Source organism: Nocardioides sp. zg-1230 (assembly GCF_013155335.1).
Taxonomy (GTDB): domain Bacteria; phylum Actinomycetota; class Actinomycetes; order Propionibacteriales; family Nocardioidaceae; genus Nocardioides.
On record NZ_JABJQZ010000004.1, the window covers coordinates 226,639 to 284,309 of the forward strand.

Sequence of the window (57,671 nt, forward strand, 5' to 3'; positions counted from 1 at the left end):
TCCGACGCCGCGCTCGAGGCGGCCGGCCGGGGAGCGCGCACGCGTGACGTCTTCACCGCCGCGGCAGCCGCCGCCCGCGACGCCCTCGCCCGCACCCCCGAGCAGCTCGACGTGCTGGCCCACGCCGGGGTCGTCGACGCGGGCGGTCGGGGGCTGTGCGTCGTCCTCGACGCCGTGGAGACCACCGCGACCGGGCGGCGGCCCACGCCGTGGTCGGCGCCGATCGGCACCCACCACATCCCGGTGGCGACCGCCCTCGCCGGCGACGACCTCACCGAGGACGGCCCGGGCTACGAGGTGATGTACCTCCTCGACGCGGACGACCAGCACGTCGCCGAGCTGCGCGCCACCCTCGCCGGGCTCGGCGACAGCCTCGTCGTGGTCGGTGGCGACGGCCTGTGGAACGTCCACGTGCACGTCGACGACGTCGGTGCCGCCATCGAGGCGGGGATCGGTGCCGGGCGCCCGCACCGCATCCGCGTCACCCACTTCGCCGACCAGGTCGCCGCCGGGCGGCAGCGGGTCTCGACCCGCACCGGGCGCCAGGTCGTGGCGGTCGCCGCGGGCCCTGGACTGACCGCGCTGTTCGAGTCGGCGGGCGCGGTCGTGGTCAGCGGAGGGCCGGGGCGGCGCCCCTCCACCGGCCAGCTCCTCGAGGCCATCGAGTCGTGCGGCGCCGCCGAGATCGTGCTGCTGCCCAACGACGGCGACACCGTGCGAGCCGCCGAGATCGCGGCCCGCACGGCCGAGGCGGAGCACGACGTCGTGGTCGAGGTCATCCCGACCCAGGCTCAGGTGCAGGGACTGGCCGCCATCTCGGTGCACGAACCCGGCCGCACCTTCGACGCCGACGTCCGGGAGATGACGGCGACGGCCCGCCACGTCCGCCACGGCGCGGTCACCGTCGCCGCCCGCCGGGCGATCACGATGGCCGGCCCGTGCGAGCCGGGCGACGCGCTCGGCGTGATCGCCGGCGACTTCGCGGTCGTGGGCACCGACCTCGAGACGGTGGCCGACGAGGTGCTCGAGCGGCTGCTCGCGGGCGGCGGCGAGCTGGTCACGATCGTCTCCGGCGAGGGCGGGGTCGAGCTCGCCGACCGGGTCGCGGCGCGGGTGGAGCAGCGGCACCCGACCGTCGACGTCGCGGTCCACGACGGCGGCCAGCCGCGCTACCCGCTGCTCGTCAGCGTCGAGTGACGGGCAGGATCACCGCATGGTCGCGATCACCCCGGACAGCCCGATCGGCGCGGTGTTCGGCAACAGCCACAAGAAGCGCAAGCTGGCCGAGGAGGGCCTCGGGCTCGAGACGGTCGGCGACCTGCTGCGCCACTTCCCGCGCCGCTACGTCGCCGCCACCGAGCTGTCGGAGGTCGCCACACCGGTCGTGGGTGAGCAGCTGACGATCGTCGGCGAGGTCCGGTCCTGCGAGAGCGCGTCCTTCTTCAGCGGCAACCGCCGCCAGTTCCGTACGACGGTGCGCCTGCGCACGGACGGTCCCGACTTCTCCGTCACGCTGTTCAGCCCCTACGCCAACCAGGCCGACCGCCACGAGGCGCAGTTCCGCCCCGGCAGCCGGGCGATCTTCACCGGCAAGGCGAAGCAGTTCCGCGGCAGCTGGCAGCTCGAGCAGCCCCACGGCTTCACCCTCGACGGCGACGAGGCGGTCTCGCTGAGCAAGCTCCTCCCGATCTACCCCCTCACCGCCAAGCTCTACTCGTGGGACCTGCAGAAGGTCGTCACAGCCGCGCTCGACCTCGTCACCGGGGTTCCCGACCTGCTCACCCCCGAGCTGCGTGAGCGGTTCGGGGTCCTCGACGTGATGCAGGCGCTGCGCTGGATCCACGCCCCTGACGACTGGAAGCAGGTCGGCGCCGCCCAGAAGCGGTTCCGCTTCGAGGAGGCGCTCGTGCTCCAGCTCGTCCTCGCCCGGCGCCGGGCGGCCCACCGCGCCCAGGGCGCGCAGGCCCGCGCCCGCCGTGACGACGGGCTGCTGGACGCCTTCGACGCGCGGTTGCCGTTCGAGCTCACCGGTGGCCAGCGCGAGATCGGCGACCTGGTCGCCGAGGAGCTGGGCCGCGACCACCCGATGAACCGGCTCCTGCAGGGCGAGGTCGGGTCGGGCAAGACGCTGGTCGCGCTCCGCGCGATGCTGCAGGTGGTCGATGCCGGGGGGCAGGCCGCGCTCCTCGCCCCCACCGAGGTGCTCGCCCAGCAGCACCACCGGTCGATCTCCGCGATGCTCGGCGACCTCGCGCAGGGAGGCATGCTCGGCGGTGACGCCGACGCCACCCAGGTCGTGCTGCTCACCGGGTCGATGGGCAAGGCGGCCCGGCAGGAGGCGATGCTGCGCATCGTCACCGGCGAGGCCGGCATCGTGATCGGCACCCACGCCCTCCTCGAGGACAGGGTGGAGTTCGCCGACCTCGGCCTGGTCGTCGTCGACGAGCAGCACCGCTTCGGCGTCGAGCAGCGTGCGGCGCTCACCGACAAGGCCGGCACGCCGCCCCACGTGCTCGTCATGACGGCCACCCCGATCCCGCGCACGGTCGCGATGACCGTCTTCGGCGACCTCGAGACGTCCGTCCTCGCGGAGCTCCCGGCCGGCCGCGCGCCGATCCAGACCAACGTCGTGCCCCTCGCCGACCAGCCCTCGTGGATCGACCGGGTCTGGCAGCGGGTGCGCGAGGAGGTCGAGCGCGGGCACCAGACCTACGTCGTGTGCCCCCGCATCTCCGGCGACGCCGGCGAGGAGGGCGAGACCGACCAGCTCGACTTCGACGAGGACGGCGCCGACATCACGCCCCGACGCCCGCTCGCCGCGGTCGAGGACGTCCACGCCGAGCTCGCGTCGGGCCCGCTGGCCGGGCTCCGCACGGCTGTCCTGCACGGACGCATGACGCCCGACGACAAGGACCGCACGATGCGGGCCTTCGCGGCCGGCGACATCGACGTGCTGGTCTCCACCACGGTCATCGAGGTCGGGGTCGACGTCCACAACGCCACGGCGATGGTGCTCCTCGACGCCGACCGGTTCGGTGTCTCGCAGCTGCACCAGCTGCGCGGTCGCGTCGGCCGGGGCGGCCTGCCCGGGCTGTGCCTGCTGGTCTCCCACGCCGAACTCGGCACTCCCGCCCGCGACCGCCTCGACGCCGTCGCGTCGACCACCGACGGCTTCGAGCTGAGCCGCGTCGACCTCGAGCAGCGTCGCGAGGGTGACGTGCTCGGCGCCCATCAGTCGGGGTTCAGGTCCGGCCTCGTCACACTTCGGGTATTGCGCGACGAGAAGACGATCGTCCGCGCCCGAAACGCCGCAGAGGCGCTACTCTCCGAGGATCCTGCGCTCGCAGGGGCGCCCGACCTGGCCGACGCCGTCGCCGAGGTGGAGCGTTCAGCGGCGTCGGCCTACCTGGACAAGGGCTGAGACGAGTGCTGGGACAAGAGCTGGACGGAGAAGGGCACAGCACGGGGACATGACTCGGATCATCGGGGGATCGGCGGGGGGCCGGCGGCTGGAGACGCCGCGCGGACAGACGACCCGTCCCACGAGCGACCGTGTGCGCGAGGCGCTCTTCTCAGCCATCGAGTCGCGCACCGGCTCGCTCGACGGGCTGCGCTTCCTCGACCTCTACGCCGGATCGGGCGCGGTCGGCCTCGAGGCGTGGTCGCGCGGTGCGGGGGTGGTGACGATGGTCGAGCACGACCGGCGCACGGCCGCGCTCATCACCCGCAACGCAGCCACCCTCGGCTTCTCCAAGGCCCGGGTGGTGGCGGCCTCGGTGGCCACGTTCCTGTCCTCGCCGCCCGCCGCGCCCTACGACATCGTCTTCTCCGACCCGCCCTACCCGATGTCCGACGCGGACGTCGACGCCGACCTGGTCGCGCTGGTCGCCCACGGCTGGCTCGTCCCCGGCGCGCTCGTCGTGGTCGAGCGAGCGGCGAAGCGCACCATCCTCACCTGGCCGCCCGGCACCGTGGAGGAGCGCACGAAGCGCTACGGCGAGACCGCGCTTTGGTACGGTCACGCCACCCCGGCCCCCTGATCCCGAGACGGGACCAGAGCCTCCACTCAATGGAAGGACGCCCGTGCGTCGCGCTGTCTGCCCCGGGTCCTTCGACCCGGTGACCAACGGCCACCTCGACATCGTCACCCGAGCCGCGTCGCTCTTCGACGAGGTGGTCGTCGCCGTCGGCGTCAACATGAGCAAGAACAGGCTGTTCACCCCCGACGAGCGCATCGCGATGCTGCGCGAGACCACCGCGGGGATCGCCAACGTGCGGGTCGCCGGGTTCGACGGCCTCATCGTCGACTTCTGCCGCGAGCTCGAGGCGGTGGCGATCGTGAAGGGCCTCCGTGGGGCGGGTGACTACGAGTACGAGCTGCCGATGGCGCAGATGAACGCCCACCTCACCGCGGTCGAGACCGTCTTCCTCCCCGGCGCGGTCGGCAACGCGTTCGTCTCCTCCAGCCTGATCAGGGAGGTCGCCGCGCTCGGCGGCGACGTACGCGGCCTGGTCCCCGAGCCGGTCCGCGAGCAGCTCGTGGCACGGCTGGCCGAGCGCACGTCGTGACACCCTGGGGGAGACCCCACCCGCCACTCGTTTTGCCCCGTCGGTGGGGCGGCGGATACGATTCCGAGGTTGTGTTGGTGTCCAGATGTGGGAGCTCGACGTGAACAGCCTGGACCCGAGGGCGCCGCTCGTGCTCGATACTCGCGAGCTCGGCCGCCGCCCGGGGTCCCAGCGTGAGCTCGAGCTCTCCGTTCCGGCGCCAGCACGACTTGGCATCGAAGTCCTCGCTGTCCCCGAAGGATCGCCGGTCGAGCTCGACCTGCGGCTGGAGGCGGTCATGGAGGGCGTGCTGCTCACGGGCACGGCCACGGCCGCGCTCGAGGGGGAGTGCGTACGGTGCCTGGAACCGATCGAGGACGAGGTCCACGTGACGCTCCAGGAGCTCTACGTCTACCCCGACCAGCACGACAGGGCCACGGAGAACGACGACCGTGACCTCGACGACGAGACCAGCCAGCTCGAGGACGACCTGCTCGACCTCGAGCCCCTGCTGCGGGACGCGGTGGTGCTCGCACTACCGTTCCAGCCGCTGTGCATGGACGATTGCCCGGGATTGTGCACCGAGTGCGGTGCGCGACTCGCGGACGACCCGGACCACGCGCACGACGCGCCGATCGACCCGCGCTGGGCGGGGCTCCAGCAGATCCAGCAGGACACCCGAGACTGACTCCACCGGAAATCCCCGGCGGAGAAGCAAGCAAGCCACACGTAACCAGGAGACACACCATGGCTGTTCCGAAGCGGAAGATGTCGCGCAGCAACACGCGCCACCGCCGTTCGCAGTGGAAGGCCGTCGCGCCGACCCTCGTGACGTGCGCCAACCCCGCCTGCGGCTCCAAGCACCTCCCGCACCGTGCGTGCGGCCAGTGCGGCCAGTACGGCGCCAAGGCCGACCGTCGCCAGGTCCTCTGACCACCGACGAGCTCCGCGCAGCGCTCGGTGATCCGGTCCTGGATCCCGAGCTGCTGCAGCGTGCCCTGACCCACCGCTCGTTCGCCTACGAGAACGGGCAGATCCCGACCAACGAGCGCCTGGAGTTCCTCGGGGACTCCGTGCTCGGGGTCGTGGTCACCGAGACGCTCTACCGCGCGCACCCCGACTTCAGCGAGGGCCGGCTGGCCAAGCTGCGGGCCGCGGTCGTCAACGCGCGAGCGCTGGCCGACGTCGCCCGGCAGATCGGTCTCGGCCAGCACATCAAGCTGGGTCGCGGCGAGGAGACCACCGGCGGTCGCGACAAGGCCTCGATCCTGTCCGACACCGTCGAGGCGGTCATCGGCGCGATCCACCTGAGCGGCGGCATCGACGAGGCCGCCAAGGTCGTCCACCTGCTCTTCGACCCGGTGATGGAGGCCGCGGCGTCGATGGGTGCCGGCCTCGACTGGAAGACCTCCCTCCAGGAGCTCTCCGCCGACCTCGGGCTCGGCGTGCCGGAGTACCTCATCGAGGACGACGGCCCCGACCACATGAAGACCTTCGTCGCGCGCGTGCGCGTCGGCGAGCAGGTCCTCGGCAACGGCACCGGCCGCTCCAAGAAGGAGGCCGAGCAGGGCGCCGCCGAGACCGCCTACCGCGAGATCAAGGCTGCCGCCCACGTCGACGGCCGGCCTGCACCGGAGACCGCACCGGTCGTCACCGCCTCCGACGCCTGAGCCGTGCCCGAGCTCCCCGAGGTCGAGGTCGTCCGCGCCGGCCTCGAGCGCCACGTCGTCGGCGCCACCATCGAGGCCGTCGAGGTGCTCCATGCCCGGCCCGTCCGCCGCGACCACCGCGGGTCGACCGGCTTCGTCGCAGCCCTCGACGGGCAGCGCGTCGAGGCGGTCCGCCGCCGCGGCAAGTACTTCTGGCTGGCGTTCGCCAACGGCGATGCACTGCTGGGCCACCTCGGGATGAGCGGGCAGATGCTCCTCCACGAGCCCGGTGCGCCCGACGAGCGCCACCTGCGGGTCCGGTTCGGCCTGCGCACCGCCGAGGGACGTCCCCTCGAGATGCGCTTCGTCGACCAGCGCATGTTCGGCGGCCTCGTCGTCTCGGCGGGGGGCGCGGACCTGCCGACGGAGATCGTGCACATCGCGCGGGACCCGATCGACCCGGCGTTCGACGACGACGAGTTCGTGCGCCGCGCGCGACGACGTACGTCCGCCGTCAAGCGGCTCCTGCTCGACCAAGGCCTCGTCTCCGGGGTCGGCAACATCTACGCGGACGAGGCGTTGTGGCGCGCGCGCCTGCACGGTGAGCGACCGGGCGACCGGCTCACCGGACCCGTGCTGCGCGAGCTGCTCGGCCACGTCCGCGACGTGATGGGGGAGGCCCTCGCCCAGGGCGGCACGTCGTTCGACGCCCTCTACGTCAACGTCAACGGCGAGTCCGGCTACTTCGACCGGTCGCTCGACGCCTACGGCCAGGAGGGGGAGCCGTGCCGGCGCTGCGGCACACCGATCCGCCGGGTGGCGTTCATGAACCGGTCGTCGTTCTTCTGCCCGCGCTGCCAGCGGCCGCCGCGGGCCCGGCCGGTGCGCCGAGCGGATTGACCCCGGCCCGCCGCAGTGGGACTCTGGTAGACGGCCGGATCGTCGGTCGCCCCGTCCCCTCGAAAGGCTCCCCATGGCCAAGGCGCTGTTGGGTCATGTGAACAGCGACGTACGGACCACGTCCGTCCTCGCCGTCGAGAACAGCCGGCTCCGCCGACGCGTCGACGACCTGGAGGCGCTCGTGCTGCGCCTGCAGGCCGAGAACGACCGGCTCGCGACCGCCGCGCGTGAGGCGGAGCTGCTGGTCGAGGACCTCCAACCCGCCTGACCTGCCCCGCCTGACCCGCACCCGGATGTCGCGGTGCGGCGAGACGGCCGCGCACGTAGGCTCACGTGCTTGTGAGCCGCCTCGTCGAGACCGTCTTCCCCCACCGGCTCGGCACCGGGTTCCGATGGCTCGTCGGGTCGTCATGGGTGACCAACCTCGGCGACGGCGTGCTCATCGCGGCGGGTCCGCTGCTCGTCGCCTCCCAGACCCGCGACCCGCTGCTGGTCGCGGCGGCCATGATCGCGCTGCAGGTGCCGTGGCTGCTGATCGGACTGGTCGCCGGGGCGCTCGCCGACCGGCTGGACCGGCGCCTGGTGATCATGACCGCCAACGCGGTGCGCGGGCTCGTGCTGGCCGGGCTGTGCGTCGTCATCGCCACCGGTCAGGTCAACATCGCGCTGGTCATCGCGGCGATGCTCGCGCTCGGCACCGCCGAGACCTTTGTCGACGCCACCGCGGGCACGCTCACGCCGATGCTGGTCGAGAAGCGCGACCTCGGCATCGCCAACTCGCGGCTCATGGCGGGCATGATCACCGGCAACCAGCTCGTCGGACCGGCGGTCGGCGCCCTGCTCTTCTCGGTCGGCATGGTGTGGCCGTTCGTCCTCACCGTCGTCTGCATCGCAGCAGGGGTGGTGCTCGTGTCCCGGATCGGTACGCCGCCGGGCGCCGTGCGCGGCGACGTCGACACCCACGTCCGGCAGGACATCGTCGACGGGCTGCGCTGGCTGATGGGCAACCCGCCCGTGCGCACGCTGGCCGTGATCATCGTGGTCTTCAACGTCACCTGGGCGGCTCCCTGGTCGGTGCTCGTCCTGTGGGCCCTCGAGCGCGTCGGGATCGAGGAGGCCGGGTTCGGCCTGCTCACCACGGCGGCCGCGCTCGGCGGCCTGCTCGGGACGTTCTCCTACGGCCGCCTCGAGCGGCTCGTGCCCCTGGCCACGCTGATGCGCGCGGTGCTGCTGGCCGAGGTGCTGTTCCACCTCGCCATGGCGCTCACGACCTCGCCGTGGGCGGCGTACCCCCTGATGTTCTGCTTCGGCGCGTACGCCTTCGTGTGGGGCACGCTGTCGCAGGCGGTGCGCCAGCGCGCCGTGCCCAGCGAGCTCCAGGGGCGCGTCGGCTCGGTCTACATGGTCTGCGTGATGGGCGGCATGCTCCTGGGTGGGCTGCTCGGGGGCCTCATCGCCCGGGAGTGGGGGCTGACCGCGCCGTGGTGGTTCGCCTTCGTGGGCTCGGGCATCACGCTCGCGCTGGTGTGGCGCTCGCTCGCGCAGATCGCCCACGCCGACGAGGCCGCGACCGCCGCGGCCTGACCCGAGGTCAGGGGCGGCGCAGGCGCCGCTCGAGCCGAGCGAGCGGCCCGGTCCGGTCGGCGGGCGCGGCCTGTGCTGCCTGCACCGCGCGGTCGCGCTGGCGTCGCGCGCGGTCGCGTGCGGCCCGCACCCGGGCGAGCCGCTCGCGCGTCTCCGCCAGCCGCCGCTCCACGTCGGCCAGCTGGTGCGCGGGCACCACGTCGTCCTCGCTCGCGACCGGTGCCTCGTCGGGCAGCTCGGCGCGCACCCCGGCGAGCGCTGCCCGTGCCTCCTCGGCGGCCACCGCCGGCTCGCGCCTGCGGTCGAGACGTCGCAGGGTGGCGTAGAACTCCTGCTCGCCCACCCGCGTGGCGGTGAGCCGCTCGACGGCGAAGTCCACCTGGCCGAGGGCGAGCAGGTCGTCCATCAGGTCGGCGAAGCCTCGCGGCGTCAGCGGCCAGACGTGGCAGTCGACGTACTCACCGGCCTGCTGCCGGGCGAGGTGGCGGCGGACGTCGTCGATCGGGTGCAGGCCCTGCGTCGGGGGCGGCACGCCGGCCCACGCCTGCTCGGCCGGGTGGTCGACGGCCCGCATGAAGTGGTCGAGCACCGCGCGCACCGACGGTGTGCGGTCGCCGTCGAGGTGGGCCTGGACCACCTGGCCGACGGTCGTGGGGGCGCGGTGCACGTCGAAGCAGTAGCGGCGGTCCGGGATCGCCAGGAGCAGCGCGCCGTCCCAGGTCAGCACCTGCGCGACGTCGCGCAGCCAGCCGAGCATGTCGGGCACGTGCTCGATGACGTGGCTGGCCACGACGTGCTGGAAGGGCGCGTCCTCGGCGACCGCCTCCGCGAGCGTGGACACGGTGCCGTCGGGCCGGGTGAGCCAGAAGTGCTGCTCGGGGATCGCGTCGGGGTCGACGGCCGGGTTGCCGTCGTAGTGGGCGACCAGGCCCGCCCGGTCGACGACGTCGACGTAGCGCACGTCGGCGACGTCCGGGCTGACGACCGGGTTGGCCAGCGGGCCGATCTCCAGGCACCGTCCCTGCCCGAGGTCGGCGTCGCCCACGATCCGGGCGCGGCGTGCGGCTCTCATGCCTGCCGACCCTAGGTCGTCGGGGTCCCGGTCCCCGCACGGCGTGCCACGATGGGCGCGTGGATGCCCTCGCCGAGCTCGTGGAGTCCCTGCCGGAAGGTGTCGTGGCGACCGACCCGGCCACCGTCGACACCTACCGCCACGACTGGTCGCGCGACACCGGTGCCGGCACCCCGGTCGCGGTCGTGCGCGCCGAGGACGCCGTCCAGGTGCAGGTCGCGGTGCGGTGGGCGGCCGCGCACGGCGTGCCGGTCGTGCCGCGCGGTGCCGGGTCGGGCCTGTCGGGAGGTGCCAGCGCCGTCGACGGCGGCATCGTGCTCAGCCTCGAGCGGATGCGGGCGATCGAGATCGACACCGACTGCCAGGTCGCCCTCGTCGAGCCGGGTGCCTTCAACGCCGAGGTGAAGGCCGCTTCGCGTGAGCACGGCCTCTGGTACCCGCCTGACCCGTCGTCGTACGAGATCTGCTCGATCGGCGGCAACGTCGCCACCAACGCCGGTGGCCTGTGCTGCGTGAAGTACGGCGTCACCACCGACTACGTCCTCGGCCTCGACGTGGTCCTCGCAGACGGCACGCTCATCACCCTCGGCGGCAAGCGGATCAAGGACGTCGCCGGTCTCTCGCTGCTCAAGCTCTTCGTGGGGTCGGAGGGCACGCTCGGCATCGTCACACGGGCGATCCTTCGCCTGGTCCCACTGCCCCTCCCGCCCGCGACGCTCGTGGCGTCGTTCGCCTCGGTGGTGGCTGCGGCCGAGGCCGTCGTCGCCGTACGCCGTACGCTGCGGCCCTCGATGATGGAGCTGATGGACCGGGCCACGATCAACGCCGTCGAGGACTTCTCACCGCGTGGTCTCGACCGGACGGCGGGGGCACTGCTGGTCGTGCAGTCCGACGCCCCGGGCGATGCCCGCGTCGCCGAGATCGCGGCCGTGGAGGCGGCCTGCGTCGCGGCCGGGGCGACCGAGGTCGTCCTCACCGACGACCCGGCCGAGGGCGAGATGTTCGTCGAGGCCCGGCGCATGGCGTTCCCGGCGGTCGAGGCCCGCGGCAGCCTGCTGCTCGAGGACGTCGGGGCGGCGGTGCCGCTGCTCCCGGACCTGCTGGCCGCGGTGACCGAGATCGCCGCGCGGCACGACGTCGAGATCCCGACCGTCGCCCACGCCGGCGACGGCAACACCCACCCGATCATCGTCTACGACGCCGCCGACGCGGACTCCGAGCGCCGGGCGCGCGCTGCCTTCGAGGACATCCTCCAGGCCGCCATCCGCCTCGGCGGCACCATCACCGGGGAGCACGGCGTGGGTCGCACCAAGAAGTCGGCGCTGCCCGACCAGCTCGGAGAGGACGTGATGGCGCTGTCGAGACGGATCAAGGACGCACTCGACCCGGCCGGCATCCTCAACCCCGGGGCCGTCCTGTGAAGCCCATCGGCTGCCGGGGTGGGTCTACGGTCGGCTTCATGATCCGCGAGCGCCACCTCTTCGGTCCGGGCCCCTCCAACCCCTACCCGGAGGCCACCCGTGCCCTGGCCGAGCCGCTGCTCGGGCACCTCGACCCGGAGTTCCTCCGGATCATGGACGAGACCTGCGACATGCTCCGCACGGTCTGGGGCACCGACAACGCGCGCACGCTGCCGCTCAGTGCCACGGGCTCGGCAGGCATGGAGGCGGCGTTCGTCAACACCGTCCACCCCGGCGACGTCGTCGTGGTCGCGGTCAACGGACTCTTCGGCCAGCGGATGACCGACGTCGCCGCCCGCTGCGGCGCCGAGGTCGTCGCGGTCGAGCACGACTGGGGCCAGCCGGTCGATGTCGACCGCGTCCTGTCCGCGCACCCGTCGCCCGCCATCATCGCTGCCGTCCACGCCGAGACGTCGACCGGCGTCCGCTCCGACATCGCCGCGCTCGGAGCCGGCAAGGGCGACGCCCTGCTCCTCACCGACGCGGTCACCTCGATCGGCGGCATCGAGCTGCGCGCCGACGACTGGGGTGTCGACATCGGCTACGCCGGCACGCAGAAGTGCCTGGGCGTCGCGCCCGGCCTGGCGCCGTTCACCATCAACGACCGTGCCTTCGAGCGCCGCGTCGAGAAGCCGCGCTCGTGGTACCTCGACCTCGGCATGCTCGGCGGCTACGTCGGCGAGGCGGGCGTCAAGGGCGGGCAGCGCACCTACCACCACACCGCGCCCACCGCGATGGTCGCCAGCCTCCACGGCGGCCTGACCCGGATCCTCGACGAGGGCCTCGACGCCGTGTGGGCGCGCCACCAGGAGGCGGGCGACACGCTGCAGGCGGGCCTGCAGGAGATGGGCCTCGAGCTCTTCGCCGCCGAGGGGAGCCGTCTGCCGGAGCTCACCACGGTCCGGGTGCCCGACGGCGTGGACTCCGCCGGCGTGCGCAAGGAGCTGCTCGAGCGCCACGGCATCGAGATCGGCGCAGGCGCGGGGGAGCACGCCACCAGCGTGTGGCGCATCGGCCTCATGGGCCGCAACGCCCGCCCCGACGCCGTGCTCCTCGTGCTGGCGGCGCTGGAGGACGTCCTCGACCGTGCCTGACCTGTCGTTGCGTCCGATGATGCAGGAGGAGTACGACGCCTGGCGCGCCCAGTCGGTGCGGGACTACGCCGCGGACATCGCGAAGTCGCGCGACCTCGACCTCGAGGCCGCCATGGCGCAGTCGGCGGGGGAGTTCGCCCAGCTGCTCCCCGACGGCCTCGCGAGCACGGACATGCACCTGTGGACCGCGGTGGTGGACGACCAGGCTGTCGGCATGGGGTGGATCGAGCTGCGGCAGCGTGCCTCGGGTGTCTCGGCCTGGATCTACGACATCAGCCTCGACGCCGACCACCGCGGACGCGGCCTGGGCCGCGAGCTGCTCGACGCCCTGCACGCCGCCGCCCGCGACCTCGGCGCCACGTCGATGGCGCTCAACGTGTTCGGCGACAACACCGCCGCGATCCGGCTCTACGAGGCGTCCGGCTACGCGGTCACGGCCCAGCAGATGAGGCGCGAGCTCTGAGCCCGGTCAGCGCACGCGGTCGACCGCGAGCCGGCCCAGGGCGAGCACACCGCGCTGCGGGGGACGTACGTCGGTGAAGCTCACGTCGAGCACCGACACGGTGCGGCCGGTGCGCACCACCAGCACGCGGCGCCAGTCGACCGCGCCCCGCGAGAACCAGCCGATCAGCATCCCGGCGGACTCGTCGCCGACGACCGGCGGGAACCACGCCCGGTTCTTCAGGAGCACGTCGCCGCCCTCGCCGTCGTCGGTGTCCACGTCACCCACGCACCGCTTGCTGAAGTCGCGGTAGCGCTTCACGAGGTCGCGGGCCTGACGCACGGAGTCGAAGCGGACGAGGTTCTGGTCGATCAGCGACACCGACCGGCGCCTGCTCGTGACCGACAGACCACCCTGGATCCGGCTGCTGCCGCGCACCGCGACACCCTGGTCGTCACAGCCGCGCGGGGCGAAGACGGGCGAGCGGTGGACGCCGCGCGACGGGTTGCGCACGTCGGGGTAGACGACGACGTAGTCCTCGAGCGTCAGCAGCTGCTGGCGCGTCAGCGGCTCGGGCGGTGCCGGCGCGGCGACGACCGGGGAGGGCGCGAGCAGCACGGCGAGGACGGCCAGGACGATCAGCGGGCTCCGCATCGCCCCAGCATGGCGTGGTGCCACGCCGCGTGCAACGGCCTCCGGCAGCGACCGGTGTCGTAGGGTGAGCCGCGCTGAGCTTCCCCAGTTGTCAGTGGCCGTCTCTCGACCGGTGAGGAGCCCGCGTTGTACCTGAAGAGCCTGACCCTCAAGGGGTTCAAGTCCTTCGCGTCCTCGACGACGATGCAGCTCGAGCCGGGCATCACCTGCATCGTCGGCCCCAACGGGTCGGGCAAGTCCAACGTGGTCGACGCGCTGGCCTGGGTCATGGGCGAGCAGGGCGCCAAGAGCCTGCGCGGCGGCAAGATGGAGGACGTCATCTTCGCCGGCACGTCCGGCCGTCCGCCGCTGGGGCGCGCCGAGGTGCAGCTGACCATCGACAACTCCGACGGTGCGCTGCCGATCGACTACGCCGAGGTCACCATCAGCCGCACGATGTTCCGCAACGGCGGCTCGGAGTACGCCATCAACGGACAGGGCTGCCGGCTGCTCGACGTGCAGGAGCTGCTCAGCGACTCCGGCATCGGCCGTGAGATGCACGTGATCGTCGGCCAGGGCCAGCTCGACTCGATCCTGCACGCCACCCCGGAGGACCGCCGCGGCTTCATCGAGGAGGCCGCCGGCGTCCTCAAGCACCGCAAGCGCAAGGAGAAGGCGCTCCGCAAGCTCGACGCGACCGACGGCAACCTCACCCGCCTCGCCGACCTGCTGTCGGAGATCCGTCGGCAGCTCAAGCCGCTGGGGCGCCAGGCCGAGGTCGCCCGCCAGGCGCAGACCGTGCAGGCCGACGTGCGCGACGCCCGCGCCCGCCTGCTCGCCGACGACCTGGTCACGGCGCGCACGGCGCTCGAGTCCGAGCTCGCCGACGAGTCGGTGCTTCTCGAGCGTCGCGAGGAGGTGGAGGCCGCGATCACCGCCGGCCGCGAGCAGGAGGCCCGCCTCGAGGCGGCCCTGCGCGACGACCTGCCCCGACTGGCCGCGGCGCAGGAGACCTGGTTCGCCCTGTCCGGCCTGAAGGAGCGGTTGCGCGGCACCGCCTCGCTGGCCGACGAGCGCATCCGCAACGCGGCAGGGGCAGCCGAGGGCGACACCGTCGACTCCGGCCGCGACCCCGACGACCTGGAGGCGCAGGCCGAGCGGGTGCGCCGCCAGGAGGCCGAGATCGCCGAGCAGGTCGAGCAGCAGCGCGCGTCCCTCGACGCCGCCGTGGTCGCCAAGCGCGCGGCCGAGGAGGCCGCGGCCGAGGAGGACAAGCGCGTCGCCGGTCTGCAGCGCGCTGCCGCCGACCGGCGCGAGGGGCTCGCCCGGCTCACCGGGCAGGTCAACGCGCTCACGTCCCGCTCGGAGGCGGCCGACGCCGAGATCCAGCGGCTCACCGACGCCCGTGAGGACGCCGTCACGCGCGCCGATCGGGCGCAGCGCGACTTCACCGCGCTCGAGACCCGGGTCGCGGGCCTCGACGCCGGCGAGGAGGGCCTCGACTCCGAGCACGAGGACGCGGTGGCCGCGCTCGACGAGATCGAGGAGCAGCTCGCCAAGGCGCGCGAGGACGCCCAGCAGGCCGAGCGCGAGCGCGCTGGCCTCGTCGCCCGTCGCGACGCGCTGGAGATCGGGCTCAACCGCAAGGACGGCGCCGGGGCCCTTCTCGCCGCGACCGACGAGGTCGGTGGCCTGCTGGGCTCGGTGGCAGCGCTCCTCGACGTCGACCACGGCTACGAGACGGCCGTCGCCGCCGCCCTCGGCGCCGCCGCCGACGCGGTGGTCGTCTCCGACGCAGGCGCGGCCGTCGAGGCGATCGCCCACCTCAAGCACGACGACCTCGGACGCGCCGGGATGCTGCTGGGCGGCGCGCCGGCCGCCGACCGCGACTGGCCCACCCTCCCCGACGGTGCGACGTACGCCGTCGACGTCGTGTCGGCGCCCGACGACGTACGCCCCGCGCTGGCGCGGCTGCTGCACCAGGTCGCCGTCGTCGACGACCTCCCCACCGCCCGGGGCCTCGTCTCCCAGCTCCCCGACGTCGTCGCCGTGACCCGCGAGGGCGACCTGCTCGGCGCCCACTTCGCCGCCGGCGGCTCGACCAGCCAGCCGAGCCTGATCGAGATCCAGGCGGCCGTCGACGAGGCCGGCGAGAAGCTCGCCGAGGCCACCGCCTCAGCCGAGCGCCTCGGCTTCGAGATCTCCCGCCTCGAGGCCGCCCGCCACGACGCCCTCAAGCGCGTCGACGTCGCCCTGGCCAAGCTGCACGAGTCCGACGCCACCCTCGCCGCGGTGGCCGAGGAGCTCGGGCAGTACGGCTCGCAGGCCCGCGCCGCCAAGGGCGAGGCCGAGCGGCTCGAGCGCGCCATCGCCACCGCGCAGGAGGCCCGCGAGGCCGCCCTCGCCGGTCTCGTCGACCTCGAGGCGCGCCTCGCCGCCGCCCAGGACGTCACCGACGAGGAGCCCGACACCGCCGAGCGCGAGCGGCTCGCCGCGGCGGCCCGCGACGCCCGGCAGGCCGAGATGGACGCCCGCCTCGCACTGCGCACCGCGGAGGAGCGGGCCCGCGCGCTGCACGGCCGGGCCGACTCCCTCCTGCGTGCCGCGCAGGCCGAGCGCGAGTCGCGCGCCCGCGCCGCCGAGCGCCGCGAGCGGCTGATCCGCGAGGGTCGGGCGGCAGAGGCCGTGTCGTCCGCCGTCCGCGTCGTCCTCCACCAGCTCGAGCGCTCGGTCATGCTGGCAGCCGACGAGCGCGCCGCGGTGGAGGAGTCCCGGCAGGGGAGCGAGCAGGAGCTCATGGCCGTGCGCACCCGGCTGCGCGACCTCGGTCGCGAGCACGACGAGCTCGTCAGCTCGGTGCACCGCGACGAGATGGCCCGCACCCAGCAGAAGATGCGCATCGAGCAGCTGGAGGAACGCGCGCTGGAGGAGCTCGGGCTCGATCCCGACGGCCTGGTCTCCGATTACGGCCCGACCACGCCGATCCCGTTCACCGGCGAGGTGCCCGAGGGGGAGGAGCCGCCGGAGCCCACCGCCTTCGTGCGCGAGGAGCAGGTCAAGCGACTGCGGTCCGCCGAGCGCGCCCTGTCGATGCTCGGCCGGGTCAACCCGCTCGCGCTGGAGGAGTTCTCGGCGATGGAGGAGCGGCACAAGTTCCTCACCGAGCAGCTCGAGGACCTCAAGCGAACCCGCAAGGACCTCCTCGACATCGTCCGCGAGGTCGACACCCGCGTGGAGCAGGTCTTCACCGAGGCCTACGCCGACGTGGAGAAGGCCTTCGACCAGACCTTCGCCCGCCTCTTCCCCGGGGGCGAGGGCCGGCTGGTCCTCACCGACCCCGGCGACATGCTCACCACCGGCGTCGAGGTCGAGGCCCGGCCGCCGGGCAAGAAGGTCAAGCGGCTCTCGCTGCTGTCCGGTGGCGAGCGGTCGCTCGTCGCGGTCGCGTTCCTGGTGGCGCTCTTCAAGGCCCGGCCGTCGCCGTTCTACATCCTCGACGAGGTCGAGGCGGCGCTCGACGACACCAACCTCGGCCGCCTGCTCCAGATCTACGAGGAGCTGCGCGAGAACTCCCAGCTGCTCGTCATCACCCACCAGAAGCGCACCATGGAGGTCGGCGACGCGCTCTACGGCGTCACGATGCGCGGTGACGGGGTGTCCGCCGTCATCAGCCAGCGCCTCCGTGATGCGGAGTCGGCGTAGTGGCACAGGACGTACCCACCCGGGCCGACTACGTCGCCTGGCGCACCGCCACCACGCGCTGGCGCGACGACGACGCCTACGGCCACCTCAACAACGCCACCTACTACGAGCTGTTCGACACCGCCGTCAACGCCTACCTCTACGAGGCGACCGGGGTCGACGTGCGCGCGCTGCCGCAGATCGGTGTGGTCGCCGAGACCGGGTGCCGCTACTACCGCGAGATCGGCTTCCCCGACCCGATCGAGATGGGGCTCGTCGTCGACAAGGTGGGGACGAGCTCGATCGTCTACCGGATCGGGCTGTTCCAGGGCCCGTCCGACGAGGCGGCCGCAGAGGGACGCTTCGTCCACGTGTACGTCGACAACTCCCGCGGCGCGGGCGAGCGGCCGGTGACCCCGATGCCCGACGTCGTGCGCGCGGCCGTCGTACCCCTTCTCCGCCCCGAGGGGTGAGCGTCCTCACCCCGACGCGCCGGTGACAGGCGCCGATGCACGAGGGTCACGCGTCGTGTGCCACCGTGGAGGAGACCCGCCCGGCCCACCTCGGAGGAACCCCGTGCTCGCGATCGTCCTGATGATGTCCCTCGGCGTGCTCGTCGCCGCCGCCGTGGCTGTCTACGTCGCCTACCCGCACCGTGGCGAGGAGATGCCGGTCGCGCCGCAGCTCGGCGACGCCATGCGCAAGGGCGTCGACGCCCTCCCGACCCTCGAGGACTCCGAGTCCCGCGTCTGACCCCGGCAGGCCGGTGACCACCGGCGTGGCGCCTCGCGGCGGCCGGCTCGCGGACTAGCGTGCGAGAGGTGACCGGCTCCCGCCAGGACGTCCCCAAGGGCTACTGCGCAGCCTGCGGGGCGATGGTCTCCCGCGGCTTCCGACCGGGACCCGACGGCCGTCCTGACGCGAAGTGCCCCCGGTGCGGGAGCCTGGAACGGCACCGCTTCCTCTCGCTCCTGCTCGGCGTCCTGTCGCCGGAGCTGCGCGACCTCGACACGGTGGTCGAGATCGCACCCTCGCGGCAGTCGAAGGTGCTGCTCCACCGCCTCGAGGCCCGTCGCCGGGTGAGCCTGGACGCCGGGTACGACGCACGCGACGTCGACGCGCTCGCCAGCCTCACCCACCTCCCGCTCCGCGACGGCTCGGTCGACCTGCTGGTCTGCTACCACGTGCTCGAGCACGTCCCGGACGACTGCGCGGCGATGCGGGAGATCGCGCGGGTGCTCAGTCCGCGCGGGATCGCGCTGCTCGAGGTGCCCATCAAGATGGGTGTCGCGACCGACGAGGACCCCTCCGCGACGCCTGAGGAGCGCGTCCGGCGCTTCGGCCAGCACGACCACGTGCGGTGGTACGGCGACGACTTCGACTCCCGCCTCGCGGACGCGGGCCTGGCGTCAGTGCGGGTCACGCCGCCAGCGCTGGTGGGGGAGTCGGCCGTGCGGTGGTTCCGGCTGATGCCCCACGAGGTCGTGTGGGTCGTGCACCCGGGAGCGGGGACGGCGTCCCCGATGCTGGCCGGCGGCGCCGGGTCCGGGCTGACCGCCGCCTTCGACGCGGTGCTCGCCGACCTCGCGAGGGCGCAGGGCCGCCTCGCGCGCGAGCGCGAGCGGGCCGACCGCCTCGTCGCCCAGCGGGACGAGCTGCGGGCTCGGCTGGCGGCCGAGGACACCCGTCGCGAGGCCGGGGTGCTCACCCGCCTCCGGCGCGCCGTGCCCCTCTGATTGGATTGGCCCCATGGGTGACTGGCTCTATCTGATCATCGCCATCGCGGTCGTCGGCGTGCTCACGCTCGCCGGGCTGCTGACGTCCGGACGCCGGCGCAAGGAGGTGCAGCCGCCCAGCGGTCGCACCGACGTCATCGCGCCGCCCCCGACCGAGACCGACGTCGCGACCGGGGCGCCGCCCGAGCCGGCGGTCGACACCGCCGAGCCCGTCGTCGAGGCCCCGGCCGCACCGACCCTCGAGAAGCCGGAGAGCACGGCATCGCGGCTCGTCCGCCTGCGGCAGCGGCTCTCGCGCTCGCAGGGCGGTCTCGGCAAGGGGCTGCTTGCGCTCCTCAGCCGCGAGCGCCTCGACGAGGACACGTGGGAGGCGATCGAGGACACGCTGCTCACCGCCGACGTCGGCGTCGCGCCCACCCAGGCCCTCGTGGAGCGGCTCCGCACCCGCCTGCGGGTCGAGGGAGGCACCGCACCCGACGCACGCGAGGTCCTGCGCGAGGAGCTCATCGAGCTCGTCGGCACCGACCTCGACCGCCGCGTCCAGGTGACCGGCACCGACGGCAAGCCGGGCGTGGTGCTCGTCGTCGGCGTGAACGGCGCCGGCAAGACCACCACCGTCGGCAAGATCGCCCGGATCCTGGTGGCCGAGGACCTCTCGGTCACCCTCGGCGCCGCCGACACGTTCCGCGCCGCGGCCGTCGACCAGCTCGCCACCTGGGGCGAGCGCGTGGGCGTCGAGGTCGTGCGCGGCCCCGAGGGCGGCGACCCCGCCAGCGTCGCGTTCGAGGCGGTCAAGCACGGCGTCGACAACGGCGTCGACACGGTGCTCGTCGACACCGCCGGCCGCCTGCAGAACAAGGCCGGCCTGATGGACGAGCTCGGCAAGATCAAGCGCGTCATCGAGAAGCAGGCCGACGTCACCGAGGTGCTGCTCGTGCTCGACGCGACCACCGGCCAGAACGGCCTCATCCAGGCGCGCGTCTTCAGCGAGATCGTCGACGTGACCGGCATCGTCCTCACCAAGCTCGACGGGTCCGCCAAGGGCGGCATCGTGGTGCAGGTGCAGCGCGAGCTCGGCGTACCGGTCAAGCTCGTCGGCCTCGGCGAGGGCCCCGACGACATGGCGCCGTTCGACGCGGCCGCGTTCGTCGACGCACTGCTGGGCTGAGCTTGTCAGGCCGTGCACGGGCCGACATCTTCAGGAATCCCCGGCTGCCCGGGGATCGCTGAACATGTCAGGCCGTGCACGGGCCGACAACTTCAGGACCAGTCGACCCGACGGGCCTGGTACGCCGTCAGCGGCGGGCGAGCAGCGCGCGCACGGCGTCGTCGATCAGGGTCTCGGCACGCTTGTCGAAGCTGTGCTCGGCGATGATCCGGGTCGCGATCTCGCGCCGGGCGGCGTTGTCGGGGAAGGCGTCGTAGGGCGGCTCCACGAGGCGCGCGAGCTCGTGCTCGTTGTCGAAGGGCAGCACCAGGCCGGAGAAGATCTCCTCGAGGCCGTCGATGCGGTCGCTGAGGATCCGGGCCCCGCAGGCAGCCGCGTCGAAGAGGCGGTTGGAGGCGAAGCTGTCGCGCCGCATGTCGAGGTGGTGGTCGTTGAGCACGATGCCGGCCGAGGCGTAGAGCGCGCCGACCTCACGGTTGTCGACGCCCCCAGAGGCGATCTGGTCGCGCTCGACGAAGTCGGTCCAGTCGTTGCCGTGCAGGGTGAGGTCGGCGCCGATCGCCAGGGCGCTGCGCACGGCGTAGCGGTAGATGCCGCGTGAGTTGCCCACGAAGAGCAGCGCCGGGCCGGTGTCGGGCTCGGCCCGCTCCGGGTGGAACCAGCGGGTGTCGGTGCACTGCAGCAGCGACGTGACGGGCGTGCCCCACTCACGGCTCACGCGCGCCGACCAGCTCGTGCTGGCGGCGTAGACGAGGTCGAAGCCGGCCACCTCGTCGGGCGTGATCATGTCGGGGTGGCTGATGATCCACTCCACGTTGAGCAGCCCCGGCCGGGGCATGACGCGGTCCAGGCCGCGGAGCACCAGCAGGACGTCGTCGTGGTCGCGCGAGTCGCGCTGCCGCGCGTCGCGACGGTCGATGGCCACGTGCTGACCGCGTCGCTCGAGGGCGTCGGCCAGGGAGCGCGCGAAGTAGGTGTCGCCCCACCGGTCGCCGCGCTGGGCGGCGGGTGCGGCGATGTCGACGGCCCACCGCAGGCGCGGGGGCGACTCGCGGATGCCCTCGACGGCGCGGAGGACGAGCTCGGGGACGAGGACAGACGGCGCGGCGCGGTCGTCGGGGTCGGCTGCGACCCGGCGGCTGCGTTCGTCGGTCACCTCGAGGCCAGCCGTGCGCAGCTGGTCGTGCGAGCGGTCGGTCGGGGGCGGCGGCCCGGCGAGGACGGTGGGGCGCAACGACGACATCGCACCGATGAGCCGCTCGGGCTCGGCGTAGGGGGTGCGCGAGGTGATCACCGCGTCCGGCACCAGGACCGTCCCGCCGACTCCGGCCCGCTGTGCCCGCAGGCCGAGGTCGGTCTCGCCGAGGACGGAGTGGTAGCGCGCGTCCAGCCCGCGGAGCGCGACCGCCGCCTCGGTGCGCAGGGCCACCACCGCGGCGGCCGGCGCGGCGACGTCGCAGGTGCCGATCCGGAGGGCGTCGCTGGTGGGCAGGCCGGCGAGGAACAGCTCGGGGTGGGGGTTGTCGGAGGTGAACCGAGCGCCGGCGCTGAGCACGACGCCGTCGAGGTCGACGACCAAGGGCTGCACGAGGCCGACCCCGGGCTCGCGCAGCGCAGCGGCGAGCCGCTCGGCGATCGGTTGGCGCGGTGGCATCGCCTCGGGCCGCACCAGTACCACGGTGCTGCCGGTCGCCTGCGCGACACCGACGTTGGTGGCGACGGACATGGACACCGGGGCGGGGACCGAGACGAAGCGGGCGCCGGGGATGACCGCGGCGATCGACGCGGCCAGGACGTGGTGCGCGCGACGCATCCGGACCCCGACGAGCACCAGCTCAGACCCCTCGCGCGGCACCGAGCCGAGCCACTCCACGGTGCGCCGCGGCTCCGGCCCCAGCGGCATGACGTGGCTGACGAGCGACTCGTCCGTCTCGCGGGTCGCCGCGGCGTCCCAGTCGACGAGCTGGCGCTCGAGGACGACGGAGTCCCAGTCGTCGCCGAAGCCGGGCTGCGGGGTCTCCGGGCGCCGGAGGACGGGTACGTCGACCGCGAGCGGCTCGTGGTCGCGGGTGAGCCGCAGCACGAGGTCGCGCTCCACCGCCCCGTCGAGGCCCTCGTCGAAACCGCCGACGTCCTTGACCGCGTCGCGCCGCAGCAGCGCGGTGGCGAGGTCGACCGGGCGTCCGCCCAGGAGCTCGTGCCGCGACCGGGCGACCGCCCCTGCACCGGCGACCACTGCCGCCGCCCCGCTCTGGTGGGCGTGCGCCAGCAGGTCGCCGAGCATGTCGGGGAGCCACTCCCGTCCGAGCGGCAGGAAGGCGACGTGCTCGGCGGTGCCGTGCTCGAGGGCCACGTTGAGGGCCCGGGCCGCCCCGCAGCGCGACTCGCGCACGACGGTGATGCGGTCGTCGAAGGCCGCGACTCCCTGGAGCACGGCTGCGGTGTCGTCGGCCGACCCGCGGTCCACGGCCACGAGGTGCCAGTCGGTGAAGGTCTGGGCCTGCAGCGAGGCCACCGTCTGGTGGACGAGCGGGCCGGCGTCCTGCGCGGCCATCACGACGGTCACCGCGGGCGAGGTGCCCAGAGCGGTGGGGAGCGCGGGGGTGGGCCCGACGAGCTGCGGACGCTCCCTCACGACCTCCTCGCGCCACTGGGTCGCGGCCTCGATGGCGGCCGCACGGTAGGTGGCCCAGGAGACCTTGCGGGGCAGGATGCGGGTGGGCAGCGGCGTACCGGGGCCGGAGGCGGACAGCCAGTAGGACAGCGCGCCGTAGGGATGGTGCCGGGCCTCGGGGTAGGCCGCGAAGACGATCCGCGGGTCGACCAGCGGGTGGGGCGCGATGCGGTTGCGGCGACGGCGCTCGGCGACGTACCAGAGAACGGGGTGCTGGCCGGCTCGCTGCCACGAGCGGCGGCGCCCGATCCACTGGGCCTCGAAGAGCGGGTGGGGCGAGACGTCGCCTGCCTCGACGACGGCGCGGGCCGCCTCGAGGGGCGAGCCGAAGGTGGTGCCGAGCTGGGCGGCGACGTAGTCGACGTCGACGAGCCCGGAGGCGACCATCACCTCGGCGGCGTCGTCGAGCCGCACCTGGCTCGGGCGGCGACGCTCACCGCGCATCGGAGTACCTCACCCTCGGGAAGAGGGGCTCGAGGGCCAGCGGAGTAGGTAGGAGCCGTTCGGTGTCGCGCAGCGGGTAGTACTGCGCGGTCTCCTCGAGGAACTCACGCACGCCCTCGAAGCGCTGGGGATACCGGCGCTCGCACAGCTCGAGCAGGCGCTTGGCGTCGAGGTTGTAGGGGTCGTAGCGCAGGGTGTCGATCTTGACGTAGGGGAGCCGGGCGTCGTCGAGCACCCGGTCGGCCAGGCTGCGCGCCGGGTTCCACGGCTCGTTGGCCCGCTCGCGCCACTCGCGGACCTCGGCGCGGGTGCGCGGGAAGTGGGAGCGGTGGGCGGCCCACCAGCGCATCCGCTCGCGGGCGATGCGACGGTCCTCGGGGGTCTCGACGAAGTAGGTGTCGGAGACGAAGCCCGCCTCGTAGAGCCGGCGGGACATGCCGACCTCGTAGCGCCGGATCACCTGGCGGCGCTTGGAGATCGGCTCCATCTCCTCCCAGAAGGTCGTGAACGCTCGCGAGCCGACCACCCACGGCCGGAAGGCGATGAAGAAGGACTGGATGTGCGGCGCGACGCGCTCGGCCCCCGTCAGGCCCCAGAAGTCGCAGGGCCGGGTGGCCATCTCGGTGAAGACGGGCTCGTAGGAGTCGAGGGCGAAGACGTAGGTGTCGTTGCACACCACCACCTCGTCGTACGCCGTCAGGTCGCCGGCGGCGTCGAGGCCGACCTTGTAGCTGAAGAAGTCGTAGCCGTAGTTGGCCCGCTCCACCAGGACCGCCCGCTCGGCCAGCCAGGCGCGCGCGGAGTCCTGCAGGCTGGCCGTCGTGCACACCAGCAGCGTGTCGACCGACGCGGCCAGTGCCTCCACCTGACCACGCACGTGGGGCCGAAGCTCCCCGGCGACGTCGTAGTGCGCCATCACGGCCAGTCTGGACACGGCCGAACACTAACAAGGCGGCCTCCGGGGCCGATCCGTTCACACACCCGTAACACGACGACCCATTCCGTTGCGTGCATGCAACATCCGTCGCAGCCCGGTGAAACCTCGCCCGCACAGGCTGCGGGTCATCACGTGGGCACCGGCATGACAGCGGCGTCATCGCCCGGTGACCACCCCCGTTTCGCTCGTGCTCGAAATCCCTGGAGGTCCTGTGGACGGCTATTACGCCTTCATGCTGGTGGCGACTGCCTTCGTCCTGATGATGACGGTGCCCGCGCTGGCCCTGTTCTACGGCGGCATGTCGCGGTCGAAGTCCGTGCTCAACATGATGATGATGTCCTACGTGGCGGCTGCCATCGTCGGCATCCTCTACGTCGCCGTCGGCTGGTCGATGGGGTTCGGCGGCGACGGCACCTTCTTCGCGAACCCCTTCGAGCTCCTCTGGCTCGACGGCGTCACCACCGACACCTACATCGGCGTCATGTTCCAGATGACCTTCGCGATCATCACCGCCGCGCTGATCAGCGGCGCCGTCGCCGACCGGCTGAAGTTCTCCGCCTGGGTGGTCTTCGTCCCGCTGTGGTCGCTGATCGTCTACTTCCCGATGGCGCACATGGTCTTCAGCTGCACCGAGGACTCGCTCATCTGCGGTCGCATCGGTGCCCAGGACTACGCCGGTGGCACGGCGGTCCACATCAACGCCGGTGTCGCGGCCCTCGTGCTGGTCCTCCTGCTCGGCAAGCGGATCGGCTGGCCGCGTGAGCAGATGCGCCCGCACAACCTGACCCTCACGATGCTCGGCGCCGGCCTGCTCTGGATGGGTTGGTACGGCTTCAACGTCGGCTCCATCGTCTTCGCCGGCGAGGAGGGCGAGGCGTTCACCGAGCGCTTCATGTCCGAGACCGGCCGCACCTTCGCCAACACCACGCTGGCCACCATGGCGGCCATCATCGGCTGGCTCCTGGTCGAGCGCCTGATCCACAAGAAGGCCACCTCCCTCGGTGCCGCGTCGGGCATCGTCGCCGGCCTGGTCGCGATCACCCCGGCCGCCGGTGCGGTGAACCTCTCCGGCGCGGTGGCGATCGGCCTCGTCGCCGGTGGTGTCTGCGCCTGGGCCGTGGGCCTGAAGTACAAGCTCGGGTACGACGACTCGCTCGACGTGGTCGGCGTGCACCTGGTCGGCGGCGTCGTCGGCACCGTCCTGATCGGTGTGTTCTCCACGGCCGACGGCGCTGGCGGGGTCGACGGGCTCCTCTACGGCGGAGGGTTCGGCTCGCTGGGCGACCAGACCCTCGGTGTCGTGGTGGCCGTCATCTACTCCGGCGTCCTGACCACTGTCATCGCCCTGGGGATCAAGTACACGATGGGCCTGCGCCTCGACGAGGAGGACGAGGTCAACGGCATCGACCTCGTCGCCCACGGCGAGTCGGCGTACGACCTGCACAGCGGCACCAGCGGCGGCGGCAGCAGCGTGCTCGCTGCCTCGACCGCCCCCGCCACCACGACCAGCAAGACGGAAGGAGCCAGCGCATGAAGCTCGTGACCGCGGTGATCAAGCCGCACAAGTGGGAGGACGTCCGCGAGGCGCTCGAGACCTTCGGGGTGGCCGGCATGACGGTCTCCGAGGTCAGCGGCTACGGCCGCCAGAAGGGCCACACCGAGGTCTACCGCGGGGCGGAGTACGACATCGCCCTCGTGCCCAAGATCCGCATCGAGATCGTCGTCGACGACGCCGACGCCGACGACATCGTCGGGATCGTCGTCAAGACCGCGCAGACCGGCCGGATCGGCGACGGCAAGGTCTGGGTCAGCCCGGTCGAGACCGTCGTCCGCGTCCGCACCGGCGAGCAGGACGCGTCGGCACTCTGATGGGCGGGCGTCTCGGGGACCACGCATGAGCACCCCACGTCGTTCCTCTCCTCCGCTTCGCTCCTCCGAGCAACGACGCAGGGACCCCGCATGACCGCAGCAGATCGACACACCAGGGCCACCTCGGCCGACGAGCTCTGCCGGGAGGCGTACGCCGCCTCCGGCGGGCCCGTCACCGGGGTGGCCCTGGTCGCCGTCGGGGGCTACGGTCGGGGCGAGCTCGCCCCGCACTCCGACCTCGACGTCGTCCTCGTCCACGAGGACGGACTGGACCTGGGTGGGCTGGGCGCCACCCTGTGGTACCCGCTGTGGGACTCCGGTCGACGCCTCGACCACTCGGTCCGCTCGATGACCGAGGTGCTCGAGGCGGCGGCCGACCTGCGGGTCGCGCTGGGTCTGCTCGACGCCCGCCACCTCGCCGGCGACCCGGGGCTCAGCCTCCGGCTGCGTACGACGATGCTCGCCGACTGGCGCCGGCAGGCCCGCACCCGACTGCCGGAGCTGAAGGCGATGACCCTCAAGCGCCACGACGTCACCGGGGAGCTCGGGCACGCCTCGGTGCCCGACGTCAAGGAAGCCGAGGGAGGCCTGCGCGACGCCGGCGTGCTGAAGGCGATCGAGGCCAGCTGGCTCGTCGACGCCTCCACCCCGGCGCTCGAGGCGGCGCGGCAGATGCTCCTCGACGTCCGCGACGAGGTGCAGGACCTCGCCGGACGGCCCGCCGACCGCATCGCCCCCGAGATGTGGGGACCGCTGGCAGACCGCCTGGGGCTCGCCGACGCCGAGGCGGCCCAGCGCCACGTCCGCTCGCTCGGGCGGCGCATCGGACACCTGTCCCGCCTGGCGTGGCGGCGCACGGACGCCGTGATGGCCCGACCGACGGGCGAACGCGACCGCCGGACGCCCGCGCTGGAGCGGATCGCTCCCGGCATCGCCCTCTCCCGCGGTGAGGTGGTCCTCGACGCCGGCACCCGGCCCGGCGACGACCCCACCCTGCTGCTCCGCGCCGCGGCGGAGGCCGCGAGCCGCGACGCCGTGCTCGCCCCGACCACCGCCGCCCGCCTCGTGCGCGAAGGTGCTCCGCTGCCCGTGCCGTGGCCGGCGCCCGCCCGTGACGCGCTGGTCCGGCTGCTCGCCAGCGGACCGGGGCTGCTGCCCGTCTGGGAGACCCTCGACGAGGTCGAGGGCATCGAGACGTTCCTGCCCGAGTGGGAGCAGATCCGGCTGCTGCCGCACGCCTCGGCGATCCACCGCTTCACCGTCGACCGGCACGTGGTAGAGACGTGCGCGGAGGCCGGCGCGCTGATCCGCACCGTCCGCCGACCCGACCTGCTCCTGGTCGCGGCGCTGCTGCACGACATCGGTAAGGGCTCGCTCCAGGACCACTCGGTGGCCGGCGAGCCGCTGGCCCGCAAGGTCGTGGCGCGGATGGGCTTCACCGACCTCGACGCCGAGGTGGTCGCCTCCCTCGTGCGGTGGCACCTGCTCCTCGCGGACCTCGCGACCACCCGCGACCCCGACGACCCGGCCACCACGGCCGAGCTGCTCACCCACGTCCCCGACGCGGCCAGCCTCGAGCTCCTGCGCGCCCTCACCGAGGCCGACGCCCGGGCCGCCTCGCCCGCGGCGTGGACGACCTGGCGGGCGACCCTGGTCGACCGGCTCGTCTCCCGGGCCGGTCATGCCCTCGGCGCCGAGATGACCCACGTCGCCCCGGCCGGGTCGCTGACGATCCCCGACGCCGTACGACGTGACCCCGCCGCCGTCTCGGTCACCATCACCCCGCACGAGGTGGGCGCGACCGTCACCGTGGTCGCGGCCGACCGCGTCGGCCTGCTCGCCGACGTCGCCGGCGGCCTGGCGGCGCTGCGGGTGCCGGTGCACGCCGCCCGGGCCTGGGCGCAGGTCGACGCCGACGGCGAGTGGGGCGTCAGCGCGTGGGAGGTGCCCGACGCCTACCTCGACGCCACCGTCGTCCGCGAGCGCATCCGCCGCGTCGTCGAGGGCACCCAGCGCCTCCCCGAGCTGCCCGCGCGACCGGACGGCGAGCTGCCGCCCATCGTGGAGGTCCGCCCGGACGCCTCACGCGCCTCGCTGGTGCTCGAGATCCGCACCTCCGACCGCCCCGGCGTGGTCCACCGCGTGCTCACCACCCTCGCCGGGCTCGGGCTGACCGTGGCCTCGGCCCACGTCTCCACCCTCGGGCCGCAGGCGGTGGACGTGTTCTACGTGCAGGAGGTCGGGGGAGTGCGCCCGACGGAGGAGCGTGCCGCGGCCGCCGCCCACGCCGTACGCACGGCACTCGGGGGCTGAGCCGGGCAGCCGGGCTCGGTGGCCGAGCGGACGGCTGGGCTCGTCGGCTGAGCCCGGACGGGGTGCGGCCGTTAGTCTTGGTCGTCGTAGCAGACTCTGATCCGCCCTGATCCACCACCGATGCGAGGGACAGACCCACACCGTGTTCGCCACACTCTCCGACCGCCTTGCCGACACCTTCAAGAACCTCCGCGGCAAGGGCCGGCTCTCCGAGGCCGACATCGACGCCACTGCGCGCGAGATCCGCATCGCGCTGCTCGAGGCCGACGTCGCGCTGCCGGTGGTGAAGGAGTTCGTCGGTGCGGTGAAGGAGCGGGCCCGCTCGGAGGAGGTCAGCGGGGCCCTCAACCCGGCGCAGCAGATCATCAAGATCGTCCACGAGGAGCTCGTGACGATCCTCGGCGGCGAGACCCGCCGCCTGCGCTACGCGAAGAGCGGACCGACTGTCATCATGCTCGCTGGCCTCCAGGGTGCCGGCAAGACGACGCTCGCGGCCAAGCTCGCGCTGTGGCTCAAGGACCAGGACAAGACGCCGATGCTCGTCGCGGCCGACCTCCAGCGCCCCAACGCCGTCCAGCAGCTGCAGGTCAACGGCGAGCGGGTCGGCGTCCCCGTCTTCGCCCCCGAGCCCGGCAACGCCCAGGGAGTCGAGCACGGCGGGGACCCGGTCGACGTGGCGCGCAGGTCGATCGAAGAGGCGAAGCGCAAGCTCCACGACGTCGTCATCATCGACACCGCCGGTCGCCTCGGCGTCGACGCCGAGCTGATGAAGCAGGCGGCCGACATCCGCGACGCCGTCCAGCCCGACGAGGTGCTCTTCGTCGTCGACGCGATGATCGGCCAGGACGCGGTCACCACCGCGCAGGCGTTCCTCGACGGCGTCGGCTACGACGGTGTGGTGCTCACCAAGCTCGACGGTGACGCCCGCGGTGGTGCCGCGCTGTCGATCCGCTCGATCACCGGCAAGCCGGTCATGTTCGCCTCCAGCGGCGAGAAGATGACCGACTTCGACCTCTTCCACCCCGACCGGATGGCCTCGCGCATCCTCGACATGGGCGACATGCTCACCCTGATCGAGCAGGCGGAGAAGGCCTTCGACTCCGAGCAGTCGCTGAAGGCCGCAGAGAAGCTCGCCACCAAGGGCGGCTTCACGCTGGAGGACTTCCTCCAGCAGATGATGCAGATCCGCAAGCTCGGCTCGATGACCAAGATCATGGGGATGCTGCCCGGCATGGGGCAGTTCCGCGACCAGCTCGAGAACTTCGACGAGCGCGAGATCGACCGCATCCAGGCCATCATCCAGTCGATGACGCCGGCCGAGCGCGACAACCCGAAGATCATCGACGGCTCGCGCCGTGCCCGCATCGCCGCCGGCTCCGGACGTCAGGTCTCCGACGTCAACCAGCTCGTCGACCGCTTCTTCGAGGCGCGCAAGATGATGGAGCAGATGGCCCGTGGCGGCGGTGTGCCCGGGATGCCCGGGATGCCCGGCATGCCGGGGCTCGGCGGCGGCAAGCGGGCCGGCGCCCGCCAGGCCGCGCAGGGCGGCAAGGGCAAGAAGGGCAAGAAGCGCGTCTCGGGCAACCCCGCCAAGGCCGCGCAGCAGAAGGAGCAGCAGAAGGCCGCGTCGGCGGAGAAGTCCGCGAACCCCTTCGGCAACCCCGACGGTGCCGAGGTCGACTACGAGAAGGCCGCCGAGCAGCTCAACCTGCCCAAGGACTTCTCCCAGTTCCTCAAGTGACTTCGACCCTGGTTGTCGACGGCGCCAACGTCGTCGGCTCGGTGCCCGACGGCTGGTGGAAGGACCGCGCGGGTGCGGCGCGGCGGCTGCACGAGCGGCTCCTGGTCGCCGACACGTCGTACGACGAGATCGTGCTGGTGCTGGAGGGGAAGGCCAAGAGCGGCGTCCGGGCCGGCCGGGACGCCCACGTCCGCACCGTGCACGCGGCCCGCGACGGGGATGCCGAGATCCGGGAGCAGGCGCGTCGCGCGGGCGAGGCGGGTGGCCAGGTGGTCGTGGTGACCGCGGACCGGGCGCTCGCGGCCAACGTCGCACCGGCCCAGGTGCTCAGCCCGTCCTGGCTGCTCGACCGGCTCTGACCCCGCTGCTCAGTGGGCTCCGCGCCCGCCGCCGCGGGTGAGTCCGACCCCGCGGACGACGGGCAGGGACGTCGACGTCGCGGACAGGTGCACGGCGTACTGCACGTAGCGACCCTCGAGCCCGACGTCGACCCCGGGCCGCACCAGCCGCCAGTCCGACCACGTGCCGTCCGGGTCCGGGCGGTCGCCGGTCCGGATCCGCACCAGGATCCGGGCACCCGCCGGCTCGGCGGAGTCGAGGGCCAGCCGCGTCCAGGTCGCCTTGCGCCCGGAGTCGACGACCCGCGACGTGTAGGTGCCCGATCCCCGCCCGCTGAGGGTGAGGGAGCCCAGCCCCCGGTCGTCGAGCCGCATCCGGTCGTCGGTCCTGCCGGTGCGGAAGTCCTCCGCCGTGAACATCGCCAGGCCGGGCGCGAGCGACCGGAACCGCGTCGTCCGGGCGCGTGCGGCGTTGCCGGCGCCGTCGCGCGACCCGACCCGCACCGTGTGGGCGCGGCGCGGTGCGAGGTCCGTCACCACCACGACGTGGCGGCGCGTCAGCCGGTCGTCGAGCCCGATGCCGCGCGCGGTGCGGCCCGCCTGGCGGTAGGTCACGCGCGAGGTCGAGGGCTCGTCCGTGCGCCAGGTGATGCGGGCCGTGCCGTCGGTCATCGGCCGTACGCGGACGTCGCTGATCCGGGGGGCACGGAGGTCCGCGCCGGGCGTCGTGAAGGTCGCGGGTGCCGCGCCGCTCGCCGGCCACCGGACGACGTCGCCGTCGGTCCCGCGCGACTGCACCACGTAGTGGTACCGCGTCGCGGGGGCGAGCCCGTCGAGCTCGGCGAGGTGCTCGGTGGTGCTCCCGTTCACGACCACCGCCTCGTCCAGGTCCGTGGGGGAGGTGCCGAGCCGCACCACCGTCGTCCCCGGGTCGGTCGTGGTCCACGTGAGCGAGGTCGTGCCCGTGTCGTCCGTCGTGGCCCTCGTGGCGGTGACCAGGTTGGTGCCGCCCGCCGGGGTGTACGTCGCCTGGTGGGCACCGCCGACGGCGGGGAACACGGCGTACTGCTGGCCCTTGACCGTCATCGTGGTGAACGGCACCGCCGTGCCACTGCGGGTGACGGCGCTGAGGGTGGCGCCCCCCGGACCCGTGGTGGGCAGCATGGCCGTGAGGCCGGTCGCGCCGACGCCGACGCCGATCGTGAACGAGAGCGTGCCTCCGCTCCACGACAACCCGGAGAAGGACGAGGCGTTGCGGCCGTCGGTCCACGTCAGCAGCTGGCGGGCGGCGATCACCGGCACGTTGCGTGCCTGCGCCGACGCCAGCACCTGGGTGTCCTCGAACGTCGAGGCCGCGTCGGTGTGGAGGTTGGCGGTGAACGCGCCGTAGTAGCCCTGGCTGCCGAGCGCGCGGTCGAGCAGGGTGTTCGGGGTGAACGGGTAGCTCTGCCCGGACTCGTCGGTCATGTTCGTGTTGGCCTGGAAGACGTCGATCATCGATCCGTCGGTGTCGGTGAACCGCATCGGCATGCCGGAGCCGTTCATGAAGCCGGGCCGGTCGGCGATCCACGAGCCGGGGTAGTAGTAGTAGTTGGTGTCGAGGCGGATCCCGGAGGCGAGCTCGGCCTTCGGCTGGGACACCCAGTCGCTCCACACGATGCAGTGGAAGCGGCTGGTCGTCGGCGAGGGCAGGGAGGTGTACTTCGCGCGCCACGTCCCGAGCTGGCTGGTGTAGGTGTCCTCCAGGCCCTGGTACGACGTGAAGTTGGTGCAGTTGTTCTGCGGGTGCAGCCCGACCTCGAAGCCCTGCGTCTGGAAGCCGGCCGCCTGCGCGTTCGTCATCGGGGTGCTGGGGTAGATGTACGACGAGAAGCGTGGGCACTCCCACCGCGCCACGGAGCAGCCCGACGGGCTCGCGGCGGCGTAGGTGCTGAACCGACCGGGCGTGCCGCCGCTGCCGTGGTCGTCCCCGGTGGCGACGACCACCGCCTTGTGGGTGCCGGGGAAGTACCAGAACCGGGGCACGGGCAACCGGTCGCGGGCCGTGACGGTCACGAGGTTGGCCAGCAGCCGCTGCTGCTCGTCGGCCTGGGGGATGTGCGCCTTGGCCAGGTCGACCCAGTCGGTGGCGCCGCTGCCGCCGAAGAAGAGGTCGTTCGACCGGTTCGGCGTGGCGCCGTCGCGGTTCTGCCCGGCCCAAGCGAGGTTGCCCTGGCGCGTGGCGATCACCGAGCGAGCGAGGTCGAACGCGAAGGTGGCGACCTGGCCACCATTGCTGCCGACGCTGCGCAACGTCACGGCCGGCAGCCCGGTGCTGGTCGTGGCGTTGGAGTACAGCGTCGCCACGGCGGTGGCGCCGTTGAGGGAGTAGCGGTCGGCGGACCCGTGGAACTGCATGGTCTCGGTGGTGATGCCCGCGCCGGGCTCGGTGGCGGCGTTGACGGCGAGGTAGCCGTCACCGACGGTGCCTGTCTGCGCCGTGATCCCGGCAAGGGCGTGCAGGCGGGTGTCCGGTCGCAGCGCGACGAGGTTGCCCCCGGCGTTCACCCAGCTGGTCAGGGCCGTCACCTGGGCGTCGGTGATCGCGACGTCTCCCAGGACGACGACGGCGTACGGCGCCAGCGCGGCGGCGTCGAGGGCGTTGACCCGGAGGTTGGCGAACTCGTTGAGCCCCTCGGCCCGCAGGATCTCGGTGAGGTACGCCGAGGACGGGTTGCCGTTGCTGGTCACCACGGCGATCGGCCCGCCGGGGCCGTCCGCGATCCCGGGCGGGGGCTCGCCGGCGGTCTGGAAGGACCACGACACCGGTGCCATGGTGTTGCCCGAGGTGTCGCGGGCGCCGCTCACCTCCACGGTGTAGGAGGACGTGTAGGTCAGGTCGGCGGCAGGCGTCAGCGTCATGGTCGAGGTGCCCACGTCGTACGCCGTCGTGGCCGGGACGGTCTGGCCGCCGGAGGTCCGGAGCGCCATCGAGACGCTGGAGCCGGTGACGAGCTCGTTGAAGGTCACGCTGGGCCGGACCCCCACCGGCACGCCGGTCGCGTCTGCGGCGGGGACCCGGGACGACACGGTCGGCGGGGTCGTGTCGTTGGACTGCTCGGAGAACACGACGTCCACCCAGTAGTTCTCGCTGTTGTAGGTCAGGTTCGGGAACGTGCTGGGAGCGCCGGTGTAGCGGTAGAGGCCGTTGCCGCCGTCGGTGCCGTTCTGCAGGGCGGTCAGCGGCCCCCGGGTGGTGGCGGCGTTGGCGAAGTAGCCGCCGTTCACGACGTAGCGGCTGGGCGTGAAGTACGAGGCCACGTAGGTCGTGCCGGCACTGACCGGGATGGGTGCGGCGAAGGTCGCCTGCTGCCAGCCGCTGGCCGACTCGTTCGTGAAGGTCACCTGGCCCAGCCGGGTGCCGGTGGCGGTCCACAGGGAGCCGACGTGCGTACCGGTGCTCTGGCTGGGCTTGTAGTAGCGGATGCCGGTGACGAAGCCGGCCGTGCTCGTCCGGAACCGCACGCCGAGCTCCACCGAGCTGGTGTCGGGGTCGGTGCCCGCGGGGGCCGCGGTCGCGGGCCAGATCGTGCAGGGGCAGCCCGACGTCGTCGCCGCGGTGGTGAAGGACCAGGACACGCCGTCCATCTGGTTGCCGGCCGCGTCGCGTGCCCCGCTGACGGTGGCCGTGTAGGTGGCGCTGGTGCCGAGGGTCGCCGTCGGGTCGAACGTCACGGTTCGGCTCGCCGCGTCGTACGTGGTGGAGCCGGCGACGAGGGTGCCACCGGGGCCCCGCAGCTCGACGACCGGGGTGGCGGCCTGGACCGCCTCGCTGAACGTCGCCGTCACGTTGGTCGCTGTCGCCACACCGGTCGCCCCGGTCGCTGGCGTCCGGGCGGTGACGGTCGGCTTGGTGGTGTCCACGGCCTCGGTGGTGAACGTCCAGGAGACCGGGTCCACCTGGTTCCCGGCGGCGTCGCGCGCGCCGCTGACCGTTGCGGTGTAGGTCGTGCTCGCGGTGAGCGCGGCGGTCGGGTCGAGTCGCGACGTGCGCGTCGCCGCGTCGTACGACGTCGTGCCGGCGACGAGCGAGCCACCCGGGCCGCGGAGCTCGAGCGCCACCGACCCTGCCTGCACCGGCTCGCTGAACGTCGCGGTGACGTCGCTGCCCACGGGGACGCCGGCGGCCCCGGCGTCGGGGCTGCGGCCCGTCACGGTCGGCTTCGTCGTGTCGGGGCCGTCCTCGAAGACGACGTCGACCCAGTAGTTCTCGCTGTTGTAGCTCAGGTCGGGGAAGGCGCCGGCCGTGGCGGTGTAGCGGTAGACGCCGTTCCCGCCGTCGGTGCCGTTCTGCAGTGCCGTGAGGGGGCCTCGGGTCGTCGGGCCGCCGGCGAAGTAGGCGCCGCTGACGGCGTACCGGCTCGGTGTGAAGTACGACGCCACGTAGGTCGTGCCGGCGGTGACCGGGATCGGGTCGGCGAAGGTGGCTTGCTGCCACCCGCTCGCGGACTCGTTGGTGAAGGTCACCTGCCCGAGCCGGGTCCCGGTGCGGGTCCACAGCGAGCCCACGTGGGTGCCGCTGGTCTGGGTTGGCTTCCAGTAGCGGATGCCGGTGACGAACCCGTCGGTGCCGGCGCGGAACTTCACGCCGAGCTCCACGGAGCTGGTGTCGGGGTCGGTGCCTGCCGGCGTCGCGGTCGACGGCCAGATCGTGCACGGGCACCCGGACGTGGCGGCGGTGGTGGTGAAGGACCACGACACCGGGTCCATCTGGTTGCCCGAGGTGTCCCGGGCGCCGCTGAGGTTGACGGTGTAGGTCGTGCTGGCCGCGAGGTTGGCGTTCGGGTCCAGGGCGGCCGTGCGGCTGGCGTCGTCGTACGCCGTGGTGGCAGGCACCAAGGTGTTGCCGGGCCCGCGCAGCTCGAGCGCGATCGTCGATTGCTGCACGGCCTCGCTGAACGTCGCGGTCGGCGAGACCCCCAGCGCCACCCCGGTCGCACCGACGGCGGGGGTGCGTGCGGTGATCGTGGGGCTCGTCGTGTCCGGGGTGTCGGTCGTGAAGGACCACGTCACGGGGTCCATCTGGTTGCCGGCCGGGTCGCGAGCACCGCTGACCGCTGCCGTGTAGGTCGTGGTGGCCGCCAGGGCCGCCTGCGGGTCGAGGGTGGCGGTGCGGGTCGCGGCGTCGTACGACAGCGTGGCCGGCACGACGGCGCCCCCGGGTGCGCGGAGCTCGAACGCGACCGTGGACTGCTGCACCGGCTCGGAGAAGGTCGCGGTGACGTCGGTGCCGAGCGGGACGGCCGTCGCCCCCGGCGCCGGGGTGCGGCCGTTGAGGCCCGGCTTGGCCGTGTCGTTGGCCTCGGTGAAGACGACGTCGACCCAGTAGTTCTCGCTGTTGTAGGTCAGGTTGGGGAACACGCCGGCCGTCGCGGTGTAGCGGTAGACGCCGTTCCCGCCGTCGGTGCCGTTCTGCAGCGCGGTGAGGGGGCCGCGTGTCGTGGGACCGTTCGCGAAGTAGCCGCCGCTCACGGCGTAGCGGCTCGGGGTGAAGTAGGAGGCGACGTACGTCGTCCCGGCCGTCACGGGGACAGGCGTGGCGAACATTGCCTGCTGCCAGCCGCTGGCGGTCTCGTTGGTGAAGGTGACCTGGCCCAGACGGGTGCCGGTGCTGCTCCACAGGGAACCCACGTGGGTGCCGGTGCTCTGGGTCGGCTTGTAGTAGCGGATGCCGGTGACGAGGCCGTCGGTCGAGGCCCGGAACCGGACCCCGAGCTCCACGGAGCTGGTGTCGGGGTCCGTGCCGGCCGGCGTGGCGGTGGCCGGCCAGATCGTGCACGGGCACGCGGCTGGCGGCGAGCCCACGGTGACGCTCGCGGTCGATGCCGTGCCGAGGTTCGCGCTGTCGTCGACGGCACGCGCGCGCAGGGTGAGGCTGCCCGTGGCGGACGGGGTGAACGTGTAGGTCCACGAGGCACGCCCGGTCGCCCGTCGCCACGTGGCCCCGTTGTCGGTCGACACCTCGACGCCGCCGACCCGGCCGCCACCGGTGTCCGTGGCCGTGCCGCTGATGGTGACGGGTGAACCCACGGGGAGCGTCGCGCCCGCCGCCGGGGACGTGATGGCCGTCGTCGGCGCCGTCGTGTCAGTCGATGCCGTGGCGGGGGTGAGGCCGGCGGTCAGCGTGTCCGGCTGGACCCCCATGTCGGCGAGGAGGTTGACCGTGGCCTGCTGGGCGGCCGTGTCGGGAGGGGCGGAGCCGCGGTCGTGGTTGCCGTCGAGCGCCCACGCCCACTGGATCGTGCCCGCGCTGAAGACCAGGGCGCCGCTGGCGGCCCGGTAGGTCGTCATCGCATGGGTGGCCTGCCCCTGGGCGTAGCTGTTTCCCTGGTCCTGGAGCCGTTGGCCGCTGTCGGTCGTCTGGGACACGCGGAACAGGCCCGCCGGTCGGGAGTCGTTGTCGGGGTCCTCGTCCCACTCGTAGCCGATGACGTTGCTGCCGATCGTCGTCGTCGCGTTGTTGCCCAGGCTCGCCACGCGGGTGTTGCGCCAGAACCGCATCTGGCCGTCCGCCTGGCCGACCACCATGTCCACGGCACAGCAGTTGATCGCGAACCACGTCCCGGTGAGCCCGTTCTCGGGGCGGCCCCCGTCCGCGGGCGGGCTGAAGCGCGGGTCGCGCCAGGTCCCGGTCCAGGTGTTGGCGAGCGGGTCGATCTTCGCGTTGGCGTGGGTCTCCTTGTAGGACACGAGGGTGCGGTGCGGGGTCCCGGAGCCGTCGATGCTGTTCTCCCAGCGGGTCTTCCAGAAGACCTCGTTGCCCGAGAAGAAGGCCAGGTGGACGCCCGCGTCGCGGGCCGCCTCGACGTTCGCCCGCTGGGTGCCGGACCAGTACTCGTCGTGCCCGACGCTCAGGAACGCCTCGTGCTCGAGGAGCTCGGCGCCGCGGCGGTCGGTGTCCACGCCAGAGCTGTAGCTGACGTCGTACCCGTTGGCCTCCAGGAAGCGCACCATCGGGTACTCGGCGTTGAAGACCCAGTCCTCGGGCGCGTTGGCGCGGGTCGTGAACGGGCGGTTGTAGCTGACCTTGTACGCGCGTCCCGCGGGGGCACCGGTGTAGAGGCTGTTGCCGCCGTAGGTGTTGTAGGCGTGCCACGTGGTGTCGGAGGTCTGGAAGAGCAGGTCCGAGCCGCCGTCGTCGTCGCGCACCACGAAGAAGACGTGGCTGGAGCCGGCAGTGCCGTCGGTGCGCACCAGCTTGGCGAAGTAGATCCCCGACACGGCGGTCGCCGGCACGGCCCAGGACGCGTTCTGGGTCCAGTTGCCGCAGTCGACGAGGCCGGTCGTGGAGTTGGTGAGGCAGTTGGGCTGGTTGTTCAGCACCGTGGGGGTGACGGTTGCGACCCGACGCGCCCCGGCACCGGCGTAGTAGCCCATCCGGTAGATGTCGAGCCGGTACGACGAGGCGCTGGTGTCGACCTTGAACCCGACCGTCTGACCCTGGTCGACGCTCATGTCGGTCGCGAAGCCCTGGATCGAGGACGAGCCGGCCCCGGTGATGCCCCATTCGCTCTCGGGACTGCCCGGGAGGGTGTTCTCGCAGGCCACCGGGTTGGTCACGGGCGGGTCGCAGGGCGCGGCGGCTGCGGGCGTGGCCGCAGTGACGATGCTGAGGGTCGTGGCCGCCAGCAACAGCGTGAGCAGCACGGCAAGGCGTCGAGGCACGGGCACGGCAACGCTCCTTCTCCCGGCCCACGGACCCCTCGCGCCCCGCGCGTCGACCGCCGCGGACACCGTGTCCTCCATCCTGAGTCGGCGTCGCGCCGACGTCATGCCCAGAACTGGGCATCGGGGGCGCGGCGGCCGTACCCGGCTGGCGATAGCGTGCCCGGCATGCCCCTCGAGCCAGCCCAGCGCTACCGCGGACCGGTCCTGCCCGACGGCGAGCCGCGTGACCTCTACGTCGTCGACGGCCGCGTCACCTACGAGCCCCAGGCGGGGGCCGACACCGTCGCAGAGGGCTGGATCGTCCCCGGCCTGGTGGACGCGCACTGCCACCTCGGGCTCGACGACTTCGGCGCCACCGACGACGCGGCCACCGAGCAGCAGGCCATCGCCGACCGCGACGGCGGGGCCCTGCTCATCCGCGACGCCGGCTCGGCGGCCGACACCCGCTGGATCCACGACCGCGACGACCTGCCCCGCCTGATCCGGTGCGGTCGGCACATCGCCGCCACGAAGCGCTACATCCGCGGCTACGCCCACGAGGTGGAGCCGGCCGACCTGGCGTCGTACGCCGCGCAGGAGGCCCGCAGCGGCGACGGGTGGATCAAGCTCGTCGGCGACTGGATCTCTCGGGACGAGGGCGACCTCGCACCGTCCTTCCCGGCGCAGGCGTTCGCCGACGCGATCTCAGCGGCCCACGCCGAGGGCGCCAAGGTGACGGCGCACTGCTTCGGCCACGGGGTGCTGCCCGGGCTCATCGAGGCGGGCATCGACTGCATCGAGCACGGCACCGGCCTGACCGAGGACCTCATCGACGCGATGGTCCAGCACGGCACCCGCCTGGTGCCGACCGTCATGCAGCTCGACAAGTTCCCCGAGCACGCTGCCGCGGGGCAGGAGAAGTTCCCGGCCTACGCCGAGACGATGAACGACCTCTACTCCCGCATGCCTGCCACGATCATGGCGGCCTACGAGGCGGGCGTGCCGATCTACGCCGGCTCCGACGGCGGCGGCATCAGCCGCCACGGCAACATCGCCGGCGAGATCGAGGCGCTCGTGCGGATCGGGATGCCGGCGCACGACGCCCTCGGCGCGGCCAGCTGGCGGGCCCGGGAGTGGCTGGGGGTGGACGGTCTCGTCGAGGGCGCGTCCGCCGACTTCGTCGTCTACGACCGCGACCCGCGCGCCGACCTGTCCGTGCTGCGTACGCCGACGCGGGTCGTGCTGCGCGGCCAGTCAGTCCTGGGCTGAGTGCTGGGCTGAGTGGGGGCTCAGTGGTGGGCTGAGCCCATCGACGACGAGGGGCGGTCACCCGGCCGGGTGACCGCCCCTCGTGCGGACGCGATGTGCGATCAGGCGGTGGTGTCCGCCTCGGTCTCGCCCTCGAGCTCGGCCTGGGCAGCCTTGACGTGGTCGCGCACGTCGCGGATGTCGGCCTTGGTGCTGGTGGCGGTGATCTCCAGCGCGGCGGCCTCGGCGGCCGCCAGGTGGCTGACGGCCTCCGGGTCGGTCGCTGCGGCCTCCTCGAGGCCCTCGACCTTCTTCACGATGTTGACAACGATCCGGAAGTTCTCGACGCGGAACGAGCGCAGCTCCTTGCGGACGGCCCGGGTGTCGACGGTGCTGTCGGCCGCCTCGACGGCGGCCTTCAGGTCGGTCAGGGCGGTCCGAGCGTCGGTCACGTTGGCCACGACCTCGGCCTCGGTGTCGTCGGCCAGGGCCTCGACGGCGTTGCTGGTCGACAGCCGGGCGAGGCGCTTGTCCTTGCCCGCGATGTCCTTGAGCAGCTGCTTGGTCTGCGCCTTGACCGTCTTCGCCGGCTTGGTCGGCTTGTCCGGCGCTGCCACGGCAGTGGCGGACAGCGCGGACGGCGCGACGAGCGCAGCGGTGGCGAGGGCGGTGGCGGTGATGCGCCGGGTGGTGTTCATTGAGAGTGCTCCTGTGAATTGGGGGGATGGAGTACTGACGGCGACCCACCTTGCAGTAAGTCGGTGGTCCAGACAATTCGAGGAACGGGCATGTCGTGTAGTCACTTCGGGCCATGTCCCCTCGGACGACCTGCTGTGTCGAAACCGATTTGAGCGGCGATGCCCCGGCGGGATGGGATAGGCCCGTGAGCACACTCGTCGACCTCTTCCCGCCGCTGGGCCTGCACGTGCAGGCCGGCCCCCTCGAGCTGCGGGGACTCTCCGACGAGCTCATCCTCGAGCTGTGCGACCTCGCGGAGCGGGGCATCCACCCTCCCGACGAGATGCCGTTCTACTTCCCGTGGACCGCGGCCCCGCCCGGCGAGCTCGCCCGCAACACCGCGGCGTACCACTGGGGCAAGCGCTCCACCTTCTCGCCCGAGGAGTTCTGCCTCGACCTCGCCGTGCTCCTCGACGGTCGGGTCATCGGCGCCCAGGGGGTCGCATCCAGGCACTTCCCGGTGACCAGGACGGGGGAGACCGGGTCGTGGCTCGGGCGCGAGTTCCAGGGGCGCGGGCTCGGCACGGCCATGCGCCGGGCGATGTGCGAGCTGCTCTTCGACCACCTCGGCTTCGAGGAGATCACCTCGGCGGCCTTCCTCGACAACCCCGCGTCGCTCGGCGTCTCCCGCAAGGTCGGCTACCGACCCACCACGGTGAGCCGGATCAAGCGGCGCGAGGGCGAGCTCGCGCTCAACCAGGGCCTCGTCCTCACCCCCGAGGACCTCGTCAGGGGCGCCGAGCCCATCCGCGTCACCGGGGCCGAGGCCGTGCGCGCCTTCATCGGTCTGGACGCCGCCTGAGCCCCGCGAGAAGATGAGCGGGACGGGTCAACCGTCGAGCTGCCGCGCGGCTGTTCCCTGTCATGGAGGCATGGCATGCGAGCCGCTGAGCAGCAGGAGTACGACTGGTACTTCCGGGCCTGCTTCGCGCCGGTGTCCAGGACGGTCTACCTGATCGTCCGCGACCGGGGTCGCGCCGAGGACATCACCCAGGAGGCGCTCTACCGCCTGCTGCGGCACTGGCGCACCGTCTCGGCGTACGAGCGCCCGGAGGCGTGGGTGAGGAGGGTCGCGATCCGGATCGCGGTCCGCGAGGTGCAGCGCGCCGCGGCCCGTCCGGAGAAGGAGCGGCTCGCCCAGCCGGCGTCGTACGACGAGACCCCGGACCCCGACGTGGCCAGGGCCGTGGCCGAGCTCGCGCCCATGCAGCGGGCAGCCGTCGTCCTCTACTACTGGGAGGACCGGTCCGTGCACGAGATCGCCGAGCTCCTCTGCGTCTCGGACTCCACTGTCAAGCAGCACCTCTACCGGGCGAGGCACCGGCTCGCGACCGTGCTCGGCGAGGAGGAGGTCGACGATGTCCGTCGATGACCGCCTGCGCCGGGGTCTCGAGACCAACGCGATGTCGTTCCGACCCGAAGGAGAGGCGCGCCTCGTTCGCGTCCACCGGCGCAACCGTCGTCACACCGTGCTCACCGGAGCATCGGCGGTGGTCCTGCTGCTGGGCAGCGGCGCGACGCTCGGGTGGGTGCTGGGCGGCGATGGGGTGGCCGGGGGGCGAGGTGCGGACCCGGTCGACGCACGCACTGCCACGGTCGCGTCCCCGTCTCACCCGGTGATCCCTCCCTCGAACTGGCGCAGGGTGATCACCCGTGAGGAGCTGGTCGCAGCCGGGGCCGACGGTGCCTTCCTGCGCGAACACCTGGGGTCCGCCGACCGACTGCCCGTCCTTCTGTCCTTGTCGCGTGACGTCTTCAGCCAGAGCGGTCGCTACGCCGACGGCTGGAGCGGAGGCGATGCCGGACGCGTGTCCTACGACGACGAGGGTCGGCTCGTGCTCACCAGCAGCAGCAGCGGCTGTCCCGGCTGCGTGCTGGCGCTCGACTGGCGCCTCGAACCGGGGGAGCTGCACCTCGGCGACGCCACCGGCATGCTCGATCCCATCGACCGGGTCGTGTACGTCGGTACCTGGCAGTCCGCGGACGATTGAGGTCAACCCCGGACCTTGCCGGTGGCTGTAAGAGGGCATCACCTACTCACGGAGGGACCCCGCCATGACGTCTCGCTCGTTCAGGACGCGAGCAGCTGTCCTCGTGCTCCTGCTCACCGCCACCGCGTTGCCGGCCTCGGTCGCGCAGGCCGACCCACCTGAGGAGGTCGACCAGTCCTTGCTGGTGCCGACCACCCTCGACTCGTCCTTCGCGCCGTTCACGTGCCGCGTGCGCCGGACCGGGCCTGTCTGCACCGGCGAGCGACACCTCGACACGGGGTGGCAGCCGGTCGACTTCCCGTGCCACACCCAGCTGCACAACCGGTTCGTCTCGTACCGTCACCAGACGCGCTACTACGACCACGACTACCTCAACTACGACCGCCACTTCCGCAGTCGCGACATCGACTACTTCAGCGCCACGCCCGGCGGTCCGACGACGGCGACGATCATCACCAATGTCCGCTTCGACGAGCCGTTCGGCGTCCGGGGCGACGATTCGACCGTCACGATCATCACCACCGGCACCATCTGGGACATCCGCCCCGCGGATGGCCCGTCGCTGGTGCGCGTGGTCGGGACCGTCGTCGAACCTCCGGGGGAGGTCGGCACCTTCAGCGGCCACGTCACGCGGGAGGGCGTCACGACCCACCACGAGGAGACGCCGCTGGACGAGGTGATGCCGGAGACGTACTTCTTCGAGACCGTCTGTCGAGCTGCCACGGGCGGGTGAGGCGACCCGATTGGTGGGTGGGTCGTACCTCTGGCAGAATCTTCCCTCGTGTCCTGCGCGCCCGGACCCTCTCATCCGAGCGACGCAGAGCCCTTCGAAGGACCAGCACCGGTGACCCCACCTGGGAACGGTCCCTCACCCACGACAATTCCTGAGGAGACACCACAAACGTGGCCGTCAAGATTCGTTTGAAGCGCCTGGGCAAGATCCGGGTGCCGCAGTACCGCATCGTCGTCGTCGACTCGCGCAAGAAGCGCGACGGTCGGGTGCTCGAGGAGATCGGCAAGTACCACCCCAAGGAGGAGCCCTCCCTCATCGAGGTGACCTCCGACCGCGCCCAGTACTGGCTCGGCGTGGGTGCGCAGCCCTCCGAGGCCGTCGAGGCGATCCTCAAGGTCACCGGTGACTGGCAGACGTTCAAGGGCCTGCCGGGCACCGAGGGCACCCTCAAGGTCAAGGAGCCCAAGCGCTCCAAGCTCGACATCTTCAACGAGGCCCTCAAGGAGGTGTCCGCCGAGTCGAAGGGCTCCGCGACCACCTCGAAGAAGAAGGCCGACAAGAAGGCCGACGAGCCCGCCGCTGCCGAGGCTCCGGCCGAGGTTCCCGCGTCGGAGACGCCCGAGGGCGCCGCTGACGCCGCGGAGGCTACCGAGACCGTGACGGCCGAGGACGCCGGCAAGAGCGAGGCGTGAGCGACGTGCTGGCCGAGGCTCTCGAGCACCTGGTGCGGGGCATCGTCGACCACCCCGACGACGTCACGGTCCGCGACAAGCAGCTGCGTCGAGGCTCGATCCTCGAGGTCCGGGTGCACCCCGACGACCTCGGCAAGGTGATCGGCCGCAACGGCCGCACCGCGACCGCCTTCCGCACCGTCGTCTCGGCCCTCGCCGGCCGCGGCGGCGCGCGGGTGGACTTCGTGGACACCGACCGCCGGCGGTAGCGCTAGGCACCTGCCGGTGTCCGCGAAGCATCCGACGTAGCGTGGACACCGACCGCAGGCGCTGACCACAGCATCATCAGGCGGGCGTCACCCCTATCCGGGGTGGCGCCCGTCGTGCATGTCCGGCCCTGAGTCGCTGGGAGACTCACCGCCGAGTCCCTCTACGCTTGCCCGGTGAGCGAGGACATCGAGGTCGTGGTCGGCCGCATCGGCAAGCCCCACGGCATCCGCGGCGAGGTCACCCTCGACGTACGCACCGACGAGCCCGAGCGGCGCTTCGCCCCTGGTACGACGCTGCGCGCCGAGGCACCCGCGGGGGCCGACCGGCGTCCGTCGAGCCTCACCGTCGCGCGCGCCCGGTGGCACCAGAGCACGCTCTTGGTGACCTTCGAGGAGCTGGCCGACCGCAACGCCGCGGAAGCCGCGCGCGGCACCGTCCTGTACGCCACCATCGGCCTGGACGAGACCCCTGACGACCCCGAGGAGTTCTACGACCACCAGCTCGTCGGGCTCGACGTCGTCGACGTCGACGGCACGCCGCTGGGCACCGTGACGGCGCTGGTCCACGGTTCGGCGCAGGACCTGCTGACCGTCCGCACGGCCGACGGCCGTGACGCGCTCGTGCCGTTCGTGACCGCGCTCGTGCCCGAGGTCGACCTCGAGGCCGGTCGGGTCGTGGTGGCCGACCGGCCGGGCCTGGTCTCGCCCTTCCCCGACGACGCGGCGGACGAGGCCGGGTCGTGAGGATCGACGTCGTCACCATCTTCCCCGACTACCTCGCCCCGCTGCAGCTGAGCCTGCCGGGCAAGGCGCGCGACAAGGGGTTGCTCGACATCGAGGTGCACGACCTGCGGCAGTGGACGAGCGACCGCCACCGCACCGTCGACGACACGCCCTACGGCGGCGGCGCCGGCATGGTCATGAAGCCCGAGCCGTGGGGACAGGCCCTCGACGCCGTGGCGCAGGGAGCGACCATCGTCTTCACCACTCCGAGCGGTGAGCCCTTCACGCAGGCGCTGGCCCACGAGCTGAGCGGCGTCGACCACCTCGTCTTCGCCTGCGGGCGCTACGAGGGCATCGACCAGCGGGTCATCGAGCACGCCGCCACGATCGGCACGGTGCGGGAGGTCTCGCTCGGCGACTACGTCCTCAACGGCGGCGAGGTCGCGGCGCTCGCCATCACCGAGGCGGTCGTGCGGCTGCTGCCGGGCTTCATGGGCAACGCCGAGTCCCTGGTCGAGGAGTCGCACGCCGACGGCCTGCTGGAGTACCCCGTCTACACCAAGCCGGCCTCCTGGAACGGGCGCGACGTCCCCGACGTGCTGCTGTCCGGCGATCACGCGCGGATCGCCGCCTGGCGCCGCGAGCAGGCCGAGCGTCGCACGGCCGAGCGCCGTCCCGACCTGCTGCCGGCGACCGGACTCGTGGCTGCCCTCGACGACCTCGACGTGCGCCCGGCCGTCCCTGCCGACGCGGGCGAGCTCTACACGCTGCAGCGCGCCTGCTGGCTGCAGGAGCTCGAGGCCAACCCGGGCGTGGAGATCCCGGCGCTGCGCGAGTCGCTGGACGACGTACGCCGCGGGCTGGGGGAGTGGACCGTCATGGTCGCTCGCGAGCCGAGCTCGGGACGCCTCGTCGGAGCCGTCCGGGGTCGCGTCGACTCGCACGGCGAGTGGGACATCGGCCGGGTCATGGTCGCCCCCGACCTGCAGGGACGGGGTCTGGGACGCGCGCTGCTCGAGCTCGTCGAGGCACTCGCCCCGGCCGGCGTGACGACGTACGTCCTCTTCACGGGGGCGGGCTCGACCGACAACCTGCGCATGTACAAGAAGGCGGGGTTCCGCCTGCGCGCCGACCGGAAGGCCCCGCCGGGTGCCGTCGTGCTCACCAAGGATGTCCGGAAGCGGATTTCACGCTGACCGCTGGGCTCTGGCAGACTTCACCCTTGGTCCGCTCGAGGCCAGGGTCGCCCGGATGCATCAGTCGATGCACCGCGCCGGGGTCCCGCCGTACCGCACCTGCCACAGGGGGCGCGCCGGCCGGTCGCACCGAGCACCAGCCAAGTCCATCACCACCACGAACCGCGGCTGACCTGTGGCACTCGCGAGGAGCAACGTCATGACCAACGTCATCGCCGACCTCGGCACCGCCATCAAGCGTGACGACGTCCCGGACTTCCGCGCCGGCGACACCGTCAAGGTCCACGTCAAGGTCATCGAGGGCAGCCGCTCGCGTGTCCAGGTCTTCCAGGGCGTCGTGATCCGCGTGCACGGCTCGGGCATCGGCCGCACCTTCACCGTCCGCAAGGTCTCCTTCGGCGTCGGCGTCGAGCGCACCTTCCCGGTCAACTCCCCGATCTTCGAGAAGATCGAGGTCGTGACCCGCGGCGACGTGCGCCGCGCCAAGCTCTACTACCTGCGCAACCTGCGCGGCAAGGCTGCGAAGATCAAGGAGCGCCGCGAGGCGTGATCCGTCGCACCGCGCCGCGAGGCGTCGGTTCGACCAGGGACTCGTTAGTCTCTGCGAGTGACTTCCGATGGCCGCGGTTCCTCGTCCCTCTCAGCGGGCGAGGAACCGCGGTCGTCGCGTGTGAAGGAGCAGTCTGAGGATGGCGCGATGAGTGGTCGCACCCAGCGGGTGTCGGAGCAGAAGGCCGGTCGCGGCAAGCGCAAGCAGCTGCCGCTGTGGCAGGAGACGATCCTGCTGCTCGGCGTCGCGCTGGTGCTCGCGATCGTCATCAAGACCTTCTTCGTCCAGGCCTTCTACATCCCGTCGGAGTCGATGGAGCCGGGCCTCATCCTCAACGACCGGATCCTGATCCAGAAGGTCTCCTACTGGGGCGACGGCGAGCCCGAGCGCGGCGACGTCGTGGTCTTCAAGGACCCGGGCGGCTGGCTGCCGCCGGTCGACTCGGCCGGCCCCACCAACCCGGTCGCCAAGGTGATGGCCAAGGTCGGGCTCTACCCGACCGGTGGGCACCTCGTGAAGCGCGTCGTCGGCGTCGCCGGCGACACCATCGAGTGCTGCGACGACCAGGGGCGCCTCATCGTCAACGGGCAGCCGCTCGACGAGTCCGACTACGTCAAGCGTGGTGGCGCGAGCTGCAACGGGCCGATGCCGACCAACGGTGCGTGCGACGAGAAGTGGACCGTGGGCCCCATCCCCGACGGACACATCTTCGTCATGGGTGACAACCGCTCCCGCTCCGCCGACAGCTCGCAGAAGATGTGCCAGTCCGACGAGACAGAGTGCGTCCCGGGGGACGAGTTCGTCCCCGTCGACCTGGTCGTCGGCAAGGTCTTCGTGCTGCTGTGGCCCGCTGACCGCTTCCGCTGGAACTCCCGTCCGACCACGTTCGAGGACGTGCCGGACCCGACCCCGTGACGCTCTCGCCACAGCTGCCGCCCGAGCCGCTGCCGGGCGGGATGACCGTACGCCGCGACGCCGGGATCTACGGCTACGAGCGTGCGCTGCGCCGGGCCGGGCTGGACCCGATCGCGGGCGTCGACGAGGCGGGGCGGGGTGCGTGCGCCGGGCCGCTCGTCGCCGGCGCCGTCATCCTCCCGCCGGGCAAGGCGGGCATCGTGCCGGGGCTGGCCGACAGCAAGCTCCTCACCGAGGCCGCACGCGAGCGCGTCTACGCCCAGGTGGTCCGCCGGGCGCTGGCGTGGTCGGTCGTGGTGATCGACAACGAGGAGTGCGACCGGCTCGGCATGCACGTCGCCAACGTCGAGGCGCTGCGTCGCGCGGTGGCCCGCCTCGGAACGCGGCCGTCGTACGTCCTCACCGACGGGTTCCCCGTCGACGGCCTCGGCGTCCCGGGCCTGGCGGTCTGGAAGGGCGACCGCGTCGCGGCCTGCATCGCAGCAGCCTCGGTCGTCGCGAAGGTGACGCGCGACCGGCTGATGGTCGGCCTGCACGACGAGTGGCCCGACTACGACTTCCGCACCCACAAGGGCTACATCACCGCCGACCACGAGGCAGCGCTCGCCCGGCTCGGCCCGTGCCCGGCCCACCGGATGCGGTTCGTCAACGTGCGGCGTGCGGCGGGTCTGGAGCCGGTCGGCGAGGACCAGGTGGCTAGTGTCGGCCTCGAGCCGGGCAGCACGACCGAGGAGGACCGATGAGCGCCGAGGATCTCGAGAAGTACGAGACCGAGATGGAGCTCACCCTCTATCGCGAGTACCGCGACGTCGTGGGCATCTTCAAGTACGTCGTGGAGACCGACCGTCGCTTCTACCTGTGCAACCAGGTCGACGTGAAGGCCCGTTCGGAGAGCGGCGACGTCTTCTTCGAGGTCTCGATGACCGACGCCTGGGTCTGGGACATGTACCGCCCGGCCCGCTTCGCGAAGAACGTGAAGGTGCTGACGTTCAAGGACGTCAACGTCGAGGAGCTCGCGCCGCAGGACATCGACCCGCCCAAGGACTGACCGGCGCCCGGTCGCTCTGGCGGTGTTGCCGCAGATCTGGCCACCGATCGTCCACAGCCCCGCCGATCCGGGCGTCCTCCACAGGTGCGGCGCGGTCCCCGCCAGCTCCGTCGGTGCCGCGCGGTGTGCTGGTGCCTTCCCGCACCTGTCCACGGAAGGCGCCCACCATGGCCCGACGAGCTGCCGCTTCCCCGTTCGCCCCCGACCCCGCAGCCGAGCACCGTCGCCGGCTGGGGGAGCGCGGCGAGTCGATCGCGGCCCGCCACCTCTGCCGGCTCGGGCTGGTCCTGCTCGACCGCAACTGGCGTTGCGACGCCGGTGAGATCGACCTGGTGCTGCGTGACGGCAACACCCTCGTGATCTGCGAGGTGAAGACCCGCACGTCGACCGACTTCGGTGATCCGCTCGAGGCGGTCGACCGGCGCAAGGCCGACCGGCTGCGGCGCCTCGGGGCGCGCTGGCTGCTCGTGCACGACTGCCATCCCGACGACATCCGCATCGACCTGGTGGGCGTCCTGGCGCCGCGCGGCCGACCGGTCGAGGTCGAGCACGTCGAGGGGGTCGGCTGATGGCCTTCGCGACCGCTCGCTCGCTGGCGCTCAAGGGAGCTGACGGCCACGTCATCGACGTCCAGGTCGACGTCTCCCCGGGCCTGGTCAACACCACGATCGTCGGCCGGGTGGACAAGACCTTGTCCGAGGCCCGCGACCGGGTGCGGATGGCGATCAACAACGACTGCGGACGCTGGCCGGCGACCAAGCGGGTCACGATCCTGCTGGCGCCCGCCGACCTCCCCAAGAGCGGCACACACTACGACCTCGCGATCGCGATGGCGGTCATGGCCGCCGACAAGAAGCACGAGGACCTGACGCCCGACCTGCTCGAAGGCTGGGCGTTCATCGGAGAGCTGTCCGTCGCCGGTGCCCTGCGCCCGGTGCCAGGGGTCCTGCCCATGGTGATTGCCGCAGCCGCCCACGGCATCACCCGCGTCTTCGTCCCCGAGCCGCAGGCCGGTGAAGCCGGGCTCGTGCCGGGGATGACGGTGTTCGGCGTCCGGTCGCTGGCGCAGGTGTCCGCGGTGCTCCGCGGGACGGAGGTGCCCGAGGCCGACCCCGTCGTGGGGCCGTCGTCCAGCCCCCTGGCGACGTGGCGCGGCGAGGACCGCCTGACCGACCTCGACCTCCGTGACCTCGACGGGCTCGAGGACGTCCGCTACGCCGTCGAGGTCGCCGCGGCGGGCGGTCATCCCACGATGCTGATCGGCCCCCGCGGCACCGGGAAGACGTCGATCGCCGAGCGCATCCCCACGATCCTGCCCGACCTGACGACCGAGCAGGCCCTGGAGGTGACGGCGCTCCACTCGGTCGCCGGCGTCCTTCCGGAGGGGACCGGTCTCGTGCGCCGTCCGCCGTGGTTCGCCCCGCACCACTCGGCCACTGCCGCGAGCGTCCTGGGAGGCGGCACCGGCCGGGTGCGGCCGGGGCAGGTCAGCCTCGCGCACCACGGCGTGCTCTTCCTCGACGAGTTCCCGCACTTCCGTGCCGATGTCGTCGAGGCCATGCGGCAGCCGCTCGAGTCCGGGGAGGTGACCATCGCCCGCGGCGAGGAGTCGGCCACCTATCCGGCCCGCTCGCTGGTGGTGCTCGCGGCCAACCCGTGTCCGTGCGGCAACTTCCACGGACTCTCCGGCGGCAGCTGCGAGTGCAGCGACGTGCAGCGTTCCCACTACCGTCGCAAGCTCACGGGTCCGATCCTCGACCGGGTCGACATCTGGATGGAGGTGCGCCCCCAGGGCAGGCGGACGGGGTCGTCGTTCCGCCCGGAGCCGGAGTCGTCCGCCGACGTGCGGGCGCGGGTCGTCGAGGCCAGGGCGCGCCAGTCGCGCCGCTACCGCGACTGCTCCTGGCTCCTCAATGCGTCCTGTCCGGGCCCGGTCCTGGTCGAGCGGTGGCCCCTGGAGCCCGCGGGCCAGCGAGTCGTCGACAAGGAGCTGGCCGACGGCAGGCTGACCCGACGTGGGTTGACCCGCGTGCAGCGCCTGGCGTGGACGGTGGCTGACTGTGCGGGGGTGGCGAGGCCGGGCGAGCGCGAGGCCGAGATCGCCCTGGCGCTGCGGTCCGACGACTCCGCCCGCTCGCTGCCGGCGAGCGTCGTCCGGGTGGCGTCGTGAGTGCCGCACACCTGCGGTCCGTGCCGCCCGTCGCGGAGCCGATGAGCCGGACGCGCGACGCCGAGCGCCTCGCGCGGGTGACCCTGAGCTGCGCCGTGGAGCCCGGTGACGGCACGACGTCGTCGCTCGTGCGCCAGATGGGCGCGGAGCGCGCACTCGAGAAGGCGCGGTCAGCGGGTGAGGGCGAGCCCGGGGAGATGCTGGCGCTGCGGCTGGCCGAGGTCGACGCGGTCCGGCAGCTCGACCAGGCCGAGCGGTGCGGCATCCGCTTCCTCGTCCCGGGTGACGCCGAGTGGCCCGTCGGCCTCGACCAGCTCGACGACGCCATCACCACGGACGGGTTCGGCGGCACGCCTCCGGGCCTGTGGGTGAAGGGTCCGATGCCGCTCACCGAGCTCGCCACCTCGGTCGCCGTGGTCGGCTCGCGGGCCGCCTCGGTCTACGGCGTGGAGATGACCCGCTCGGTCTGCGCGCACCTCGCGCTCTCGGGGGTGCCGGTCGTCTCCGGTGGGGCGCTCGGCATCGACTTCGAGGCGCACGACGCCACGCTGTCCGCCGACGGTGTCACGGCCGCTGTCCTGGCCTGCGGTGCGGACCGGGTCTATCCCGCCCACAACCGGCTCCTGCTCCAACACCTCGCCGCCGAGTTCGCCGTCGTGTCCGAGCAACCACCCGGCTCGGCGCCCACGCGGCCGCGGTTCCTGGCCCGCAACCGGCTGATCGCCGCCATGACCACCGGCACGGTGGTGGTCGAGGCGGCCCTTCGGAGCGGCGCCCTCAACACGGCCGGGTGGGCCGAGAGCCTGAACCGCCACGTGATGTGCGTGCCGGGTCCGGTCACCAGCTACACCTCCCGGGGCGTCAACAACTTCCTCCGCGAGGGCCGCGGCACCGTCGTGACCCACGGCGCAGAGGTGCTCGAGCTGGTCGGCGCGGCGGGGGAGCACCTGGTCGAGCCACCGCGGGGCGAGGATCGACCGCGCGACGACCTCACTCCGACCGAACGGACCGTCGTGGAGTGGGTGCCGGTCAGCGAGCCGGCGAGGGTGGACTCGATCTCCCGCCTCTGCGGGCTCCCGCTCCGCACCACCGAAGGCGCGCTGCGTCGACTGAGGTCCAAGCGGTTCGTCCAGCTCACCGATGAGGGATGGCGGCTCGCGCCTGACGTGTGAGCACCCTCGGCGCGCCTAGGCTGCGAGGGTGAGCGAGCCGGCCGTGCCCGACCAGGGCGAAGGGAAGGACCTTCCCGAGTCCTTCATCCGCCTCCTCGGCGACTACGAGCGCCACCTCGTCTCGGAGCGCGACCTCGCCCCGCACACGGTGCGCGCCTACCTCGGCGACATCGCCGGGCTGCTCGACCACTGCCAGCGGCTCGGGGTCACGGACGTGGCCGACCTCGACCTGCGCACGCTCCGCAGCTGGTTGGCGCGGCTGCAGACGACCGGTCGCAGCCGTACGACGATCGCGAGGCGGGCCACCGCCGCGCGGGTGTTCACCGCGTGGCTGCACCGGACCGGCCGGTTGCCGAACGACCCCGGGGCCGCGCTGGGCTCGCCCAAGAAGCACAAGACCCTCCCGCCGGTGCTGCGTGCCGACGAGGCCGAGGCGCTGATCCGGTCGGCCGCAGACCTCGCCGACGACGGCACCCCGGTCGGTGTGCGCGACGTCGCGATGCTCGAGCTGCTCTATGCCACGGGAATCCGGGTCGGTGAGCTCGTCGGCCTCGACATCGACGACGTGGACGACGAGCGCCGGGTCGTGCGCGTGTTCGGCAAGGGCCGCAAGGAACGCTCGGTGCCCTACGGCACCCCGGCCGGTCGGGCGGTCGACCGCTGGCTGACGGCCGGCCGGCCGCGCCTGCGGGTCGAGGGCTCAGGCCCGGCCCTGTTCCTGGGGGTGCGGGGGCGGCGCATCGACCAGCGTGCGGTCCGCCACCTCGTGCACCGCCGCATCGCCGACGTACCCGGGGCTCCCGACATCGGACCGCACGGTCTGCGCCACACGGCCGCCACCCACCTGCTCGAGGGCGGCGCCGACCTCCGCTCCGTGCAGGAGCTCCTCGGCCACGCCTCGCTCGCGACCACCCAGCTCTACACCCACGTCACGACCGACCGGCTGCGCCGGGCCTACCAGCAGGCCCACCCCCGCGCCTAGCCGGATCCCTCCGGCGGGCCGGGAGCGTCATACGGATCCGCACCCATGCGTGCTGACGGGTATGACGTCGGCCGGCGGGCGCTGGGCAGCAGCGTGTCAGGGGACGCTTGCCAGCCGCTCAGGCGATCCAGTCGACCGGGCGTCGCCAGCGTGCGAGGGGTGGGCTCCACGGAATCCGTGCGGTGACGGGGTCGTCGCGCCACAGCGGGAGGAGCCGCACCGGACCTCCGCCGACGAGGGTGAGCGGGTCGAGATAGGTCCGGTCGTCGCCGTCGCCCTCCACGAGTCCCCAGTGCAGGCAGGCGGCGGGGAAGCAGTGGCTGTCGGTGACCACCAGGCGGCCGAGCACGTCGCCGGCCGCCACCGCCTGGCCGCGCTCGACCGACGCCACGACCGGCTCGTACGTCGTACGACGACCGCCGTGCAGCACGGTGACGACGGGCTTGCCGCCGATGGAGCCGGCGAAGCCGACCGTCCCGGCCAGCGCGGCGTGCACCGACTGGCCGGGGGATCCGGCCAGGTCGACGCCGCGGTGTCCGGCGGCGTACGGCGTGGGCGGCGGCTCGAAGTGGCGTACGACGTCGGGGCGGGGGTCGAGCGGCCACACCCCGGTGGGCTGCTCGTCCGGACGCGCGTGGGCAGGCCCGGCGACACCGAGCGCCAGCAGGAGCAGGACGGTTCCGAGGACGGCTCGCATCCGGCGATCCTCACCCGAGGCGGGGCGTCGGACGAGCCGCAGCGACGATGGCTGTGGACAACGACCTCCACGCCCCGCCTGTGGACGTCCGAGGGCCCCGGATCAACGCTCGGATCCACGCTCGGCCCACGCTCAGCGCAGCGGCCGGCAGTGATTCGCCTAGCAGGGAACCTCTGGCCTACGATGTGCGGAGCAGTCCATCCGGACTGACTTCGCACGCTCGCCGACCGTGCCCGGGATGCTCCTCGATCCCGGACCACCCGCGGGCGTCGGTCCTCAGTTCCTGCCAGCCCCACCGGCGGGATCGGACCGGCGTGCGAGCGTCAGGGCTCCCGGCACCCGCCGGGCGCAGCAACTGAAAACAACAGGAGCCACGCTCCCGGCCCGACCTGCCGAAGGCCGGGCACATCGGTGAGCGTCCTCCGCGAAAACAGGAGAACCCATGGCAGTCGTCACCATGCGCCAGCTGCTCGAGAGCGGCGTCCACTTCGGTCACCAGACCCGTCGTTGGAACCCCAAGATGAAGCGCTTCATCATGACCGAGCGCAACGGCATCTACATCATCGACCTGCAGCAGTCGCTGGCCTACATCGACCGCTCGTACGCCTTCGTCAAGGAGACCGTCGCCAAGGGCGGCGTCATCATGTTCGTCGGCACGAAGAAGCAGGCCCAGGAGGCCATCGCCGAGCAGGCGACGCGCGTCGGGATGCCCTATGTCAACCAGCGCTGGCTGGGCGGCATGCTCACCAACTTCCAGACCGTGCACCAGCGGATCAACCGCCTCAAGGAGCTCGACGAGATCGACTTCGACGACGTCGCGGGCTCCAACCGCACGAAGAAGGAGCTCCTCCAGATGCGCCGCGAGCGCACCAAGCTGGACAAGACGCTCGGCGGCATCCGTGACATGACCAAGGTCCCCTCCGCGGTGTGGATCGTCGACACCAACAAGGAGCACCTGGCCGTCGAGGAGGCCCGCAAGCTGCGGATCCCGATCATCGGCATCCTCGACTCCAACTGCGACCCCGACCTGGTCGACTTCCCGATCCCGGGCAACGACGACGCCATCCGCGCGGTCGGCCTGCTGACCCGCGTGGTCGCCGACGCCGTCGCCGAGGGCCTCATCGCCCGCTCCGGCGCCAAGGCCGGCGACGCCGACGAGACCGTCGGTGCCGAGGAGCCCCTCGCCGAGTGGGAGCGCGAGCTCCTGGCCGGTGACGCCGAGAAGGCGGCCGCGACCGCCACCGGTGACGCCGCCGCCGAGACCCCGGCCTCCGAGGCCACCGGCGCCGCTGCCGAGGCCCCGCAGGCCGAGGCGGCTGCCGACGCCGCGACCGAGGCCCCGGCCGAGGCTGCCGCCGAGGCGCCCGCGGAGACCGACGCTCCCGCCGCCGAGGCGCCCGTCGAGACCGACGCTGCCGCCACCGAGGCGCCCACCGAGGCCGAGGCCGACAAGAAGGACTGATCCGGTCACGCCGGCCGCGGGCTCACGTCCGCGGCCGGCGCCCGCGTCGTCCCACCCACCGCAGGGCCGCCCCCGAGTGGCCCGCGAAACCCCTGGATCGAAGGAAGAAGGACCATGGCCAACTTCACCGCTGCCGACGTCAAGAAGCTCCGCGAGCTGACCCAGGCCGGGATGATGGACTGCAAGAAGGCGCTGACCGAGGCGGACGGCGACTTCGACAAGGCCGTCGAGCTGCTCCGCGTCAAGGGTGCCGCCAAGGCTGCCGCCCGCGGCGCCGAGCGCGAGACCGCTGCAGGCCTCGTCGCCACCTCCGGCAACGCGCTGGTCGAGCTCAAGAGCGAGACCGACTTCGTGGCCAAGAACGAGGAGTTCATCGCCAAGGCGCAGCAGATCGCCGACGTCGCGGACTCCGTCAAGGCCGCCGACACCGAGGCCCTCAAGGCCGCCGAGCTGGACGGCAAGACCGTCGGTGAGGTCGTCGAGGACCTGGCCATCACCATCGGCGAGAAGATCGAGCTGGGCGACGTCGCCTACTTCGAGGGCAACACCGTCACCTACATGCACAAGCGTGCCGCTGACCTCCCGCCCGCCGTCGGCGTGCTCGTGGAGTTCGAGGGTGACGAGACCGCCGCCCGCGCCGCCGCGATGCAGATCGCCGCGATGAAGGCCCAGTACCTCACCCGCGACGAGGTCCCCGCCGACGTCGTCGAGTCCGAGCGCTCCATCGCCGAGCAGAAGACCCGCGAGGAGGGCAAGCCGGAGCAGGCGATCGCCAAGATCGTCGAGGGCCGCCTCGGTGGCTTCTTCAAGGAGATCGTCCTGCTCGAGCAGGAGTCGGTCACCGAGTCCAAGAAGTCGGTCAAGGCCGTCCTGGACGAGGCCGGCACCACCGTGAAGCGGTTCGCCCGCTTCGAGGTCGGCGTCTGAGCCAGCTCCACCTGATCACCGACGAGGGGTCGTACGCCACCGGCGTACGGCCCCTCGTCGCGTGCGGGGGCGCGGGGCCTCAGCCCTCCTCGCCGCGGGCCACCCGGTGCCAGTACGCCGCGATCTCGCTGCCCTCGCGCACCACGGCCTCCGGTGCCTGCGGGGCGGGCCAGAGCTGCAGCAGGTAGCGGTCGGGCGCCTGCTCGCCCTCGTCGGGGGTGTCGACCCGGTTGCCCTCGTCCATCGCCGCCGCGCAGTAGCGGGCGCGGTGGCAGCCGGCCTGCGGCACGGTCGCTCCGTAGCCGCCCTCGAAGGTCTCGAGCGCGAGCGTGGTGCCGCGCAGCTCGACCGACACCTCGACCGCGTCGGTCCACTCCTCGTCGAGCGGAGGCTCCTCCTCGTCCCAGGAGATCGTCAGCGGTACGTCGCCGGTGTGCACGCCGGTGACGAGCGAGAGCTGGTGCGGGATGCGGGCACCGGCGAGCCCGCACACCTGGCCCATGACCGGGCCGACCGGGTCGCCGTCGAACCCGCCCGTCGCACTCGGGGGGAACTCGTCGTCGTCGACGAGGGAGAAGACGTGGATGAACCCGTAGTGGACGTCCACCAGCTCGTCGAAGATGATCACGCGGCCCACCCTAGGGACTGGCGGGTTCGTCGGGCCCCCTCCGTTCCGGTAGGTTTCGGATGACCCACCCAGGCGCGCGAAGGGAACCACGTGGCGTACAACCGAGTCCTGCTCAAGCTCTCCGGCGAGGTGTTCGGTGGAGGCGAGGTGGGGTTGGACCTCGACGTCATCAACGCCCTCGCCGGCGAGGTGGCCGAGGTCGCCAAGTCCGGCGTCCAGATCGCGATCGTCGTGGGCGGTGGCAACTTCTTCCGCGGCGCCGAGCTCCAGCAGCGCGGCATGGAGCGCGCCCGTGCCGACTACATGGGCATGCTCGGCACGGTGATGAACTGCCTCGCCCTCCAGGACCTCATCGAGAAGCACGGCGTCGAGACGCGCGTGCAGACCGCCATCACGATGGGCCAGGTCGCCGAGCCCTACATCCCGCGCCGCGCGATCCGGCACATGGAGAAGGGCCGCGTCGTGATCTTCGGCGCCGGTGCCGGCATGCCGTTCTTCTCCACCGACACCGTGGCCGCCCAGCGTGCACTGGAGACGCGGTGCGAGGTGATCCTGATGGGCAAGCAGGGTGTCGACGGCGTCTACGACTCCGACCCCAAGACCAACCCGGACGCGGTGAAGTTCGACCGGCTCAGCTACGACGAGTACCTCGCGCGCGACCTCAAGGTCGCCGACGCCACCGGCATCGCCATGGCCCGCGACAACAAGATGGACATCGTCTTCTTCAACCTCTCCACGCCGGGCACGATCGGGCGCGCGGTGCGGGGTGAGAAGATTGGCACGCTGGTGAGCAGCACGGCCTGACCGGGCCGTCCCACCCTGCCTGCGCCACCAGCACCACGACGTACGAGGAGAGAGAGCAACCGTGATCAACGACGTCATGAACGATGCCGACGCCAAGATGGGCAAGTCGGTCGAGGCGACGCGCGAGGAGTTCGCCGCCATCCGGGCCGGCCGCGCCAACCCGGCGATGTTCGCCAAGATCACGGCCGACTACTACGGCACCCAGACCCCGCTGCAGCAGCTCGCGAGCTTCACCTCGCAGGACGCCCGCACCATCCTCATCCAGCCCTTCGACATCGGCGCGATGGGCAACATCGAGCGTGCCATCCGCGACTCCGACCTCGGGGTCAACCCGGCCAACGACGGCAAGGTGCTGCGCTGCGTCTTCCCCGAGCTGACCGAGGAGCGCCGCAAGGAGTACATCAAGCTCGCCAAGGCGAAGGCCGAGGACGGGCGGGTGTCGGTCCGCAACGTGCGTCGCACCGCCAAGCAGGGTCTCGAGAAGCTCGAGAAGGACGGCGAGGTCGGCAAGGACGACGTCACCGGTGCGGAGAAGCGCCTCGACGCCCTCACCAAGACCCACACGGACAAGATCGACGAGTTGCTCAAGCACAAGGAAGCCGAGCTGCTCGAGGTCTGAGCCACCCCGTCGATGACCACACCTGACCCACCGGCGGCGCCGGCTCCGCAACCGAAGGCGCCCAAGGACCACGGTCGCGCCGGTCGCGACCTGCGTGCTGCCGTGATCTCGGCGGTCGTCCTCGTCGCGGCGATCCTGGTGTCGCTGCTGTTCTGGAAG

The 57,671-nt window shown here is 72.5% G+C and carries 52 protein-coding genes and 1 pseudogene (2 of these 53 only partly in view); 45 read left to right on the forward strand and 8 right to left on the reverse strand.

Annotated features, from left to right (window positions below; all coding sequences use genetic code 11):
• The 10 genes from HOO61_RS12985 to HOO61_RS13030 all read left to right on the forward strand — a co-directional run.
• Positions 1–1,197, forward strand: partial view of a DAK2 domain-containing protein gene (locus HOO61_RS12985; protein WP_172259136.1) — the 3' portion only. It extends 444 nt beyond the left edge of the window; only the last 1,197 of its 1,641 coding nucleotides appear in the window; its start codon lies off the left edge, out of view; the stop codon is at positions 1,195–1,197.
• Positions 1,198–1,213: 16 nt separating this feature from the next.
• Positions 1,214–3,421 carry an ATP-dependent DNA helicase RecG gene (locus HOO61_RS12990; RefSeq protein WP_172259137.1) on the forward strand — a complete coding sequence of 736 codons (2,208 nt, stop codon included), beginning with the start codon at positions 1,214–1,216 and terminating at the stop codon, positions 3,419–3,421.
• Positions 3,422–3,470: 49 nt separating this feature from the next.
• Positions 3,471–4,040: a 16S rRNA (guanine(966)-N(2))-methyltransferase RsmD gene (gene rsmD, locus HOO61_RS12995; RefSeq protein ID WP_172259138.1), complete on the forward strand. Its 570-nt coding sequence runs from the start codon at positions 3,471–3,473 to the stop codon at positions 4,038–4,040.
• Positions 4,041–4,083: 43 nt separating this feature from the next.
• On the forward strand, positions 4,084–4,569 hold the full coding sequence (gene coaD, locus HOO61_RS13000; RefSeq protein ID WP_172259139.1) for a pantetheine-phosphate adenylyltransferase: 486 nt from the start codon (positions 4,084–4,086) through the stop codon (positions 4,567–4,569).
• Between the two features lie 100 nt (positions 4,570–4,669).
• Positions 4,670–5,236, forward strand: a complete 567-nt coding sequence (locus tag HOO61_RS13005) for a DUF177 domain-containing protein (protein WP_367650151.1) — start codon at positions 4,670–4,672, stop codon at positions 5,234–5,236.
• 59 nt (positions 5,237–5,295) lie between these two features.
• Entirely contained in the window at positions 5,296–5,481 is a 186-nt protein-coding gene (gene rpmF, locus HOO61_RS13010; protein WP_129454709.1) for a 50S ribosomal protein L32, read from the forward strand.
• A complete protein-coding gene (gene rnc / locus HOO61_RS13015) occupies positions 5,478–6,218 on the forward strand; it encodes a ribonuclease III (protein ID WP_216658948.1) in 741 nt (246 codons plus the stop codon). The genes rpmF and rnc overlap by 4 nt, the downstream gene beginning before the upstream one ends.
• Positions 6,219–6,221: 3 nt before the next feature.
• Positions 6,222–7,097, forward strand: coding sequence for a bifunctional DNA-formamidopyrimidine glycosylase/DNA-(apurinic or apyrimidinic site) lyase (gene mutM, locus HOO61_RS13020; RefSeq protein ID WP_172259142.1), 876 nt, complete (start codon positions 6,222–6,224; stop codon positions 7,095–7,097).
• 73 nt (positions 7,098–7,170) lie between these two features.
• A complete protein-coding gene (locus tag HOO61_RS13025) occupies positions 7,171–7,365 on the forward strand; it encodes a hypothetical protein (RefSeq protein WP_172259143.1) in 195 nt (64 codons plus the stop codon).
• Positions 7,366–7,436: 71 nt separating this feature from the next.
• Complete coding sequence (locus HOO61_RS13030) at positions 7,437–8,681, forward strand: MFS transporter (protein ID WP_172259144.1); 1,245 nt, start codon at positions 7,437–7,439, stop codon at positions 8,679–8,681.
• Positions 8,682–8,688: 7 nt separating this feature from the next.
• On the opposite strand, the gene HOO61_RS13035 is transcribed toward HOO61_RS13030, so the two are convergent.
• The gene (locus tag HOO61_RS13035; RefSeq protein ID WP_172259145.1) at positions 8,689–9,753 is read right to left on the reverse strand and encodes a bifunctional 2-polyprenyl-6-hydroxyphenol methylase/3-demethylubiquinol 3-O-methyltransferase UbiG; all 1,065 of its coding nucleotides are present in this window, start codon (positions 9,751–9,753) and stop codon (positions 8,689–8,691) included.
• A 59-nt stretch (positions 9,754–9,812) separates the two neighbouring features.
• Here HOO61_RS13035 and HOO61_RS13040 point away from each other — a divergent pair, with 59 nt between their 5' ends.
• The 3 genes from HOO61_RS13040 to HOO61_RS13050 are packed head-to-tail and all read left to right on the forward strand — an operon-like array spanning position 9,813 to position 12,770.
• A complete protein-coding gene (locus HOO61_RS13040) occupies positions 9,813–11,174 on the forward strand; it encodes an FAD-linked oxidase C-terminal domain-containing protein (RefSeq protein WP_172259146.1) in 1,362 nt (453 codons plus the stop codon).
• Between the two features lie 38 nt (positions 11,175–11,212).
• Complete coding sequence (locus tag HOO61_RS13045; RefSeq protein ID WP_172259147.1) at positions 11,213–12,307, forward strand: alanine--glyoxylate aminotransferase family protein; 1,095 nt, start codon at positions 11,213–11,215, stop codon at positions 12,305–12,307.
• The gene (locus HOO61_RS13050) at positions 12,300–12,770 is read left to right on the forward strand and encodes a GNAT family N-acetyltransferase (protein ID WP_172259148.1); all 471 of its coding nucleotides are present in this window, start codon (positions 12,300–12,302) and stop codon (positions 12,768–12,770) included. Before HOO61_RS13045 ends, HOO61_RS13050 begins: the two co-directional genes overlap by 8 nt.
• Before the next feature lie 6 nt (positions 12,771–12,776).
• Here the strand turns inward: HOO61_RS13050 and HOO61_RS13055 are convergent, their stop codons facing one another.
• Positions 12,777–13,403 (reverse strand): hypothetical protein, encoded by a 627-nt coding sequence (locus HOO61_RS13055; protein WP_172259149.1) that lies wholly within the window; start codon positions 13,401–13,403, stop codon positions 12,777–12,779.
• A 126-nt stretch (positions 13,404–13,529) separates the two neighbouring features.
• Between HOO61_RS13055 and smc the strand changes: the two genes are divergently transcribed.
• The 5 genes from smc (at position 13,530) to ftsY (ending at position 19,967) form a co-directional block, all read left to right on the forward strand.
• Positions 13,530–17,084 carry a chromosome segregation protein SMC gene (smc, locus tag HOO61_RS13060; protein WP_172259150.1) on the forward strand — a complete coding sequence of 1,185 codons (3,555 nt, stop codon included), beginning with the start codon at positions 13,530–13,532 and terminating at the stop codon, positions 17,082–17,084.
• The gene (locus tag HOO61_RS13065) at positions 17,084–17,536 is read left to right on the forward strand and encodes a thioesterase family protein (protein ID WP_172259151.1); all 453 of its coding nucleotides are present in this window, start codon (positions 17,084–17,086) and stop codon (positions 17,534–17,536) included. Before smc ends, HOO61_RS13065 begins: the two co-directional genes overlap by 1 nt.
• Before the next feature lie 103 nt (positions 17,537–17,639).
• Complete coding sequence (locus HOO61_RS13070) at positions 17,640–17,816, forward strand: hypothetical protein (RefSeq protein ID WP_172259152.1); 177 nt, start codon at positions 17,640–17,642, stop codon at positions 17,814–17,816.
• 68 nt (positions 17,817–17,884) lie between these two features.
• On the forward strand, positions 17,885–18,799 hold the full coding sequence (locus HOO61_RS13075; RefSeq protein ID WP_172259153.1) for a class I SAM-dependent methyltransferase: 915 nt from the start codon (positions 17,885–17,887) through the stop codon (positions 18,797–18,799).
• Between the two features lie 13 nt (positions 18,800–18,812).
• Complete coding sequence (gene ftsY / locus HOO61_RS13080; protein WP_172259154.1) at positions 18,813–19,967, forward strand: signal recognition particle-docking protein FtsY; 1,155 nt, start codon at positions 18,813–18,815, stop codon at positions 19,965–19,967.
• 127 nt (positions 19,968–20,094) lie between these two features.
• Here the strand turns inward: ftsY and HOO61_RS13085 are convergent, their stop codons facing one another.
• Positions 20,095–23,085, reverse strand: a complete 2,991-nt coding sequence (locus HOO61_RS13085; protein WP_172259155.1) for a glycosyltransferase — start codon at positions 23,083–23,085, stop codon at positions 20,095–20,097.
• Positions 23,075–24,019, reverse strand: coding sequence for a rhamnan synthesis F family protein (locus tag HOO61_RS13090; protein ID WP_172259156.1), 945 nt, complete (start codon positions 24,017–24,019; stop codon positions 23,075–23,077). Before HOO61_RS13090 ends, HOO61_RS13085 begins: the two co-directional genes overlap by 11 nt.
• A gap of 214 nt (positions 24,020–24,233) precedes the next feature.
• On the opposite strand from HOO61_RS13090, the gene HOO61_RS13095 reads away from it, so the two are divergent.
• From HOO61_RS13095 to HOO61_RS13115, 5 genes and pseudogenes are all read left to right on the forward strand, one after another.
• Positions 24,234–25,556: an ammonium transporter gene (locus HOO61_RS13095; RefSeq protein ID WP_367650152.1), complete on the forward strand. Its 1,323-nt coding sequence runs from the start codon at positions 24,234–24,236 to the stop codon at positions 25,554–25,556.
• Positions 25,553–25,891 (forward strand): P-II family nitrogen regulator, encoded by a 339-nt coding sequence (locus HOO61_RS13100; protein ID WP_172259157.1) that lies wholly within the window; start codon positions 25,553–25,555, stop codon positions 25,889–25,891. Before HOO61_RS13095 ends, HOO61_RS13100 begins: the two co-directional genes overlap by 4 nt.
• A 78-nt stretch (positions 25,892–25,969) precedes the next feature.
• A pseudogene (locus HOO61_RS13105) lies at positions 25,970–28,204 on the forward strand ([protein-PII] uridylyltransferase); the annotation flags it as partial.
• 142 nt (positions 28,205–28,346) lie between these two features.
• Complete coding sequence (gene ffh, locus HOO61_RS13110) at positions 28,347–29,945, forward strand: signal recognition particle protein (protein ID WP_172259159.1); 1,599 nt, start codon at positions 28,347–28,349, stop codon at positions 29,943–29,945.
• On the forward strand, positions 29,942–30,304 hold the full coding sequence (locus HOO61_RS13115; RefSeq protein ID WP_172259160.1) for a hypothetical protein: 363 nt from the start codon (positions 29,942–29,944) through the stop codon (positions 30,302–30,304). Before ffh ends, HOO61_RS13115 begins: the two co-directional genes overlap by 4 nt.
• Positions 30,305–30,313: 9 nt before the next feature.
• Here HOO61_RS13115 and HOO61_RS13120 read toward each other — a convergent pair whose 3' ends face one another.
• Entirely contained in the window at positions 30,314–37,993 is a 7,680-nt protein-coding gene (locus HOO61_RS13120) for a DUF4082 domain-containing protein (RefSeq protein WP_172259161.1), read from the reverse strand.
• A gap of 162 nt (positions 37,994–38,155) precedes the next feature.
• Between HOO61_RS13120 and HOO61_RS13125 the strand changes: the two genes are divergently transcribed.
• A complete protein-coding gene (locus tag HOO61_RS13125; RefSeq protein ID WP_172259162.1) occupies positions 38,156–39,238 on the forward strand; it encodes an amidohydrolase family protein in 1,083 nt (360 codons plus the stop codon).
• A gap of 101 nt (positions 39,239–39,339) precedes the next feature.
• Here HOO61_RS13125 and HOO61_RS13130 read toward each other — a convergent pair whose 3' ends face one another.
• Positions 39,340–39,915, reverse strand: a complete 576-nt coding sequence (locus HOO61_RS13130) for a hypothetical protein (RefSeq protein WP_172259163.1) — start codon at positions 39,913–39,915, stop codon at positions 39,340–39,342.
• 185 nt (positions 39,916–40,100) lie between these two features.
• Between HOO61_RS13130 and HOO61_RS13135 the strand changes: the two genes are divergently transcribed.
• The 16 genes from HOO61_RS13135 (at position 40,101) to HOO61_RS13210 (ending at position 52,375) form a co-directional block, all read left to right on the forward strand.
• Positions 40,101–40,757, forward strand: a complete 657-nt coding sequence (locus HOO61_RS13135; protein ID WP_367650153.1) for a GNAT family N-acetyltransferase — start codon at positions 40,101–40,103, stop codon at positions 40,755–40,757.
• A 75-nt stretch (positions 40,758–40,832) separates the two neighbouring features.
• Positions 40,833–41,327, forward strand: coding sequence for an RNA polymerase sigma factor (locus HOO61_RS13140; protein WP_172259165.1), 495 nt, complete (start codon positions 40,833–40,835; stop codon positions 41,325–41,327).
• Positions 41,314–41,946 (forward strand): hypothetical protein, encoded by a 633-nt coding sequence (locus tag HOO61_RS13145; protein WP_172259166.1) that lies wholly within the window; start codon positions 41,314–41,316, stop codon positions 41,944–41,946. Before HOO61_RS13140 ends, HOO61_RS13145 begins: the two co-directional genes overlap by 14 nt.
• A 64-nt stretch (positions 41,947–42,010) precedes the next feature.
• The gene (locus HOO61_RS13150) at positions 42,011–42,679 is read left to right on the forward strand and encodes a hypothetical protein (RefSeq protein ID WP_172259167.1); all 669 of its coding nucleotides are present in this window, start codon (positions 42,011–42,013) and stop codon (positions 42,677–42,679) included.
• A gap of 170 nt (positions 42,680–42,849) precedes the next feature.
• Entirely contained in the window at positions 42,850–43,371 is a 522-nt protein-coding gene (rpsP, locus tag HOO61_RS13155; protein WP_172259168.1) for a 30S ribosomal protein S16, read from the forward strand.
• Between the two features lie 5 nt (positions 43,372–43,376).
• The gene (locus HOO61_RS13160) at positions 43,377–43,619 is read left to right on the forward strand and encodes an RNA-binding protein (RefSeq protein ID WP_090973096.1); all 243 of its coding nucleotides are present in this window, start codon (positions 43,377–43,379) and stop codon (positions 43,617–43,619) included.
• 174 nt (positions 43,620–43,793) lie between these two features.
• Entirely contained in the window at positions 43,794–44,363 is a 570-nt protein-coding gene (rimM, locus tag HOO61_RS13165) for a ribosome maturation factor RimM (protein ID WP_367650154.1), read from the forward strand.
• The gene (gene trmD, locus HOO61_RS24895) at positions 44,360–45,538 is read left to right on the forward strand and encodes a tRNA (guanosine(37)-N1)-methyltransferase TrmD (RefSeq protein ID WP_172259169.1); all 1,179 of its coding nucleotides are present in this window, start codon (positions 44,360–44,362) and stop codon (positions 45,536–45,538) included. Before rimM ends, trmD begins: the two co-directional genes overlap by 4 nt.
• A gap of 199 nt (positions 45,539–45,737) precedes the next feature.
• Positions 45,738–46,088, forward strand: coding sequence for a 50S ribosomal protein L19 (gene rplS, locus HOO61_RS13175; protein WP_135840759.1), 351 nt, complete (start codon positions 45,738–45,740; stop codon positions 46,086–46,088).
• Positions 46,089–46,235: 147 nt separating this feature from the next.
• The gene (gene lepB / locus HOO61_RS13180) at positions 46,236–47,003 is read left to right on the forward strand and encodes a signal peptidase I (RefSeq protein WP_172259170.1); all 768 of its coding nucleotides are present in this window, start codon (positions 46,236–46,238) and stop codon (positions 47,001–47,003) included.
• Between the two features lie 41 nt (positions 47,004–47,044).
• Positions 47,045–47,746: a ribonuclease HII gene (locus HOO61_RS13185; RefSeq protein WP_172260063.1), complete on the forward strand. Its 702-nt coding sequence runs from the start codon at positions 47,045–47,047 to the stop codon at positions 47,744–47,746.
• On the forward strand, positions 47,743–48,051 hold the full coding sequence (locus tag HOO61_RS13190) for a DUF2469 domain-containing protein (protein WP_172259171.1): 309 nt from the start codon (positions 47,743–47,745) through the stop codon (positions 48,049–48,051). The genes HOO61_RS13185 and HOO61_RS13190 overlap by 4 nt, the downstream gene beginning before the upstream one ends.
• 167 nt (positions 48,052–48,218) lie before the next feature.
• Positions 48,219–48,620 (forward strand): YraN family protein, encoded by a 402-nt coding sequence (locus tag HOO61_RS13195; protein WP_172259172.1) that lies wholly within the window; start codon positions 48,219–48,221, stop codon positions 48,618–48,620.
• Positions 48,620–50,221, forward strand: coding sequence for a YifB family Mg chelatase-like AAA ATPase (locus tag HOO61_RS13200; RefSeq protein ID WP_172259173.1), 1,602 nt, complete (start codon positions 48,620–48,622; stop codon positions 50,219–50,221). Before HOO61_RS13195 ends, HOO61_RS13200 begins: the two co-directional genes overlap by 1 nt.
• Positions 50,218–51,393, forward strand: a complete 1,176-nt coding sequence (gene dprA / locus HOO61_RS13205; RefSeq protein ID WP_172259174.1) for a DNA-processing protein DprA — start codon at positions 50,218–50,220, stop codon at positions 51,391–51,393. Before HOO61_RS13200 ends, dprA begins: the two co-directional genes overlap by 4 nt.
• Before the next feature lie 28 nt (positions 51,394–51,421).
• On the forward strand, positions 51,422–52,375 hold the full coding sequence (locus HOO61_RS13210) for a tyrosine recombinase XerC (protein ID WP_367650155.1): 954 nt from the start codon (positions 51,422–51,424) through the stop codon (positions 52,373–52,375).
• A 118-nt stretch (positions 52,376–52,493) separates the two neighbouring features.
• On the opposite strand, the gene HOO61_RS13215 is transcribed toward HOO61_RS13210, so the two are convergent.
• Positions 52,494–53,072, reverse strand: a complete 579-nt coding sequence (locus HOO61_RS13215; protein WP_172259175.1) for a M23 family metallopeptidase — start codon at positions 53,070–53,072, stop codon at positions 52,494–52,496.
• Positions 53,073–53,514: 442 nt separating this feature from the next.
• Here HOO61_RS13215 and rpsB point away from each other — a divergent pair, with 442 nt between their 5' ends.
• The gene (rpsB, locus tag HOO61_RS13220; RefSeq protein ID WP_172259176.1) at positions 53,515–54,534 is read left to right on the forward strand and encodes a 30S ribosomal protein S2; all 1,020 of its coding nucleotides are present in this window, start codon (positions 53,515–53,517) and stop codon (positions 54,532–54,534) included.
• 114 nt (positions 54,535–54,648) lie between these two features.
• Entirely contained in the window at positions 54,649–55,461 is an 813-nt protein-coding gene (tsf, locus tag HOO61_RS13225) for a translation elongation factor Ts (protein ID WP_172259177.1), read from the forward strand.
• A gap of 79 nt (positions 55,462–55,540) precedes the next feature.
• Here tsf and HOO61_RS13230 read toward each other — a convergent pair whose 3' ends face one another.
• The gene (locus tag HOO61_RS13230; RefSeq protein ID WP_172259178.1) at positions 55,541–56,089 is read right to left on the reverse strand and encodes a hypothetical protein; all 549 of its coding nucleotides are present in this window, start codon (positions 56,087–56,089) and stop codon (positions 55,541–55,543) included.
• A gap of 90 nt (positions 56,090–56,179) precedes the next feature.
• Between HOO61_RS13230 and pyrH the strand changes: the two genes are divergently transcribed.
• The 3 genes from pyrH to HOO61_RS13245 all read left to right on the forward strand — a co-directional run.
• Positions 56,180–56,893: a UMP kinase gene (pyrH, locus tag HOO61_RS13235; RefSeq protein WP_172259179.1), complete on the forward strand. Its 714-nt coding sequence runs from the start codon at positions 56,180–56,182 to the stop codon at positions 56,891–56,893.
• 64 nt (positions 56,894–56,957) lie between these two features.
• A complete protein-coding gene (gene frr, locus HOO61_RS13240; RefSeq protein ID WP_367650206.1) occupies positions 56,958–57,512 on the forward strand; it encodes a ribosome recycling factor in 555 nt (184 codons plus the stop codon).
• 12 nt (positions 57,513–57,524) lie between these two features.
• A protein-coding gene (locus HOO61_RS13245; protein WP_172259181.1) for a phosphatidate cytidylyltransferase crosses the window boundary here: on the forward strand, positions 57,525–57,671 show its 5' portion. The gene runs 753 nt beyond the window's last position; only the first 147 of its 900 coding nucleotides appear in the window; the start codon lies at positions 57,525–57,527; the stop codon falls past the right edge of the window.

Bases quoted from the DNA above. Each gene is read 5' to 3' on its own strand.
- HOO61_RS13200 (WP_172259173.1), top strand. From the start codon at position 48,620: ATGGCCTTCGCGACCGCTCGCTCGCTGGCGCTCAAGGGAGCTGACGGC.
- HOO61_RS13150 (WP_172259167.1), top strand. From the start codon at position 42,011: ATGACGTCTCGCTCGTTCAGGACGCGAGCAGCTGTCCTCGTGCTCCTG.
- HOO61_RS13215 (WP_172259175.1), bottom strand. From the start codon at position 53,072: ATGCGAGCCGTCCTCGGAACCGTCCTGCTCCTGCTGGCGCTCGGTGTC.
- rpmF (WP_129454709.1), top strand. From the start codon at position 5,296: ATGGCTGTTCCGAAGCGGAAGATGTCGCGCAGCAACACGCGCCACCGC.
- HOO61_RS13190 (WP_172259171.1), top strand. From the start codon at position 47,743: ATGAGCGCCGAGGATCTCGAGAAGTACGAGACCGAGATGGAGCTCACC.
- HOO61_RS13055 (WP_172259149.1), bottom strand. From the start codon at position 13,403: ATGCGGAGCCCGCTGATCGTCCTGGCCGTCCTCGCCGTGCTGCTCGCG.
- HOO61_RS13145 (WP_172259166.1), top strand. From the start codon at position 41,314: ATGTCCGTCGATGACCGCCTGCGCCGGGGTCTCGAGACCAACGCGATG.
- rpsB (WP_172259176.1), top strand. From the start codon at position 53,515: ATGGCAGTCGTCACCATGCGCCAGCTGCTCGAGAGCGGCGTCCACTTC.
- HOO61_RS13085 (WP_172259155.1), bottom strand. From the start codon at position 23,085: ATGCGCGGTGAGCGTCGCCGCCCGAGCCAGGTGCGGCTCGACGACGCC.
- HOO61_RS13130 (WP_172259163.1), bottom strand. From the start codon at position 39,915: ATGAACACCACCCGGCGCATCACCGCCACCGCCCTCGCCACCGCTGCG.
- HOO61_RS13125 (WP_172259162.1), top strand. From the start codon at position 38,156: ATGCCCCTCGAGCCAGCCCAGCGCTACCGCGGACCGGTCCTGCCCGAC.
- HOO61_RS13185 (WP_172260063.1), top strand. From the start codon at position 47,045: ATGACCGTACGCCGCGACGCCGGGATCTACGGCTACGAGCGTGCGCTG.
- rplS (WP_135840759.1), top strand. From the start codon at position 45,738: ATGACCAACGTCATCGCCGACCTCGGCACCGCCATCAAGCGTGACGAC.
- HOO61_RS12990 (WP_172259137.1), top strand. From the start codon at position 1,214: ATGGTCGCGATCACCCCGGACAGCCCGATCGGCGCGGTGTTCGGCAAC.
- HOO61_RS13140 (WP_172259165.1), top strand. From the start codon at position 40,833: ATGCGAGCCGCTGAGCAGCAGGAGTACGACTGGTACTTCCGGGCCTGC.
- tsf (WP_172259177.1), top strand. From the start codon at position 54,649: ATGGCCAACTTCACCGCTGCCGACGTCAAGAAGCTCCGCGAGCTGACC.
- ftsY (WP_172259154.1), top strand. From the start codon at position 18,813: ATGGGTGACTGGCTCTATCTGATCATCGCCATCGCGGTCGTCGGCGTG.
- HOO61_RS13100 (WP_172259157.1), top strand. From the start codon at position 25,553: ATGAAGCTCGTGACCGCGGTGATCAAGCCGCACAAGTGGGAGGACGTC.
- HOO61_RS13035 (WP_172259145.1), bottom strand. From the start codon at position 9,753: ATGAGAGCCGCACGCCGCGCCCGGATCGTGGGCGACGCCGACCTCGGG.
- lepB (WP_172259170.1), top strand. From the start codon at position 46,236: ATGAGTGGTCGCACCCAGCGGGTGTCGGAGCAGAAGGCCGGTCGCGGC.
- HOO61_RS13195 (WP_172259172.1), top strand. From the start codon at position 48,219: ATGGCCCGACGAGCTGCCGCTTCCCCGTTCGCCCCCGACCCCGCAGCC.
- HOO61_RS13025 (WP_172259143.1), top strand. From the start codon at position 7,171: ATGGCCAAGGCGCTGTTGGGTCATGTGAACAGCGACGTACGGACCACG.
- rsmD (WP_172259138.1), top strand. From the start codon at position 3,471: ATGACTCGGATCATCGGGGGATCGGCGGGGGGCCGGCGGCTGGAGACG.
- HOO61_RS13045 (WP_172259147.1), top strand. From the start codon at position 11,213: ATGATCCGCGAGCGCCACCTCTTCGGTCCGGGCCCCTCCAACCCCTAC.